Genomic DNA, 57,671 nt, shown 5'->3' with positions numbered 1-57,671 from the left:
GGTATCTCGGTAAGTTTGCAGGGTACGGGGAGAGATTTTAAGCAATTCGCAAACCAGCTTGTTATCTAACCAATTTCCATTACTTCGATTCTGTCCGCAAAATGCGTTTACTTGCTTCGTGAAACCCTCAAACCTCTGCATCATCTATTCAAAGGTTCTTTTTTCGATGGCTACAATTTCCATATTGGTGTTGTTTTAGATTGTTATAAACTACTGTCATTGCAATGATTTGCTGCAAAGAAAGAGATAAAAAGCACTGGTTTCGGAAACTGTGTATGCAGTGGACTGAACTAGCTGCTGTTGGCTTCACCACACGCCCCAACAAGATATTCTCCCTTTTTTCCGTGATAAACATTTCACATATGGAGAGACAAAATAATTATCATAATATGAATCACAAGTTTAATATTTATTCGTATTTTTGTATTAATTATCAAACAATTAATCTACATCATGAATAAAGGAGAAAAAATAAAGGTTTATTTTAAAATGGACGGTCGCTGCTATGGACTATTTAATGTTATTCAGATGGGTAAAGATGGGATAGTTGATTTGAAAATAACAGACTACTATAACGGTATGGTTATCGTATCTAAAAATTCCAATGATGAAAAAGGGTATTTAACAGAAGAAGAGATAGATAGATCAAGATTTATCTATCGGGCAGAAATGTCATATCATAATGATGGGAGTTTTCTACATAAAATAAAAGATGGTATTAAACCAGAGTATTCAAACCCGTATGGGCAAGGGGAACGATGGACTGCAACTAATTCTATAGAAGATTTTCAACCAATTTTGAATATTGCTATTCGAAGGATGGAAACTTATAACAAATCTAGTGTCCACCCTATATTGAAAAACAAAGAAATAGCTTACATATGCAAAAACGATGATTTGTTTGAAAAAAATGGCACATATCTCATTATTCTTTACATTCGAAATAAAAAAATACCTCTAAACCGTTATACAAGAAAAGAACTTTATTCAGACATAATAACTGAACTTAACAAAGAGCTTGATCTTTGTATTTTCATACAGAGGCATCAATACACAAAGCCAAAACCATATTATTCAAAGGGATGGAAGAGCATGGTAACTCCATATCTAAATAACTCTATAAACTTCTGCAATAGAGAATCATCCAAAGATGAGATGAAGGAAAAGTTTGGTGATGCTATTTTTGGATCAATTACTAATCGTTTTCTTATGGCTATGACTGATGGGGAATTTATAAATCTATCAGAAGACAAGCTACAACTCATTGATGAGGTCGATATTCTGTATAAAGGGCATGAAGGTAAAATGCCTGTTAGTAAACCTGTATTTATAAAACTTGCTTTAAATTTTTTAGGTAACAAATTGGTTGAGTTTAATACACTCTCCTCCACAATCAAGCAAGTTTTATTGAAGCAATGGAATAAAGAGGTAGAAGCAAGGGTGCAGAATGAGCAAAACAGTCACAAATAATATGACTACAAATCTTCAGCTCCCCCTACCAACATGTTTTTTCCTTTTTTCCCTGATAAGCATATTTACTCTTTTTGATTGACACGGCTTTTCTAGTTAATACAATATGGCCTATGTTTAGTACAGTGTGATGTTGAGACAATATCACTTCGCTTGATGCAAGCAAAAGAAACGCTTCATAAATAGAATATAGACCAAACTCAGCGCAATAATGGTACCCGACAAATACCCATATTCATTCCCCGGAAATAGAAAATACCCGACTATAACTACTGCCTGCACCAACATATACACCAATGAAACCACTACGTGAGGAATTCTCAGCTCATTTGCCATAATCTGGTACAAATGTTTCCGATGTGGCAAACCAATATTCTCATGCAACATCAACCGATGAATTATTGTCAGCACACTATCCACCCCATAGACTGCCAACAAGACAATCCAGCTGAAATTTTCCGTACGGATTATCAGCATACCGATCAGGAAGAGGATCACGAAAGCAATGCTAACCGAACCTACATCCCCCGCAAAACACTTTGCCTGTTTCCGGAAATTGAAGAAGTTAAAGACCAACACAGCACAAAGCATGGTATAAATCAAAGCCGGCTCTACAAATGGAACATATACCCCATTTATAAATGCTAATGCCGTCAACACTACCAACGAGTATCCACCTGTAATGCCATTAATACCATCCATGAAATTATAGGCATTGATAATCCCTGTGCAAACAATCAAAGCAACCACAATGGTCCACCAAGGCAGGCTGAACAACCCCCATTGATAGAACATCAAAGCCATCGCCGTAAAATGAAACACCAAACGTAACCCCTGAGAAGTAGAACGAATGTCGTCTACAAAACTGATAAAAGTAATCAATGTCAGAACCAGCATAAACCAAGGATATTCAAACTGATTCGTCAGAAAGTAAGCTAATGCGCCAAAGAAGAAAATAATCCCCCCCCCTCTCAAAGTGATCCGGGTGTGCGAACTCCGTTCGTTCGGTTTATCGATGATATTGCATTTATCAGCAATACGGAAATAAAAAAGTTCTGCCAGGAATAGCAGAACTAAGATTATTAAATAGTACATAACTTATTTAGTTTCTTCAAATGAACGAATGGTTTTAATCAATCCCTCTTTAGCTGTCACAGGCATTTTATCAATCCCGAGAGCAGCTTTGATCTTAGCATTACTTACCACATAATTCTCCGTCAGTTTACGAAGCCTTTCCGTATTCAGTGGCAAATGGAGTAAAGTTCCCAGTCCGGCACATCCTTCCATAAAGCCCTTATTCATCTTCCAGATATGGGGCTGTTTTCCCATTGCCTCACACATGATGGCAATCAGCTCATTTGTTGATAAAGCTTCATCATCCCCCATGTGATAAATCCCCGTAGGTACATCTTTAGTCAATAATCCCTCAATCACATAGCATAGGTTATCAATTGAAGTAAACGAACGACGATTTTCGAAGTCACCCAATGGCCAGGGAATTCCTTTTTTCACCACATTATACAATAGATTCAGATTTCCTTTATTCCCCGGACCATGAATCATACAAGGTCTTAATATATAAACCTGTTTTTCTGTAACCGAAGTCATCTCCCGAAAAGGAGAACACTCACAGGGAGAGACAGAAGGAAATGCAAAATGTTCCTTTATATACTCTTCAGCTCTTATTTTACTTTCCCCATAAGGACCAACAGGAGCCGGAATAACATCCTCAGTAAGCATATCTCCCACTACACTATCAGCCGCAGCTTTTACTGAACTAAAAAATATGAATTTCTTCGCAGAAGACTCCAAAAAGAAATCAAATATCTTTTGAGTCAGACCGGTATTAATATCAAAATAAGACTGAGCAGCTGATTGGTTTTTCGTATCATGAGCCTTTCCGGCAAGATGAATGATTGCATCAAATTGGGGGAGAGTTTGTAATGGGAATGACTCTGGATCAATATCTTTCCAACAAAATGTTTTCAGTACACCTTCTCTTGTCGGACACACGATATCAAGTCCGTAAAGGTTGTGTTTAATTTTTAAATTATTAATCAGATTAGTGCCTACAAATCCATAAGCCCCTGTAATAAGAATATTCATTTAATTCCATTATTTAAATAAATCACTCAGATTGAAAAACTTCTATTAAATTATCAATTATCTTTTTCTTTGCAAAAGATAATTGATAATATTCCTTCCCGGCTCTCCCTTTTTCATACAGCATATTTTTATCCATTCGAGATAATCTTTTCACATTGTTTGCCAACGATTCAAAATCTCCGGCATTAGCTGTAAAGCCGCAGTTTGCCTCCTTTATTATTTCATTACCAATACCATTTATCATAGAAATAATAGGTTTTCCAAAAGCCATATAAGATTGTATCTTTGATGGAATAGTTAAAGAGAAAATATTCTGGTCTTTTAAAGAGACAAGCATTACATCTGCATGAATAAATAAATCCGGCATGTCTTCCAAAGGATAGCGTCCTAATAAAAAAACAGTATCACATAAATTCAACTCTTTAACTTGCTGCTCTACAAACTCTTTTTTTCGTCCATCGCCAGCAATTACCCACTTAATATCTTTATACTCTTTGGTCCGAATGGCAGCTTTTAATACTGAATCAAAATCTTGGGCCTCTCCTATATTACCGGCAAACATTACGACAAATCCATCAGGGATCAACGACTTAAAATGTTCCTTATTAATCAAAGAATCATCAGTGAACAAATCTTCAGCCCAGTTAGGAATATAACTAATTTTATGCTTATAATCTCCTTTTTGCAGTATGGACTGACTAAAGGCTTCCGACTGTATACAAATCCCATCGACTTTTTGATAGATACTTTGTACCATCTTAGTTAACATCCGATATACTAAACCAGAATTCATCTTACCCGCAGCGGACACACTTTCAGGCCACAAATCCTGAACCCAAAGATAAGCACGACTACCAAACAGCTTTTTGTGAAGTAGAGCTGCATACACCTGAGTAATAGGAGAAATTGCAAATGTTAAAGAAACATCAAACTTTCGCTTATGAAAAAGTATGTATAAACAAGAAAACAATACAAAAGACAAATAATTCAATGCCAAACGCAACCCTGAACCTTTACCACGAGGTATTAACGGAACACGAATCAGTTCAATACCTTTATAATATTCTTTTTTATAGCCCCAAAAACTATATCCCTTATAAATAGCCCCTTGAGGATAATTAGGTTTTCCTGTTAAGACTGTCACTTCGTTACCCCGTAATACAAGCTCTTGCGCCAAATCATTAACACGAAATGTCTCTGGCCAGAAGTATTGGGAGACCAATAATATTTTCATAAATATAGAGTTCGGTATAGCTCCTGTTTATTCTGCATCCAATCATATTGTTCCCGAAGCATCTCTTCATATCCGGGTACAACATAACTAAATCTTGTGGATTTTGCGATCGACTTGTCTATTCCATTTCCATCAAATGGCAGAATCTCAACATCTTGTTTGTGCCATATACGGGAAAACAGATGTAACAAATCATATTTACTTATACCAAGGCCATTACTCAGTTGTATTAAACCGGTTACTCCCTGATCGATGGACACATCAATAGCTTTCGCCAATTCCAGAGTGGTCACACCTCCCCAAATAGCAGTCTGGAAACCATTCACACAACCATGCTGATGCATAAACCAATGAAACAAGCCTTCGCCATTCTCCTTCAATTCAGGACCTATGATAGAAGTACGGATTGTCAGATCTTTGTCATTGATTATCTCACCGAGTGCTTTGCTACGACCATAAACATCGTCAGCATCCCGGAAATCAGTTTCTGAATAGTTGCCTTTTTTACCGGAGAAAACACAATCCGTACTGATATGAATCAACTTTGCTCCCACTTCATCCGATAGTTTCTTGAGCAAATGAGGGAACCATGCATTTATCAGAATAGCATTGTCCGGATGTTCTCTGGAACCTCTTATCAATACGCCAATACAATTCAGGATAAAATCGGGACGGACTTCACGAACGAGCCGACTGACAGCATCCCCATCCGTCACATCCACAACAATACTATCATCAGTCAATTGGGTACGATAAACTACATTCACAAGATCGTATTTCCCCGTACATTGCAGATAATAATAAGCCATATGCCCGGCCATACCTGTGGCGCCGAACAACAAAATCTTCTTTTTAACCATAAAAAATAAAAAACAGGAACTAGATTTCTTTATGCCAAACCGTACGGTTGATATAATCTGTATAGGAAAGAATGATACGGACTACTTTTTTAGATACATTATCCGAAGCATAATCGGGAATAGAGTGAATTACGTCTGCACCTTCTGCATATTGGGAAGTTACAATTTCGATAGACTCCAGAATACGGTCACTATTCAATCCAGTCATGATCAGCGTCCCTGCATCCATACCTTCAGGTCGCTCGTGTGCCTGACGGATAGTTATAGCCGGAAAATGAAGAATAGAAGATTCCTCCGTGATCGTACCACTGTCAGAAATAACACAAAAAGCATTCTGTTGAAGTTTGATATACTCCATGAAGCCAAAAGGTTTCATAAACTCAATCATCGGATTGGAATTAATAAAGCCTATAGATTCCAACTTTTTGCGGGTACGGGGATGAGTGGAAACAATCACCTTTTTATGATACTTGTCCACAATGGCGTTCAGAGAAGAAAGCAGATCGGAAAAGTTCTTTTCGGAATCCACATTTTCCTCACGATGCGTACTTACAATAAAGTAATCACCTTTTTTCAACCCCTCTTTTTCTAAAACATCATTCTCTTCTATTTCCGCCTTATGATAGATCAAAACCTCTGTCATTGGCGATCCGGTTTTGATCACGGTCTCCGGACGTAATCCTTCAGCCAGCAAGTACTTACGTGCATGCTCTGAAAGAGGCATATTGATATCACTCAAATGATCCACAATCTTACGATTGATCTCTTCAGGAACGCGCTGGTCAAAACAGCGGTTACCAGCCTCCATATGAAAAATAGGAATCTTACGCCGTTTTGCGGAAATCACGGAAATACAGCTATTAGTATCACCATACAACAATAAAGCATCCGGTTTCACTTGTTCCATCAATTCATCCGATTTACGGATTACATTGGCTATCGTCTCTGCGGCATTCTTTCCGGCAGCATCCAGAAAATAGTCCGGCTTACGGATGCGAAGTTCCTGAAAAAAGATTTCATTCAGTTCATAATCGAAATTCTGACCGGTATGGACTATAATATGTTCAGTATATTTGTCCAACTCAGCCATCACACGACTCAACTTTATGATCTCAGGACGAGTTCCGACAATCGTCATTACTTTAAGCATACATCCTCTTTTATCATATCAAGTTTTAATAACAGCTGTTTCATACCGTCCACATCCAAACGATGGGTATTATGTGAATGGTAGTCCTCGAATTTAGAGACCTTCTCTTGTCCTTCCACAAAATATTTATCATAATTAAGATCACGGGCATCACAAGGTATCCGATAATAATTACCCATATCTTCCGCCTTGGCCATTTCCTCACGAGTCACTAATGATTCATAAAGTTTCTCACCATGGCGTGTACCGATAACACGTACGGGGGTATCCATTTTATAAAGTTCCTTTAAAGAACGGGCTAACGTATCAAGAGTAGCAGCAGGTGCTTTTTGGACAAACAAGTCGCCATTATGCCCGTGCTGAAAAGCATAAATCACCAGATCAACCGCATCATCCAGTGTCATCATAAAACGGGTCATGTTCGGATCGGTTATTGTGATATCCTTACCGGCCTTCATTTGCTCCACCCACAAAGGAATCACTGATCCGCGGCTTGCCATCACATTGCCATAACGGGTACAGCAGATGGTAGTTTGACCCCCCTCTCCCATTTGACGTCCTTTAGCAATAGCGACCTTTTCCATCATAGCTTTACTGATCCCCATAGCATTAATAGGATAACAAGCTTTATCTGTCGAGAGCACAACTACATTCTTGACCCCATGTTCGATGGCTGAATCAAGCACATTCTCAGTACCTAATACGTTTGTCCGAACAGCTTGAACAGGAAAAAACTCACAAGAGGGAACTTGTTTCAAAGCTGCAGCATGAAAAATATAATCCACATCTTTCATAACACCATCTACAGAACGCTTATCACGGACATCACCTATATAAAATTTAACTTTCTTATTTTGAAGGTGATGGCGCATATCGTCCTGTTTTTTTTCATCACGAGAGAATATTCGAATCTCTTTTATATCTGAGTCTAGAAATCTCTTCAAAACCGCATTACCAAAGGAGCCTGTCCCACCAGTAATTAAAAGTACTTTGTCTTTAAACATACAAGATATATTTTAAAAATTTATATTTTCAGTAATTGCATCCAAATATAATTGCGCCACTCGCCTATCTGTCAAATTACGAACAGTATTCAAAGCATTAAAAGAAATAACTTTTCTTTCTTCAATAGACAAATTATTAATATGCTTTATTATATTTGACAATTCAATAGCATCTCCAGCTTTACAAAGAAATCCATTTACACCATGCTCTATAATTCCATCCATACCTTCTCTTTCAGATGCAATAACTAAACATCCTTGTGCCATAGCTTCTAAATAAACTAGTCCAAATGTTTCATTTTCACTTATCATAACGAAGCAATCTGCAGCAGTCATTTTTTCAAAAACTTGTTCTCGGGATAAATGTCCCAATAAATGAATACAAGATTCCAAGTTAAATGATTGAATCATTCGTTTTATTTTCTTTACTTCTGCACCTTTACCTATTATATTTAAATCAAAATCATCTAAAGGAAAAGCAATTCTCAAAGCTGTTATTAATGCAACTGGATGTTTGCGTTTAATTAGCGAACCAACATATATAAAATGATTACATAAAAGATTAAAATTTTTACATGATTTATTATTTAAATATTTTTCAGGAATACCTGAATAACACATAAAAGACTTTTTGGGAGAGCCATATTGATTTTCAAATTGTTTTTTTATTGGTAATGACCTATATCCCCATATATCAATTCGATCTATCAGCCGACGATAGTTATTAGGATATATTTCTTTAAACTTATCCCCATTACCATGAAGAATCATACAGGCTTTAGCACCATAAATTTCTTTCAGCTTATTTATAATTTCAATATTTTGATATGGGAAATGTCCCGTTATAATATCTGGTACAAAACCAACTTCCAAATTAGATTGTATTATTTTATCAATTTGCACATTAATTCTTTTAGGCGAATATTGCATCCTGGGAAATAATTTATAAATAGGGAAACGATGTATAGTAACTCCCTCTAAAACATAAGTCGTATCTTGTGTGATTCTTTTTGTAGCAACAAAAGCCGCACCTTTACTTGCTATTCGTGCTTCAAAAACATGTGCTAACCAATGAAAAAATCTCATATAAATAGGATAACTATAAATAACTCTCACCTCACATCCCAACTTGACCCACTCCCTAGCAAAATAATGACAAACGCTAGTACTATTTAATAAGTCCAAATCAAGTGATGGATAAATATTTGTCAACAATAAAATTTTACACTTCCTTGTCATAAATTACATTTATATTATATTGGGAAGAATTAGTTTCTGACCCAAATGCAGGTCAGTTTCATATATTCGTTTTGTGTCAAATCCTCCACTAGGAGTGAAGGTTAATTCACCAAATATAACATTACCATTTTGGAGGTAAAAATCAGCTCTAACAAATGGAAATGGCTTAGATATTTTATTAGCATAGTAAAACATCTCATCCAATCCTTTGGGTTTAGGAAAACAGAAATCATCAGAAATATTTAATGCGTCTACACTTAATTTCATTAATGTCCAGTTCCTATCAAAATAGTAGAATTTAGGATCTCCCGATTCTCGTCCATAGCAAACCATTACATATTCAGCTACACCATTAAAACAATAGATCTTATAATCTTCTAATGAAGAGTGTCCTTCTGTAGGTTCAATAAACTGTTCGCATATTATTTTCCGCTCTTTTTTGATTCTATACTGAAATTCTGAATACAAAAGATGTTTATTACTTTTTCCCCAAACTCTCAATTGCTTTGAAACTTTAGTAATATTCAATAGCTTTTTATCTTGACAGATAATATTAAATCCATTACAGAAATTCCATTTTAAAACAAATTTATCAGGTAATTTATCCCATGGGATTTCATTTACATTATTATAAACACCATATATATCATTCAAAATACTTCCACACCCTTTAGATTTTATATATTCTCTCACAGTGTATTTATCAGCACATATTTTGACAAGTGGATCATTATTATATAAGTTAAGTTTTAACCACTGAATTTTTTCATTGAGTGTTTGAGGATTTTTTAAATTTAAATTCCGCTTAAAGCATAATCGATATAATATTTTAACACTCACTTTGGGAGATATTATTGATATCAGTGGTATAATAAACTTTACCAAACGAGACAGTAATTTAGAAAACATATTCTTCCTGCAAAACATATAAAATTAAAGTATTGAAACCAATTGTTGCATTGATTTAATATTAAACTTCTCTGGAGTTCTTCCTATTCTTCTAAAATCAATATTAACTAATGATGAGGCAATCTCAATCAGTGCATTTGTTACTGGAGTTTGCACGCCCGCTAAACTGCCAAATGAACTTAACAGAACTAGCCCATTAGCAACATCCTCTAAAAGATATCTAGAATATATAGTAGTCGGGCCTTTAGGTCCGCCATCCTCTCCATATGATTTAAAAACGTCTAAAGAGTCTTTTGTCAAATCTTCCTCATTACGCCATTTTGCTACATCAAGATAGCTAGCTGGTACACCAGAATATTTTTTAATAACAGTATTTTTTTCCTCATCCAGTTTAGTTATCAGATTCCAGATAGAAGGGCTAAAAGCCTCTTTATACATCCAAAATTCTCCTTTAGAATACTCGATTCTGCTCGCAGACATAATAGTTCCTACCGTATGTACTACTAAATTGGGATTATGTAGTGCTGATTCAATAACATTTGAACGCAGATATCTATACGTATCAAATAAATTACTAGCAATTGCTAACCCTTGAGATGACTGATTTTGAGGTAAAAAGCCTAATGCATTACGAACATTCTTAAATAAAATAGTAACTGTTCCTGGCTCAATAATTCTAGCATCATAAGGAGTAGACTCTCCTTCAGCAATAATCACTGACTCATCAAAAATATACTGCCTAAAATATAAACTTCCCAAATTACCAGGAATTACAACCAATAATTTAAGCGTTTTTGGTATAAAAGGTGCTATCAACTTGGCAATACTCTCATGATTAATACTTTGGGTCATTATCATTATTACTTCTGAATCATTCAGTGCCTCTTTTACATTTCTAGTAGCTAAAATTATATTTTGAAATGATTTTTTATTATTATTTGTATGATCTATACCCCAAATTCCACCATTTTTTTGGATTATATCAAAATTTTCATCATGCATTGCATGTGACGTTTTCAAAAGTGTTACAGAGTGTCCATTTTCAGATAACTTAAAAGCATGGGCACATCCCGAATTTCCACAACCGATAATAGTTATTTTCATATCTTTATTTATTTGTATATATAATAATCAATGAATTTCCAATCTAAAATCTGGTACCAACCGTACAAGGTAATTATTAGCTTCCTCAATATTAGAAATGTCATGAATAATTATATTTCCATTTATTTTCCCCAAAAATTTTCGCGTAAACATATTTTTTATCCCTCTAGATAATTTCCAAATTAAACGAATTACAAAATAATAGAGAAATCTCTTTTTTTCCCTTGAGAAGCCAATGGCTACCCTCCAATAAGATAAATGGTATATAGTAAAGTCTGCCAACATTAATTCATAATTAACTTTTGCAATTAATTCCTCATGCCCCATATACCTTAATGATTTTATACCTGCTTCTGGCCAAGCAAATCTTCCAGCCCATATAGGTGGTATTCGTCTTTCCCACTTATTTTTTACGTCTCTATCAATAAAAGGTACATCCTCAATATTAGCAATCCTTCCTTTCAATTTATGAATTCCCCCTCCTGTCATTTTAGATGTTCCTGTAATTACTATTGGAAAATCTATATACACAAAATTATGGACCAAAAAACATAAAGCTACTCCATTAGCCATGTCTGGAGAAGGACCTGGAAAAAACGTTTGCCCCTTTGAATAAATTTGATCCAACACACTTCTTTTTATAATACCAGTATATACTAAAGGTATATCACCTCTTGTTTGAAATCCTTGTTTCATTATATTATCAAGGGCTTGAAGTGGATCTCGTCTATAAACTCTTTGTGAGTACTTTTTATAAAGTAGAGTTTGGGAAAAGTCACCAGATATATTTTTATTATAGTCACCCCAATAATATACTGTTTGACTTGACATCAATGCATCAATATTGTTTTGCTTCATCCAAAAAACACAACTTAATATATGCGATGTTACTCCATCATCATCTCCAATAAAACAAACATATTCACCCGATGAATGTAAAATTGCCAAATCTGCATTTGCAGACATAGATAGATTTCGCGAATCATATAAGTACGTCACATTAAAATAATCTCCATCTTTTAAGAAGTTTAATATTTCACTATTGCATTCAGAATTATCTTGTATCACTAATTCAATATTCTCCGATTTAAAACTGCTTACTAAAAGAATTAAATGTTTCAAATAAAAATAACGATTTTTTGTTGGTACAACAATACTTAACAATGGCTTCATTACTATATATATTATTTATTTATAATTGTTTTATAAGGAACTATTTTATTATCTTTTCCATTAATTGTTATTGAAAAATAAAATAAAATTGAGAAGATTAAAGAAACACCAATAATACATATAGCCCTATTATTTCGTATATGTAGTCGAGATATGCTTAATGGAATAAGAACTATGTATATAGGAGTAAAATAGTAAGAAACTCGGCTTAGAGGCATAACAAGAGGAGTACCATTAAACTGATATATCAATAGCAGCAGTACCAATGAAATAAAATTTACATTATATAATATTACTTCTTTCTGAGTTTTATTTTTACAACCTAAATCTAATATAAAAAATAGAATAGATAAGAAAAGCAAGAAATAAGTAGTTGGTGATATATCTGAAAAAAAATCAGTAAATTCTAAATATATTGAGTAAAAAGATATACTTATTAAATGAGCTACAATACTAGAACCTAATAAAAGAACAGCTAAAACCAATAACTTTGTAATCCAAGGATAGGAATGTCGTAAAATAAAATACATCGGTATTAATACAATAAATGATGCATGAACAAAGTAAGTAGTAATTAAACAAATCAAAATATAAGGCTTAAATTTCCTCTTCAATATAAGTTCTAAAGAGTAAAGGAATATATAAGTTCCTAAAGCTTGTCTTATTATATTAAACGTGTTAAAATAGTACTGTCCAAAACTATAAAATATAAGTACAGACAAGAATATATATGGAGAGTTGATTTTAACATATCGAGAAAAAAAGGAAATAGTTAAAAAAGAAAACAAAACAATAAAATATTCATACGGAAATCCCCAATAATTAAAGATGTAAAAGAACAATGCAAACCCAGCCTCTTTTATTCTAATATTCGGCACGGAAGACTCTTCATATAATTCAGCATAGTTAACATAATCAACTCCTACATCATAACGAATTGCCGACACTAATAAAAGTAAGAATAGAATAAAATAAAAAAGCAACAATTTATTTCTAATACTTATTATAGAACATTCTATCATCACACAAAGAAATATGAAAAATAAAATCAAAATATAAATAAGCATTAAAAACAGAATATAAATAGTTATAACAGCAACAGATAATTATTTCAAGAAAAAAACCTTTCTTTTATTAATTTGTAATATATAGCATATCCTTCCAAGCGTAAAAAATGAGCTATTACTAAATAAATTACTAAATATGCCGAAACACAAATAATTATTGATAAGATAATAAGATCTGATTGAATAAATAAATAAATTATATAAACTATTATACCAGTAAAAATAGACAGTAACAAATTTGGAGAGATATCATTTATTTGCTCTTTAAGACCATAACCAATAACCTTTTTTGATGCAAAAGAATTAATAAAAAAAGCAATATAAGCAGTTGAAGCAATTCCCCACATCATCCCCCAAATACCTAATTGGAATCCTACATATATAATTATTAACCCAGTAATTTGTTTTATCAATTGAACAGTAAAAAAGATATTACTCTTACGCAAAGCTCTAAATAGATTTAAATTGCCTGTATTAATAACTACAAACATTCCCCATACACACAAAATCTGAAGATATGGAATTGCTCCTATCCACTTTTCTGTAAATAATAACAACATGAGAGGCTTTGCTATCAAAATCATTAAAATCATTAATGGAAAATTTAGAAATGATATAGAGCATATTGATTTCCTCATTCCCGTTTTAAGTTTCTCCCTTTCATTCTGAAGTTGTGAAAAAACAGGAAAAGAGACCTGATTCACCACTGTAGACAAGCTGGTAGTAGGTATCTCTTCAATTTTTTTGGCTTGTGTATAAAAACCAAGTTCCTTAGGTAAAAAGAAATGCCCAATGATAAGCGACTGAATATTAACATATATTGTATCTAAAACATAGGTCAATAGCAGTAATCCTCCAAAACTAAACAATTCTTTAAATGATTGCCAACTGAAAAGTAATGAAGGACGCCATTTACTCATAACCCAAAGAGCAGCACATTGCACAAAACTAAGTATTAGCATCTTAAATACCAGACTCCACACTCCAAAGCCTAACAATGCAAAAACAATACCAGCAATAGATCCTAAGATTGTTGATATTAAACTTATTTTTGCAAGCAATCTAAAATTCAATTGTTTATATAACAAATTCACCTGAACCATACATAGTGCATTTACTATAAGCACAACTCCCTGAACTCTAAGCACATCACATAATAAAGGTATCTTATAAAATACAGATATGGAAGGAGCAAAATAAAAAAGCAAAATAAACAAAAATATAGATAGAATTAAATTCCAGTAAAATATAGTCGAACAGTCTTCTTTAGTTGGATTATTTTTCTGAATCATGGCTGAACCAAATCCTCCATCAATAAAAGTATTAGAGACCTCAATAAAAACCATCAGCATACCTATGCACCCAAAATCTTCAGGAGTTAAAAGTCGCGCTAGTATAATATTTCCAATAAAAGAAATCACCATAGTACCAAAACGTTGTACAGCACTCCATAACATACCTGAAATAGTTTTCGATTTAAGATCCTCAGTCATATATCACCTGACTTATCCTATGCTATAATATTGAAAACCATATTCTTTCATTTCTTGCTTATCATAAATATTTCTACCATCAATAATTAAAGGAGTATTCATCACTTTATTCAAAATATCCCATGATGGAATCCTAAACTCCTTCCATTCAGTAACTACTAAAAGCGCATCTGCATCAACAACACACTCATATTTGTCAATACAATAAGTAACAACATCCCCCATTATCTTTTTGCATTCCGACATTGCAACTGGATCATACACGCGTATCAGACAACCTGCTTTCAATAATAGATGAATCAAAACAATAGCTGGAGACTCACGTATATCATCTGTTTCAGGCTTGAATGAAAGTCCCCAAATCGAAATAATTTTAGCAGTTAATTTTCCATCAAAATGTTTTAATAGTTTATCATACAAAATTGTTTTTTGATTTTCATTCACATCTTCTACAGCTTTCAATACCTTCATATTATAGCCATATTGCTTTGCTGTTTTGATAAGCGCTTTCACATCTTTAGGAAAACAAGAACCACCATAGCCACAACCTGCATACAAGAATTTACTACCAATACGAGCATCTGCACCAATACCTTTACGGACCATGTTAATATCAGCCCCCACAAGTTCACACAAATTTGCTATATCATTCATAAAACTTATTCGAGTGGCTAGCATAGAATTAGCAGCATATTTAGTCATCTCAGCAGAGGCAATATCCATAAAAATAACTCTAAAACTATTAATAAGCATAGGTCTATATAGGCGAGTCATTACCTCTTTAGCTCTATCTGACTCGACCCCAATGACAACACGATCTGGCTTCATAAAATCGTTTATTGCACTACCTTCTTTTAAAAACTCAGGATTAGATACTACATCGAACTCAATATTTATCTTACGTTTATCTAACTCTTCTTGTACTACAGTTTTTACTTTTTGGGCAGTACCAACTGGCACCGTACTTTTAGTTACCAAAACCAAATACTTATCAATATTTCTTCCAACGGTACGGGCCACCTCAAGCACATACCTCAAGTCAGCACTTCCATCTTCATCAGGAGGTGTCCCCACTGCACTAAATACGATTTCAACATCCTTTATACAGGATGCCAAATCTGTTGCAAAACGTAACCTCCCAGCATTGATATTACGGGATACTAAACCATCTAACTCAGGTTCATAAATAGGTATTATTCCATTTTTCAACTTATTGATTTTATTTTCATCAACATCAATACATGTAACATTATTGCCCATTTCAGAGAAACATGCACCACTTACTAAACCAACATATCCAGTACCAATTATCGCTATATTCATAACATTAATACATTTTCTTACACAGTATCCTTATAAAATGCAAAGAATTCATTCATTAAAAACAAAATAAGAAAAATCAAATTAATCATAATTCAAATCACTTAATCTCACTGTTAGGATATTGATTCTCTTCAAGATTAATTAATTCTTTCATAATTTCACATTCTTCTTTCAAAAGTTCTTTATCTTTCCAACTTTCTATGATAGTATGCGCCTCTTTCGCCAACTCCTCTTCAAACACCTCACCATAACAATAAGTCAACAACTGGCATTTCAATAAAGTAGCAGGAAGTTGGTCAAGTACGTCCCAACAACGATTGAGAACAACTTGCTTTTTCTCCTCCTTGTCACCCTGATTATAGATGGTCGCATTGTAACCCATCAATAATGCCAGACAAATGTTTGCCTCCTCTTCGGGAGTAGCACCGCGCTGAGGATACAACGCATCGGATTGTTCTAAAACTTCTTTGTTCAACTGACGGAAATGATCGGTATAAATAGGAGCACCATCCACACCTAAATAGAGTAACTCGTGCGCGAGACTCTGTAATTGTTCAATTTGAGAAGTGAGTGTATTCATAACTTAAATGACACGTAAATAACTTTTAGGAACTTTGACGCTGGCGCTTAATACACCGGCAATACGAATAACAACATAAGTTTTGTTGGCCCCGCTGGCAAGTTCGCCCTCGACACCACAGAAATCACCTTTAACTACCTGAACCCTGCTACCAACAGATAAATGGTCATTATCGAAACTGACACCATTCGGATCTAAATCCATGACAAATATGAAGTCCTGCATCTGTTTATCAGGAACTATCAGCATAGCCCTGGTAAGCAGGTCTTTCATATAAAAAAGCTGGATATTGTATTTATTAGAAATATCACAAGCATCTTGCTTGGTAGCTTGGATGAAGATAAGATTCTTAATAACAGGGACTTCCACTCGTTTTCGACGATATTTCAACTGCCGGATGACAAATTGAGTGGGAAGATAGTAATTGAGATCAAGTTCAGTCTTCAATTTTTCAAGAGAGTCACGAATAGCAAACTCTTGTTTATCTCGGGTACGGGCGGCAAACCAATACTTCTGTTGTTCAGACATTTACGATTTATACTTGAGGGAATTTTCCTTTATTTCGGGTGCGCTTCGCGGTTTGAACGAGACATCTTTTCTCTTTCAAACCGTCAAATTTTACGAAACATTTTTAGAAGTTGAGAACGAACGAATGTGTTTCAAAAAACGTTCGTTTGATTGAACAAAGGTAAGGAGTCTGTTTTAATGTACAAAATATTTAGTGGATAAAATTTTATCAAAGATTTTATATTATTGATTCTCAAATACATATAGAGCAAAAAAAGTTCTTTGTTCAGCTACTTTACGATATTCATTTTTTCATCGAAAAAAAACTCAAAAATGCTGTTTCAAAAGACGAACGTTTTTTGAAACAACACCTATATCTTAAGATAAATAACTAATAACAAGATCCTTACACTTCAAGATTCTCCCTTTAAGCTAAAAAAACTCCGGTATTCTTTTATATTTATATTTTTTTATACAAACTTTGTCCTTTCATAAATTCATTTAATAACTAACATTATGGAAGAAAAAAAGTAGTTATCTCATTGAATGATAACTTAGTAACCATCGAAGTAAATGGAAAAGTAATCTTTGCGGGTAAAGCCGACTTGCAATTCAGCCTCAATCAAAAGGTTAGAGAACCACTACGCATCACAAAAGGCAAAGGAAAGCTAATGGAGGCACTTACCGAAAGCTTTATCAAAGGCGGAATCAACGACATGGAAAACAGACCCATTGAAGAACTACAGGAAACAATAAAAGAATATCTCACCTTTGAATATCAGCGCAAAGGCATTGCTACAGAGCCTAATAAACGTTCTTTTCTATCAGAGCTGAAAAAATATGCCAGAGCATTCCGGAAAAAGCGAAATGAAAGCGAATAACCGATTGTTAAAATCCTGTAAAAGTCCCTTTCTAAAGTACTTTTACAGGATTAGTCTATTCAAAACTTATTACCGTACTTTGCCACGGGTAAAAATAAAAGCCCGACAATAACTCATTAATAAACTTTAAAAAATCAATTATGAAAAAGAACAGGAAAGCAGTATCGAAAAACGAAATGATGAAAGGAAAATGGAAAAAACAAATCATGCTCGAAAAGGACTACACAGAACAGTGCTCCGAATGGATGGCAGAACGACTGGAAGCCCTTATAGAATATATGCAATATGGACATGCAGCCATAGCTTATATGAAACAGGACGGAACATTCAAACTGGTGAAAGGAACATTGGTGGGATACGAAAAAGATTTCGGAAAGCAGTATGACCCGATGGAAATAAAAAACACAGTGGTCTACCGGGATGTGGAGCAACAAAGGTGGATGACCTTCAAAATAGAGAATTTCATGGAATGGAGAGCGATCGTATAGGAGAATCTTTCAGTGACCAATTAATCAACAACATAACAACTTAACAATTATGGCAACAACATACGATGGAATAAATTACTTTCCAATAGCTGTAAATTTTATGGAAGAGAACGCAATGGAGGTAATAGAAGCAAAATATGGCATGAAAGGACTCGCGATTGTACTGAAACTCCTATGCAAGATATATAAAGAAGGATATTATATTCCGTGGGGTGAGGAACAATGCCTTATTTTCGCCAACAAGACGGGAAAAGAGGCAGACGCAGAAGAGGTGCAGGGGATTATCGAGATAATGATCGAGAAAGGAATGATAGACAGGGGAAGCTATGCGGAACATAAAGTACTGACCTCTGAAGCAATACAAAAAGTATGGATAGAGGCAACCAAGCGAAGAAAGAGGAACTGGACAGCCATGCCTTATCTACTGATAAAACCGAAAGAGACATGCAATGAAGAAAAGACCGTCTGCCCGCAAAATGTAGAGCAGGATGCAGGCTCTGATGCAAAAAATGCATGCAATACCGAACAAAGTAAAGTAAAGCAAAGTAAAGAATTTCCCCCCTCAGCTCCCCCAAGGGGGAAGGAAGAGGAAGTCAATGCTGCGCCGGTCAGTATGCCCGGATACGCATTTAATACGATGACACACAACTACGTGGGATTAATGGGAAACCTGGAACGATTCGGAATAACAGACGAAAAAGAGATCGAAGCAATCCTGAGACTGTCGGATTACGGGAGAAAAGGAACCCCTGTATGGAAACTGATTTGCAGCACGAACTGGAGTAACATCGGAGCAAAAGGAAAATACATGATCGCAGCGTTGAACCGGGCAAAGAAAAGAAGCGGAACCTAAAAAAGAACTTTTCTGACAAACAGTACATTTTTATATTCTGGAAAATGCTGTTTGCTTGCAATCAATTAAAGAATGCAGCTGTTTTCCTCCGGAAACGAACACTGATTCTCAAGGGGTTGAAAAGCGATCACAAAAGCACTAATACGAAGTTAAAATCGTGACTTCAGGAAGTTAACTTCCCGAAGATACGATTTTAACTTCATAATGTTATGATATTAACTTCGTAAACGACAAGATGTTAACTTCGTAAACGGCATCATCCGGACATCAAAGCTATCAAAAAAGATTGTCAGACTATAGTATTTCAGGCAGTTGCCAGACTTGTATGTGACGAATCCCTTCTTTGGAGGGCAATGTGGTATCGTCCATAGAAACGACCCACTTTTCATAATTGTCTTGTATCATCTCCAGCGTATTGTACATTTGCTCCACTTGAAAATCATCATTGAGCAGAGGTGCACATTGCAAATACACAATGCGGTCTTTCTTCCTGCCAACAAAATCGACCAGTTTGCCTCCTCGAAGCACACCTACAAAAACGGTATATCCGGCACGCCGCAGTTCCAGATAAACCTGATTCTCAAAGCAGGATTTTCGAGAACCGGCAAAAAAAGGATAAAGATGGCGCATGAATGCCCAATCATTAATATAGTATTTGCAGCTACCCAGAAGAATCTCTTTGCTGCGGATCTGATAACGTTCCACGCGATGAATCAGAGAGGTGTCTTCCAGATAGCAGATATAATTGGCGACCGTATCATAACTCGTCTTCCGGTTCTGGGTAGCAAAGTGACTGACCAGCTGACCGATGGTAATCAACTCAGCGAGATGGGTGCACAAATAGACGAACACATCTTCGAGCAGGCGGGCATCCTTAATCCGATATCGACGGATGATATCACGAAACAGAATCGTATCGCGGAGAGCGGAAATGGCTTTCCATCCGGCCTCCGCATCCGAAAGATTGAAAAGAATGGGTAGTGCCCCCTTACCCATATAGTCCGCGTAATTTTTGCCGGTAGCCTCTACCCTCTCCAATATCCTATGCTCGGAAAAACTGAAGGGAAATATCTCAAAACTGACGTAATGTCTGGCCAAAAGCTTCTCGGCTTCACCCCAAAGCATATCCTGGTTGGAACCACTGATAAACAGCTCGCAAGTATCTACAAAATCCTGTGAATGGGAATGGACAAAATGTTCCCAGCCCTCCACTTTTTGTATTTCCTCAATAAAAATATAGACTTTACCTACCGGATGGATTTTCTCACGATAGATAAAAAGCAAGTCGTCCAGATCACGATAGCCGGAAAGTACGCCCGAATCTGTGAACTTCTTACTTATATATAGAATGTTCCGTGATGAAACACCATCGGCAATCAACTGGTAGATGATCTGCCGCAACAGGCATCCTTTACCTACCCCTCTCTGTCCGGTCAGGACCTTTACAAGGCGGTTACCTACATACCCGAATATACGGTTTGTGTAACTTTTACGGGCAAATTCCACTTTCGGAAGTTTTCCATTCCAGTAGTTGGACAACGCCAATTCATCAAATATATCATTCATATATGAATTTATTTAAAATAAAATCCATTATATAAAATAGAATAGATATTTTAATATTAAAAATCACAATATTCATTTCTATTTTAATAAATTACAGCAAAGATAAGTTTTTTCCGTTGAAAAAAGAAAATAATTCAGCAGATAGATTGCCCGTTCTTATGAAAATACCGAATATTGCATCGTCAAAAAGATTATAAACTCAAAACAATAGACATGAAAAAAGCTCTTATTTCAGGTATTACCGGACAGGATGGTTCATTCCTCGCCGAGTTTCTTCTTCAGAAAGGTTACGAAGTACACGGCATCCTGCGCCGTTCATCTTCTTTCAATACAGGCCGGATCGAACACTTGTACTTTGATGAATGGGTGCGCGATATGAAACAGAAACGTACAGTCAACCTGCACTACGGAGATATGACCGACTCAAGTTCACTGATCCGCATCATCCAGCAAGTACAACCCGACGAGATATACAACCTGGCGGCACAAAGCCACGTAAAAGTATCGTTCGATGTACCGGAATATACCGCCGAGGCGGATGCACTCGGTACATTGCGTATGCTTGAAGCTGTCCGCATCCTGGGACTGGAAAAGCAGACACGCATCTACCAGGCTTCCACTTCCGAACTCTACGGAAAAGTACAGGAAGTGCCGCAAAGCGAAACGACTCCGTTCTACCCGCGTTCTCCGTATGGAGTAGCCAAGCAATACGGTTTCTGGATCACTAAGAACTATCGTGAAAGTTACGGAATGTTTGCCGTAAACGGTATCTTATTCAATCACGAGAGTGAACGCCGCGGCGAGACTTTCGTAACCCGTAAGATCACGCTGGCAGCAGCACGCATCGCACAAGGCGAACAGGATAAATTATATTTGGGTAACCTGGATGCCAAGCGTGACTGGGGCTATGCCAAAGATTACGTAGAATGTATGTGGCTGATCCTGCAACATGACGTACCCGAAGATTTCGTAATCGCTACCGGTGAAATGCATACCGTCCGCGAATTCTGTACACTGGCATTTGCCGAAATAGGCATCAACCTGCGTTGGGAAGGCGAAGGCGTAAATGAAAAAGGAATTGACGCAGCCACCGGTAAAGTACTGGTAGAGGTCGACCCGAGATATTTCCGCCCTGCCGAAGTGGAACAATTGCTCGGTAACCCGACCAAAGCCAGAACCGTATTGGGATGGAATCCATGCAAAACACCATTCCCGGAACTGGTAAAAATCATGGTACGCCATGATATGGCCAAAGTGAAAAGAATGATTGCGACTAAACATGATTGACAGAATGGATAAAAACGCAAAAATTTATGTAGCCGGACACCACGGACTGGTGGGTTCGGCTATATGGAAAAACCTGCAGGAAAAGGGATATACGAATCTGGTGGGACGCACACATAAGGAACTGGACTTATTGGACGGTGCGGCCGTAAAGCAGTTTTTTGATGAGGAAATGCCGGAGTACGTATTTCTGGCTGCCGCTTTTGTAGGAGGGATCATGGCCAATAGTATTTACCGTGCAGATTTTATCTACAAGAACTTACAGATACAGCAGAACGTGATCGGAGAAAGTTTCCGCCATCAAGTGAAAAAGCTGCTTTTTCTGGGAAGTACCTGCATCTATCCACGAGATGCCGAACAGCCGATGAAAGAGGACGTGTTGCTCACTTCTCCGCTGGAATATACCAACGAACCTTATGCCATAGCCAAAATAGCCGGACTGAAAATGTGCGAAAGCTTCAACCTGCAATATGGAACGAATTACATCGCCGTGATGCCGACCAACCTGTATGGCCCGAACGATAACTTTGACTTGGAACGCAGTCATGTGCTGCCTGCCATGATCCGTAAAATTCACTTGGCACATTGCCTGAAAAAAGGAGATTGGGAAGCTGTGCGTAAAGACATGAACCTGCGTCCGGTGGAAGGCATCAGTGGTGTCAACTCTAACGAAGAGATTCTGCAAATCCTCCGGAAATATGGTATTACTGAAAAAGAAGTGACACTCTGGGGAACCGGGACACCGCTACGCGAGTTCCTTTGGAGTGAAGAAATGGCCGATGCCAGCGTATTCGTAATGGAACATGTGGACTTCAAGGATACCTACAAAGCCGGAACAAAAGATATCCGCAACTGCCACATCAACATAGGTACCGGAAAAGAAATAACGATCCGCGAACTGGCAGAACTGATTGTAAGCACAGTCGGCTATCAGGGAAAGCTGACTTTCGACAGCAGTAAGCCGGACGGAACCATGCGAAAACTTACCGACCCGTCGAAATTGCACAACCTCGGATGGCATCATAAGATCGATATTGAAGAGGGGGTACAAAGAATGTACGAGTGGTATCTGGGATAATTATTCACCACAGAGGGCACAGAGGACACAGAGTTTTAAAATAGAAAAAAATAAAACTTTATGTCCTTCGTGTTATCCCGTGATGAATACAATGAAAGCTGCAAAAGAAAAATTTAAATAGCTTCTAAGTTTTCAAATCTCAATTAAATGGCTATATTTGCACAATTTATCATCAAATGTGCAAAAAACAATGGAACAAAGTTTTATAGCTTACATTGAAAACAGTATCAAAAACAATTGGGATCTGGATGCCCTGACAGATTATAAGGGTGCCACCCTACAGTATAAAGACGTAGCCCGCAAAATAGAAAAGCTCCACATCATCTTTGAAGAAAGCGGAATCCGTAAAGGAGACAAGATAGCCGTTTGCGGAAGAAATAGTTCCCATTGGGGAGTTACTTTCCTCGCGACTCTCACTTATGGAGCGGTTATCGTCCCCATCTTACACGAATTCAAAGCAGATAATGTACACAATATCGTCAATCACTCGGAAGCCAAACTCCTGTTTGTAGGAGACGTGGTCTGGGAAAACCTCAATGAGTCTGCCATGCCGTTGCTCGAAGGTATCCTGATGATGAACGATTTTACATTGCTGGTATCACGTAGCGAACGACTGACTCACGCACGTGAACACCTCAACGAAATGTTCGGGAAGAAATTCCCCAAAAATTTCCGTAAGGAACATATCAAATATCATAAGGATCAGCCTGAAGAACTGGCTGTTATCAACTATACCTCGGGAACCACCAGCTATTCAAAAGGTGTAATGCTCCCCTATCGCAGCTTATGGTCGAATACGACTTTCGCTTTCGAGGTACTTCCACTGAAAGCAGGTGATAAGATCGTATCCATGCTGCCGATGGCACACATGTACGGACTGGCCTTTGAGTTCCTGTATGAATTTGCGGTAGGGTGTCAGATCTACTTCCTCACCCGCATGCCAAGCCCAAAGATTATCTTCCAGGCGTTTGCCGAGGTAAAACCCAACCTGATTGTGGCTGTTCCGCTGATTATCGAAAAAATCATCAAGAAGAGCGTACTTCCGAAGTTGGAGACTCCTACCATGAAGTTGCTGCTTAAAGTGCCGATTATCAATGATAAGATTAAAGCAACGGTACGCGAAGAGATGATAAAAGGCTTTGGCGGCAACTTTGAAGCTGTCATTGTAGGTGGAGCCGCCTTCAACCAGGAGGTAGAACAATTCCTAAGAATGATTGACTTCCCTTATACAGTGGGCTATGGTATGACCGAGTGCGGTCCTATTATTTGTTACGAAGACTGGAAACGCTTCAAACCGGGTTCATGTGGAAAAGCTGCACTCAACATGGAGGTGAAAGTCCTTTCGCCCGACCCGGAGAATGTGGTAGGCGAAATTGTTTGCAAAGGTCCGAACGTAATGTTGGGTTACTACAAAAATGAAGAGGCTACCGCCCAGGTGATCGACAAAGACGGCTGGCTGCATACCGGTGACCTCGCTTTGGAAGATGCCGAAGGAAACATCACAATCAAGGGACGTAGCAAAAACATGTTGCTCAGTGCCAGCGGACAAAATATCTATCCGGAGGAAATAGAAGATAAACTGAACAACCTGCCATACGTGGCCGAAAGTATTATCGTACAACAAAACGACAAACTGGTAGGATTGGTTTATCCGGATTTTGACGAAGCCTTCGCGCATGGCTTGAAGAATGAAGATATGGAACGGGTAATGGAGGAAAACCGGATTACCCTGAATGAAATGCTCCCGGCTTATAGCCAGATTTCGAAAATGAAAATCTATCCGGAAGAGTTTGAAAAGACTCCGAAAAAGAGTATCAAACGCTTCTTGTATCAGGAAGCCAAAGGTTAAAAATAATTTCTATTTTCATTAAAAAGACATCGATTACGCAGATTTGCATAGATTTTAATAGGATAATCCGTGCAAATCTGCGTAATTTGCGTTTTAAAAACTTAGCTTATGAAGAAAATCATTCTTGTCGCAGCTCTTCTTTCGGCTGCAGTCTGTCTGCCTGCACAGAATAAAGGCGGAAATAAAAGTGGTGGAATTAATCTTTCTTTATGGAAAAAAGCATGTACGCAACCACTTGACAGTACACAGACTACTTATGTCAACCTGGGACTTTTCTCGGCTATGCATAAGTTACATGGTGTAGGTATCAATGCTTTCGGCAGTATGGTGCAAAACGATATGAACGGTGTTCAAATCTCCGGGCTCGCCAATCTTGCCGGAGGAAGTATGCGTGGCGTACAAATTGGAGGTATCAGTAACGTAAATGGTAACGACCTGGCAGGATTGTCCGTCTCGGGACTCGTAAATATTACGGGAAATAAAGCGAAAGGCGTATTGATTACCGGCTTAAGCAATATCGCCGGAGACAATACACGCGGATTAATGATCAGTGGTATCATGAACATCACAGGTGATAAAGCCGCAGGTGTACAACTGGCAGGCCTTGCCAACGTAACCGGTGAGGAATATGACGGACTTATGATGTCGGGACTGCTGAATGTAGTGGGAGAAAAAATGAATGGATTGCAACTCTCCGCACTCGCCAACGTGACCGGCGGCCAAATGAACGGAGCACAATTGGGGTTGTTCAATTTTGCGTCGAAAGCGAAAGGATTGCAAATCGGACTTTTCAATTATTATAAAGATGACATGAAAGGGCTCCAATTGGGACTGGTCAATGCAAATCCGCAAACCAAAGTACAATTAATGGTATTTGGAGGCAACAGAACCAAAATCAATGTAGGTGCCCGCTTTAAGAACAAACTCTTCTACACTATACTCGGTGGAGGTACACATTATCTCGACTTCAATGACAAATTTTCTGCAGCTTTATTCTACCGGGCAGGTCTCGAACTTCCTCTCTACAAAAATCTGTTTGTAAGTGGCGATTTAGGCTTTCAGCACATCGAAACTTTCCGGAATAAAAAAGTAGAAGGTATTCCGGCGCGTCTCTATGCCTTACAGGCACGCCTCAATCTGGAATATCGGTTTACGGATAAATTCGGTTTATTCGTAACCGGCGGTTATGGTGGCAGCCGTTACTATAATAAAGCCAAGACTTATGACAAGGGACTGATCGCTGAAGCGGGAGTGGTTCTGTTCTAATTGATTTACCACAGAGTCTCACAGAGTTTATATTTAAATTATTCCTCTGTGGGACTCTGTGGTGAACCTGATCAGACCTTCTCCTTGATCAACCCGATCCGATAAGCTACCAATAACTTCTTTAAATCTTGAATTTGCGTTACCAGCTCTTTCCCCTTATCGGTATCTTTCACCATCATCCGCTGTGAATTGAATTCAATAACAAAAGTAGTCGACTTAATGTCCTGCCCCTCCTCTATTGCCTTCTGAGTAGACTGGAAAGGTTCATGCTGGACCAACTGCAGCCCATGCGAATGATACACCAGCGTATATCCGGCAATACCGGTCTCCGGTTGATAGGCTTTTGAAAAGCCGCCATCGATCACCAATAATTTTCCACCTGCTTTCATGGGTTGTTCCCCTTTTATGGTTTTTACCGGCACATGCCCGTTGATAATATGAGTATGTTGTCCCGTCACTCCGAATTCTTCAAGAATACGGTCACAGATTTCTTCTTTATTACGCAACGCATAATAATATCCTTTCGTCTCTTTATGCAAACTTTTGTCCGCAATGAAATAACGTTCAAAAGTAGCCATCTTATCTTTATCGAACGAGGGAGCATCCGGACCACACCACAGATACCAGATATAATCCATCGCAAAGCGTTTCTCCTCTTCGTCATCTTCATCAAAATAAGCCGTACGGATTAGCTGATCGATCTTATCCAGCAAATTCTTTCCCCAGTATTCTTTTCCGCAGATATTCACATGTTTGAAACTTCCATCTTCGTTGAGAGGCACAGAGGCATGATAAAGCAGATTGGAATTGCACACCAGATACATACCTCCATAGGTAAAGAGACAACGCATATGCTTCTTCAACTTCTCACTATTCATAAACGAATAGTGTATCTTTTCGATCAACTCCTGTTCTTCATCACTCAGGCGATAAGGGTCTGCCGGATCGACCGTGGGGAAGTTTGTGTCACGCAACGAATATTCTTTGCCCTCATAAACAAATACCCCTCGTTCAAAATCGATTTTCTCAAGTAGTTTGCGTCCTTCCATACCAAACTCCGGACGACGATTGATGATGCCTGCCTCCAGCTTAAACTGAATGATAGTGATGGCTTTATGCATCTGGGTAATCAACCTCAAGGTCTTTTCATTATAAGTAGAATCGGCAAAATTGGTCTTAGGCGCAAAAATAGTGCAGGGATCATCTGCGTAAGTATCCATCGCAAAAGTAGCAAGCGGCAAAAGATTAATGCCATAACCGTCTTCCAATGTCCCGAGATTACCATATCGCATGGAAAGGCGAATGACATTGGCCATGCACGCTTCATTTCCCGATGCCGCTCCCATCCAGAGAATATCGTGATTCCCCCATTGGATATCGAAATTGTGATAATCGCACAAAGTATCCATAATGATATGGGCACCCGGACCACGGTCGTAGATATCGCCAACGATATGGAGTGAATCGATCGTAAGACGCTGTATCAGATTGCACATGGCTATGATAAAATCGTCGGCACGACGGGTTGAAATGATAGTACTGATAATCACATTGATATAAGCATGCTTATTGGGCTCGATAGTTGACTCGTGAAGTAATTCCTGAATGATATAGGAGAACTCGGCCGGCAATGATTTGCGAACCTTCGAACGGGTATATTTGGAAGATACATTCTGGCACACCTTCACCAGCTGATTGAGCGTGATCAGATACCAATCGTCAATATCTGTTTCGGTAGCTTTTATCAACTGCAGTTTCTCTTCCGGATAATAAATAAGGGTACAAAGCTCTTTCTTCTCAATTTCACGGAGAGTGTGGCCGAAGATCTCGTTTACTTTCCGCTTTACGGCTCCCGAAGCGTTCTTCAGCACATGCTGGAAAGCTTCATATTCGCCATGTATATCAGTCAGAAAGTGTTCGGTTCCTTTAGGGAGATTCAAAATAGCTTCAAGATTGATAATTTCGGTACTGGCGGCGGCAATGGTCGGGAAGCTGCGTGAAAGCAGTTGCAGATAACGCAGATCGGCAACGATACTTTCGGGGGTTATATTACTTTGAGCAGTCATATGATTTACGATTTAACGATTTACAATTTTAAAATTCACCCTAAAATGATTACAGAAGAAACATGAGCAACACCTGGGCTATAATGACGCGGAGGAACATACTCAACGGATAAACCGTAGCATAAGCTACCGACGGATTATCCCCGGGAATGGTATCATTGGCATAGTTCAGCGCCATCGGATTGGCCATACTGCCACATAACATGCCGGAAACGCTACCAAAGTCGATCTTCATAATCTTAAAAGCAAAGAAACCCACAAGCACAGTAGGCACAACGGTCAGACCGAAGCCAAGGCCGATCCACAAAAGACCTTCGGGACGAAAAACCGTATCGAAGAAATGGGCACCTGCATCCAATCCCAGGCAGGCAAGGTAAAGTGACAATCCCAAAGCACGCAGCATCAGATTGGCACTACGGGTGGTATAAGTAATCATATGCAAACGGGGACCGAAAGTTCCGATCAGGATACCCACAATGATAGGTCCGCCCGCCAATCCGAGGCGAATGGGTGTACTAATACCGGGAATTGAAAACGGCACGGCACCCAGAGCCAATCCCAGGATAATGCCTACAAACACAGCCACAAGATTGGGTTCTTTCAAGCTTTTAACAGCATTTCCAAGTACCTTTTCCACATTCTGAATGGCAGCTGCTTCACCGACTACTGTCAGGCGGTCACCCAACTGCAATGTCAGTTCGGGAGTAGCCAACAACTGCACACCCGAACGGTATACACGGCTGATATTGATTCCGTAATGATTACGAAGACGAAGAGCTCCCAACTTCTTCCCGTTCAACTCTGGACGGGTAACGACAATGCGTTGTGAAATCAACTGGCTGTCGATGGCATTCCAGTCGATATCTTCTTTATTCCAATCCGTATTCTCTTGCTCGCCAAACAACACGGTAAGCGCTAACGCATCTTTTTCGGAAGTAACAACCAACAGGCGGTCACCCTCTTTTATGATCTTTTCGGATGTGGGAATACTGACATTACCGTCTCTCCACAAGCGGGAGATAACAAATTTGGGATAGCTCATGTGAGCGATATCTTTAATGCTTTTATCAAAAATAGCGGGGTTGTGTACCTGGAAAGCGGCAATATAGGTTTTGTTGGCATCATCTTTCTCCTTCACTTCAAGGTCTTCACGACGCACTAACAGTTTACGGATCAACAGAACAGCCAGAATGACTCCGATCACTCCAAGAGGATAGGCCACTGCACATCCCAGAGCAGGTGTACTGCTTTCAAGCCCCATCTGTTTCAGTGTCTGCTGGGCTGCACCCAAAGCCGGGGTATTGGTCGTGGCACCGCACAGGATACCAACCATATTGGGCAATGAAACTTCTGTGGTATAACTGCAAACAACCGTAAGAAGAGTGCCCAGAATCACCACGGCAATAGCAAGCATATTGAGGGTAACTCCTCCCTTACGGAATGAACTAAAGAATCCTGGACCAACCTGTAACCCTAAGGCATACACAAAAATAATAAGTCCGAAACTCTCGGCGTAGTTCAGCATCTGCGGATCTATGGACAATCCGAAATGTCCGGCCAGAATTCCGGCAAAAAAGACAAAAGTAACGCCAAGTGAAATGCCACAAACATGAATTTTGCCCAATCCAAGCCCAATGGCGGAAATCAGGGAAAGAACGACAACTGCCTGCAAAGCAGAATGTTCGATAAAGAGACTATATAACCACTCCATGTGAAAATTTACCAATGTATCCATAAGCCAATGTATCCGTGAAACGCATAAGGATACATTAGCGTCCGCAAAGATAGCAACTATTTATGACCTCACAAAGCTTTTATTCACCCACTTCATCCCATACCAGCGACGGACAAAAATAATTCCTCGAATGTTCTCGTCGAGAGCAAAAGCAACCCACATACCGCAAATGCCCCAGGCCCAGTAAATTCCAAATAAATAACCGACACCGACAGCAACACTCCACATCACAATCAACCCGACATAAAAAGGATAATTCACATCACCCGCTGCACGCAGGGCATTCGTCGCAAAAATATTAATGGGACGGCCTATTTCAAGTACCACATCAATCAGCAATACAATCACTCCCATACGGATAATTTCGGGATTGGAAGTCAGCCAACTCAATAGAGTGTGGCCTGAAGCCGCAATAATACATGAAAGAATCAAAGTAATCATTACCGACTTCTTCATCACATATTTCCCAAGCAGAAATGCTGCATGGGGTTTCTTCTCCCCTATCAGATGTCCGATACAGATAGCACCTCCCTGTGCCATGGATATACTGAATAAATAGACAAACATAATGATATTGACACAATAGGTGCGGGTAGCCAACGCTTCAACTCCAAGCATGTTAATGAAAAAAGTAATGACTACCTGCGATGAACTGTATGAAAGTTGCTCACCTGCAGAGGGCAGACCAACCCGCATCAAATTTTTCAGCTCTACAAAAGGGAAAGGCCGGAAATAAGCCAAAGGGAAACGATGGATATGTTTGCGGAACAGAATAATAAACAGAATAACCATAGACACTCCCCTGCTGAAAGCAGTAGAGATTGCAGCCCCTTCTACCCCGAGTTCGGGAAAACCGAACTTACCAAAAATCAGCGAATAGTTACCGATGATATTAAGAATATTGATTACCACTGTTACCAACATCGGATATATAGCCTTATTGGCACTGCGTAAAGAAGCTGAAAGTGTAAGAGAAATGGCCTGAAAAAAGGCGAAAGCACCCACGATACGCATATAATCCATACCGTCAGCCATCAGTTCGGGTCCCAACCCCATCCATTGCAGAATGGTGCGGGCCATCGTAAACAGAAGCACACTGATAATCCCTCCAACCAATAAATTAACAAGTAACGACACACCTACCACCTGTACCACTTTCTTTTCGAGCCTCGCACCAAGATACTGCGAACAGAGCACGGACGTACCCAAATTGATCACTTCAAACACCAGGAAAGTCAGCATGATAATCTGATTGACAACTCCGACCGCAGCTACACTGTTATCAGAATGGCGGCTTAGCATAATGGTGTCGACCGCTCCCAGCATCATTATCAGTAATGTTTCAATAAAAATCGGAGCGGCCAGTTTTGCCAAGCGCCTCTTTATGCTCTCCTGTTGAATTCTGTGTGTCATTTTACCTTAATCCTTTTCGGGCTGCAAAGATATTTAAAAACACTGAAAAAGCGGATTGACATATATCAAGAATATATCAATCCGCCTACAATTATTTCAATAAAGGTTCGGGTTATCTCACTCCTGTAAAGTCAACATAATTATCATGTCCGTCCAAGTATCCGCTCAGTACATTCCCCCTGATCCAGACATCATCCAGATAGGAAACATCACCGGGACCATAGACCATCCGGAGAGAATATTGAGAACGGTCTTCCCAATTCCAGGTAAAAGAGTACACCGATTCGGAATAACGTCCATTGGGATATTCCACACGAATATAATCTTCACCATGACGGTCCAGATAAAAATTCAACTCCTGATAACAATAGTTTCCGTCAGCATCATAAAACGTATCTGCCCAGGTACGACTGCAAAGATCGAGGGACTTGTTATAATAGGAACCGCCAATGTTATCATCGTCATAAAAGTCATCTATCTCTATCTCACATGAAGTAAGATTTACCATTGCCACTGCCAGCAGAAACAATTTTAAATATTTGAAAGCTAAAGTTTTCATATCGTATAGTTTTTTAGTTATATCAGTTTGATGTGAACAAAAGTAGAGAAACAAATGATCTCAGGAAAAAGAAAAAACCTACATCTTCGGAGGGAATCGCCTAATTAAAAGAGGGAAACAGGAGTAAGAAGACCGAAAGCTCTAAAAAGGACACATCAAACGTTAACAGAAAACGACAATTCGCTAAATAACGTTACAAAATGGAGATTTATATCCGAATAATTTGCAGATATAATCCAAATCCGTACATTTGCAATGTGTTTTTCATAGTATTAGATTTAAGGTTAACAAAGATTGGTTGCTCGTGAGAGTAGCCTTTTTTTATATCCGATAATCTGCACTCCCACCCTTTATATATAATTCCGGTTACATGCATTGAGAACTATGACTCATAAATCTGATTATTATACCTAATAAAAGGTATTGAACGCAAACCTGAAACTCGCTAATTTTGCAACCATTCATACTAAACATACGAAATGGACGTGCGTAAAACCTGTATCTTATTGCTTTTAATTTCCGGAATGGCTATTGAGCTATATGCCCAACAGTCCCAAAGAGTCAGCGGACAAATATGGAGCATGGCAGCAGACGCAAAAGAAAAAGAGTCCTTACCTTACGCCAGCGTTCTCGTCATCAACGAAAAAGATTCTACGCTTGTTAAAGGCACGACAAGCAACGCAAATGGGAAGTTTAGCCTCCGGTATCCTGCGTACAAAGATAAACGCTATTTATTGAAAGTTTCTTATACAGGAATGCAACCAGTATTCCATAAGTTAACAGAAAATGTTCCTGACATTCATCTGGAAAACATTGTACTGAAAGAGGGTATCGAACTGGATGAAGTAACAGTTACCGCACAAGTACGTGAAATAGAGCAGATAGGCGATACTACCATAATCAATGCGTCTGCTTATAAAACACCGGAAGGTAGTTATCTGGAAGATCTCGTAAAACGTATTCCCGGGTTGGAATACAACAGCAAAGATAAAACTCTGGTCTATAATGGTCTGCCCATTACTGAAATCAACGTTAACGGTGAAACCTTTTTTTCCGGAAATAACAGTCTGGCATTGGAAAATTTACCGGTAGAACTGATCAATAAAATAAAGGTATACGATAAAAAAAGTGATCTGGAAAAAATGACAGGAGTCAGTAGCGGAAAAGAAAATTATGTCTTAGACCTGCAAACCAAAAAAGAATTCAACAGCACTTTGCTGGCATCGGGTAAAGCCGGACTGGGCAACTATAATAAGAAGGACCTTGAATTATTAGGTAACTACTTTAAAAAAGGCGGTGAGAACCTTTCACTGATCGTCCGTTCGGGTAACCGTAACATGACAACCAGTTACAAGGACAATATACAGGATAACATAGCACTTAACTTTGTGAAAAGATTCGGCAAAAATTTGACCATTAATGGTAATACGACTTATAATCATAACAATAACGGTAATAAATCGGCCGGATACTATGAACAATACCTGAGTACGGGAAATAAATACCAATATTCTGCCGGTGAAAGTACAAACCGAAACCATACCATAAACTCTATGCTTGCCCTGCGTTGGCAAATAAACGAAAAGACCTTTGTGAGCTTCTCCGGCAATCTGAACTCAGGTAGAGGGAACAACACCAATAACAACCGGCAAGCCGCATTCGACGAAAATCCCAATCTCGAAACATCAGACCCTTTGGGCAATATCGGTAATATCCCCGATGATATGCGACTCAACGATATAACAATGAATTCATTATCTACAGACAAGCGCCTCCAATATACTTTCAATGCCAACATCACGCGCCAAATAAACCGAAAAGGAAGCAGCCTCAGCCTGATGGCACAATATAGTGACAGCAAAGGTAAAAATGAAAGTTTCACTATTTCGTCAACCACCTATTACCGATTGGAAAATAGCTTAGGGAATGACTCGGTTCTCTATCGGAATCAATATCAGCGAAGCCCTAACGGAAACCGGAATCAGAATATCGGACTGATATTCACTCACCCTTTTACAAAAAAGGTTCAAATGCAGCTCTCTTACAATTTGAACTATAGCAAACAGCAGAGCGACCGTAACACTTATAACCTATCCGGTCTGACGGATGAAACAACAGATCCTCCCGGCTATCTGCCTCCGCAGTATGAAACCGGATATACCGACAGCCTTAGTAACCGAAGCCACAGTCGCACACTCGGACACGAAGTCTCTTTCCATATAAACTACTCCACCCGGGTATGGAACATTGTTACCGGACTATCGATTCAGCCTGAGCAACGCAGTCTGGATCAGAAGACAGGGCTGAGACAAGCTGATACTACCATGTATTCAGTCGGATTCCGACCGACATTCACCATTCTGTGGAAAAAAGGGAAAAGTCTGATACGCTTGAACTATCGGGGAGATACCCGACAACCTTCCCTACCCGACTTGCTTTCACTGACCGACAATAGCGACCCGCTAAATATCACACGCGGCAATCCTGACCTGAAGCCCTCATATAGCCAATCTGTCCGTTTGGAAGCACAAAACATCCGAAAAGGTATATTCGCTACATTGAACTGGCAAAACGAGGTAAACAGCCAGACCCGTACCATTACCTATAACCGTCAAACGGGAGGGCGAGAGAGTTATCCGGTAAACATAAATGGTAACTGGAACATCCATGGAACACTACGTTACCAGAAACGCATCCGTAGTTTTAATATTTCGGCCGCCGGAGGAGGATCTTTTATCCAAAATGTCGGTCTCATCAATGAAGGGGAAAGTGAACAACCGGACCACAGTACTACCCATAACACCGGACTGAACGCAAATTTACGACTGGGATACTTCCCTAAATGGGGAAGTATCGACCTGAATGGGAACTGGCGCTTTCAACACTCTTCCAATTCATTACGGCAGACAAATACGTACACCCGTAACTATTCTCTGGGATTCAATGCCTATGCCGATTTACCCGGCAACATACAATTAAAAACCGACGCGACCTATACTTTTCGTAATGGTACAAATATCCGGCAGGGAGAAGACAACCAGATAGTATGGAATACAGGTATCACCTGGCGCTTCCTGAAAAAAAAGCAGGCCGAATTATCAGTCTATTGGGCAGACATGCTGAATCAAAAGAAAAACTACAGCCGAAGTACGACATCGAGTGGTTTTTCCGAACACCACACCCAACAAATAGGAAGTTATTTTATAATCTCGATGAAATACCGCTTTAACCGTCCTCTACACAAGCAGTAATAGCACGATTCTTTTTAACATAAATATCTTCTATAAAAAGTCATCTTATAAAATACAAACTACAACAACCAATAAAATATATTTATATTAAAAAGTTTACTATTAAACTTCAACAGCAGAATACCCATAAATGGGTATTGTACATATTTTAAACCGCATATAACTTTGTAACCGGATTAAAACAAATATTAATTATCAAAAAACCCATCATTAAACAATGAACAAAATTCAAACGTATATTAGCACGTTTATAGCAGTTTCCGGTATATGTTTCACTTCATGTACTAACGATAACAACATTGATTGGAATGGAGTGGAAGTGACAAATACTGAACTAAGAACTATCTTGCAACAAAAAGGATATACCTTTAATGCAGAAGGCAAACTGGTACAGGATGATAAAGTAAAAAGTACAACTTCGCTTGATCTATCGGGCACCCAAATTGCTAATCTATCGGGACTGGAAGTATTGCCTAACCTTGCTGAAATTAATCTATCGAACAATGAGTATGGCCCCGTTTTCGACTTCTCCGCATTGCCCAAAAACATTACTGCGATTGATTTATCAGGTAATAAAATATATGATTTTAAAGGTTTGGTAGATGTGAAAATGGTAAATGATGAAATGAGCACTACTGTCTTACATCCACTCACCAAATTTTATTTACCGGAAACGGCCAAATACAATATAGAGGATCTGGTTCCATTCCATGCCGCCAGTGCAGCCACCGACATGCAGATGCAAAATGCAAACGGAACCCTGCAAGCCTATACCACCTTGCGTGATATTCCCGATGAATACTTCCGCACTTATCTGAAATCGAAGTTTGCAAGCCTGTTTACAAAAGATGGAAACCAGATTGACATTAGTAAGCCAATGGCCCTGACCGAACAAGGCAGCGGCATTAACATAGATGCCTGGTATGCGGATAATGAAAATATACATTCAATTGAAGGATTAGAATATTTTATCAATAATCCTTTCTACAAACCATTCTATGTGCAAGTTGAGTGCATGAATCATTGTTCGGTTGCTCATCTTATGCCTCGTGACAACCTTAAAGCCCTTTTCATTCTGAATGCAGAGACCCCTGAGGGCATTGATCTTTCACAATCTGCCAAGTTGGCAAGTTTCGGTTCAAGCAACAACAAATATTTGACAGAACTGGATCTATCAAAAACACTTGTCACCAATCAGGAAGCAACCGACTTTGATAAAACAGTCTCTAATGTACTACATGTATTCGATTGTGAGAATTTAAAAGAAATCAAATTTCCGGAACAGAGCAAAGGGCTTGTCTCTCAATTAGAACTGGCCAGCCTGCCTTCATTGAAAAAAATGGATTTAAGCTTTCTCCGCGGTTTTCAGGCTGTCATATTATTGCAACTCGAGAATTGTACCATCACTTATCCCAATTTCCAGTATGTCTATAGTGCAGCGTACGAAACACTAAAGCCACTGGCTGACGCACAGAAAGCCACAATCCTTATTTCAGAAAATGAATTCAAGCAAGAGGCATGTAAAACATTCCTTAGTACTTATAAAAAAAATCTAAATGACTCCGGATACAGAGACTACAGTGATTATGGTGCTTTCCGTTGGACAAAGAAGATTTAACAGCTAACAAGCATATATATATGTGTTATTTTTTATTTTAATTTTAAAACCAATCTTATGTTGAAAAAAGTTTTTATCTGGGGAATAGCTTTATTCGGAATGACAGCTATTTCAAGTAATGTTTCTGCAAGTGCAGCAAGTGACGTATATTCAGTAGCAACTGTTGCCGAAAGTCTGGAAGGTAACTATCAGGGTAACCTGATCCGAGTTTACATGAATGGAGAAAAAAATCCGGTTTATGGAAAGGTTGCCAATGTAACCGATAATGGAGACGGAACAGTCAATATTCATATTGATTCATTCAAAATAGGTTCGATGCCGGGATCGATTACGGTCGACGCGATGGACATCACTGTCCCTGCATCCGGAGGAAACTTCAGCCAGACCTGTGAAAGTGCCGTAAAACTCAAGATCGGTATACTCCCCCTATCCTATGATGCTTTAGTGGAAGGAGAAATTACCGGAAACTACCTGAAGTTTACAGTTACCGTAAATACTCAATATTCAGGTTCACTATTCGAAGCAATTGTTACATTTGAAGGAACAAAGTGAATTTTAGTGGAGCATAAAGTTTTTTATAATATTCTCCACAAAATGAACTAATGTACCATAGGTTGTTTTCTTGTCACAACAACAAGAAAACAACCTTTCATTCATATAAAAAAACAATAACCGAATATTCATTATATAAACCATAAAAAACTATTTTTCAAGATGAAAACAATAAAATTATCCTATATCATTCTTTGCAGTATCTGTTTATTTTTGGCATCCTGTTCATCCGACGAAGAAATAACCAAAGGAGGAGCTTCGGAAGAGCTCGTAAAGAAAGCAAAAGATTTTCTGACCGGAGAAATCGTATTGAATACCCATGCCACCCTGAATGGCGTCAATAAAACATTGCTTGAAAAAGGATGCCCCACCAAATTTAAGTTTGACTGGAGTAATACAGATACAAATACTTTCAGTGTGTCTCTTCTTAATTTCACCGTAGGCAAAATGGGGATGATCATCAACTTTAAATGTGACGTACAAACCATGCAACTCAACACATGGGAAAAAGACGAATATCCGGGTGCAGGCTGGATCAAATTCTATGGTGAGGACGGCTCTACTTGGGGGGAAGAAAAAGACGGCACTCCGGCCAATGCTAAAGGAAGTAGTGTAAAAGGCTATTATAATACCGACACTCACCAGATTAATTTTATTGTGGACTACAACATGATGAACGTTCGCTCGGAGTGTTTCCTGCAAACAATAGACAAGACGCGCATCAACAACTATGAAAAGGAGTTCGCACAATTTGAAAAAGACTTGGAAGAGTATAAGAAGGAACATGGGTTATCATAAACTGTGAATCACACACCCTTTTAGAAAAATGAAAAAAAGAGAATTTGTAACGATCACATGTCTGCTTCTGTTTATATGTACCGCCTCTATGGGCCAAACAAAAGTGCAACTCACAATACTGGAAGCAAAGACCGAGCAACCGATAATAGCGGCAAATATAGCATTTGCAGAAAATGATAATCCGGAAAAGACGTTGTATGCCATCACTGACCTAAATGGCAATGCCATCTTGAAGCTCCCTCGTCCCGGTACATACCATTATCACATCACTTCCGTAGGCTACATACCCCTGAAAGGAAAAATAACACAAGCAACCCGAAACCTGACCCTTCACATGACGGAAGATGTAATGGGACTGAACGAAGTAGTGATAACGGGTTCACGCACGGCACGTCCCATCAAACTTTCTCCGGTGACCACGCAGGTGTTGGGAGGAAAAGCACTGGTAGACGCCGGATATGGAAACTTGCAGCAGGCTCTGCAACAGGAAACACCGGGATTGAACATACAGAAAGTAGGCTTTGGCAATGAAATAAGCATGCAGGGACTGGATGCACGCCATGTGTTATTCCTGATGGATGGAGAACGACTGACCGGAGACATGGCCGGAAACCTGGATTACGAACGTTTCAATCTGCATGCCATAGACCGCATCGAAATTGTGAAAGGTGCCAGTAGTACTCTGTATGGTTCGCGTGCGGCAGGAGCCGTTATCAATCTGATAACTAAAAAGACGAACAAACCTCTTAGTATCGATGCCGGAGTGCGTTACGGGCAAATGAACGAACGTAATTATAAAAATCCATCAAAGAGTGACTTCCTCTACATGTTCGAAAAGAATGCTGACCGCCCAAATCTGCAAAGTTGGGTCTCCGCAGGTTTTAAGCAGGGAGCATTTACCTCGCAAACAGATGTATGGTACAGCGAAAGTGATGCTTTCTATCTTTATCAGGCGGAAAATGACAAGAAGATATATACACAGGAAGCCAATCCCTTCCTACCTCACGATATCATTGTAACCAGTGCTACAGCGCGTCCGCCTATGGGAATCGAAGGAACCGAGCATATTTCAGCTTCACAAAAGGTTTATTACGATCCGAACAAAGATTTATCGGTTTTGCTCTATGGCAGCGCATTCTTCATGAATACATACGACCTGATACAAGATCTGACTTTTAGTCAGGCACGTGACTGGACGGGAGGAATCAAAGCCACTTACCATGTGAAGGACTGGTTTTCTGTAACCGGAAGTTTACATAGCGATTTTTATGACCGCTTTAAACGACACGAACGCCGGAATGAACGGCAGAAGGTATATGAAAGCCGAATCTTGCAACCACGACTGACCATCACCAGCAATTACTTTAAAGCCCACCATCTGATCTTTGGAGTGGAACATATTTCGGACGACCTGACAAGCGACCGTTTTGTGAATCGCAAAATGACTACACGGTCACTGAAAGAAACGGAATATTTTCTGCAGGACGAATGGGAAGTGTCTAAACAATGGATGATTTCCGCCGGGTTGCGTACTAACTTTTCCCATGCTTTCGGATTCATGGGAATGCCCAAAATCGCAGCCAAGTTTTCACCCAACGACCAATGGAGTTTCCGTGCCAACTATTCAATGGGTTACCGTTCACCCAGTATCAAAGAGCTTTTCTTCAACTGGGACCATCTGGGTATGTTTCAGATAAAAGGCAACGAATACCTGCAACCGGAGAAAAACAACTACATGTCAGTTGGAACCGAATACACCAACGACCGGCTATTCTTGTCCGGTACGGTTTACGGAAACTACTTTAAAGATAAAATAGAAGGAGTCTGGAGAATCTATGACATGCAATACAATTTTGAATACACTAATCTCAGCAAACAGCGCTTACTGGGCTTGGAGGCACTGGGACGTTGGCGCATGTTTGACTTCCTGACACTGAATGCCACCTACAGTTTTGTCAATGTGAGCAAACTTAAAGGTGTACAGGTTAACACCACCTCTCCTCACGCAGCTACAGCCAGTTTGGACTATAAGTACAATCGCAAAAACTATCGGTTGGGGGCCATTTTCAGCGCATCATTTATGGGTAACAAGAAATTCGATGTGCAGGATCGTGTATGGATTGAGGAGGAGAATACCAGCAAGGATGCCTACTTCCGTTGCGATCTTCCGGCATATGTGCTGTGTAATCTGTCCGTTTCACAAACCTTCTACAACAAAGTAAAAGTGACACTGGGCGTAGACAACCTTTTAAACTATAAGCCCAAAACATTGGGTTCGGGAGTGACCATGTTCAATGTACCCGCCACCCCCGGTGCCCGCGGACACGTACAGATTGAGTTTATGATAGACGACGTAATAAATGCATTAAAGAAAAAGAAATGAGAGAAATGAATGTTTTTAAAGCTTTATGCTTGTCATTCTGCTGCATTATAATAACTTCGTGTGTAAAATATGATGCCGAACCGTTTACCGGTAAGACACTGCCCCGCACATGCGGTTATTCCACCGGTGTTACGAACGATTGGATTTATTTCAACTTACGTACCGGAGAGCGGTTTAATACCCTTTCACCTAATCAGGATATTACTGAAGGAGAACAGAAAGAGCGCACAGATTGGGATCTCGCATTCTGTGGATATCGCCTGCGCACCAACAGTGGTACCAGTGGCATCGGTCAGGGTGCTGCCGCTGATCTGGGATATGGAAGCTATGACAAATGGAAAACTGTTTCGCAACTACCCGCTGATTTGAAATGGACGGTAGACAATGATACTGAAGTATACGTCACAATGTCGCAAAACGACTGGAACAAATATCTGATAGAGCATGGGCTGAATTTTAATGAGAATCCGTGGTTCGACCCCAATACCGGTCCGGCTAAAACATTGACCAGCGCCAATCCGATATTGGCTGAAGCCATGAGTTTCGCCGGCCCCCCTCCGGTTTACACGCCCTCTTATCACACCTATGTGGTACGTACCGCCGATGGTAAACGATATTTCAAGATACAAATCATCAGTTGGTATAATGCCGATTCGGAAATAGGCGACAGTGGCGGACAAATCAGTTACTATTGTGATGAATTAAATTAAGTATAACCCAAAATGAGACAAACAACAATGAAAAATCAAACCAGATATTGGTGGAAAACAATTGCTTCTTTTCTTTTAGTTCTATTTACCATGCCTTTGGGACATGCCCTAATGATTATGATGGAGCATCTGATCATTCCTACTGCACTCCATTATACGGCATTTGCCATGGGAGGAGTAGGATTGCTTATGGTTATCATCGGTGTCTTTGCACGAAACGACACGAAACAAACGCTTTGGGGACTGTTCGGTGGCCTGCTTTTTTGGACAGGCTGGGTAGAGTTTTTATTTATGTACTATGCCAACCGATACGGAGTACAGCCCGAAATGCTAAATGGAGAAGTAGTAACACGACCGGAATATCTGATTATGCCGACCTCATTCGGATTCTGGGCTATGTTCATGGTGCTCTATCTATTTAGTGTAAAGACAGGCTGTAACTTTATCAATTGGTGTCAGACGGCATTGTTCCGAAGTAAGAAAAGTGAAATCGTGGCACGCCCCATGACCCGTCATACATCTATCGTTACCTTCATGGAACTTAACATGATGTTATGGAGTTGCTACCTATTACTAATGTTCTGTTACGACAGTAACTTCCTTGGGGACCATCATCCGGTGACAATGTTGATAGGTATGGGTTGCCTGGTCGGTTCAGTGTTCATGTTTCGCCGGCAGTTACGACTTGCCTCTTGGGGAGCAAACATCCGCATGGCAATAGCCACGGTAATCGTATTCTGGACACCGGTGGAAATATTGGGACGAATGGATTTCTTCAGCGAAATATGGGTTGATCCGTTAGGGCATCCAACAGAGATGATCACGATTCTGGCTGTTTTTGTCATATTGACTATCTATTTATGGTATATAGCCTCTAAGAAAAAACAAAAAGCGGCACCTCAATCCTCTCGGTAATCAACGCATCGCCAATTTATTCATAATCTTCGGGAACTGAACAGCGAAGATGGCTGTGCAACAAATAGCTGCCGTAGCATCCGATATGCCTTCGGCAGCATAAACTCCTACCACGCCCATCAGATGCGGAAGTATCAGAGCCAACGGAACCAACAAAATCACCTTACGGAGCAATGCTATGAAAATGGAAACTTTTGCCTGTCCCAGTGCGACAAACATATTCTGGCATGCCCGCTGCAATCCGAAAATCGTCATTCCTGCCAGAAATACGGGCATCACCCGCACTACGGTTTCTATCAGTTTTTCATCGGACGTAAAGGCTGAAGCAATGACAGACGGAAACAGGATCATCAGCAGAATCAAAATAAAATTGAACAAGAACATAAAGGTCATCACTATCTTAAAGCATTCTTTAACCCTCTCCCGGTTCCCATGCCCGTAATTATAGCTCACAATAGGTACAAATCCCAATGCAAATCCGGAAAGCGGAACGCTGACAAAAAGCATGGCACTCTGCATGATCGTCAATGCGCTCACGTAGATATCACCAAATGTTTTCAGAGACCCGTTCAAGACAAAGCCAACCAGACTTTCGGTACTCGCCATAATAAACGGTGAAGCGCCCAATGCCAGTATAGCACCCACTACTTTCCTATCCAATTTCATATATCGGGATTCAAGTCGCAAAGAAGCACGGCCGGATGTCAGGAAAACCAATACCCAAGCAGCACTGCAAGCTTGCGAAATAATAGTAGCAAGCGCCGCCCCTTTCACTCCCCATCCAAAAACAAAAATAAACAGAGGATCGAGTAGGATATTGAGTAGCGCTCCGATAACGATCGACAACATAGCGATACCGGGACGGCCCTGAGTATTAATAAAGGTATTCAACCCTACAGAAACCTCTACAAACAGAGTACCGATCAAGTAGATCGAAAGATAATCCGTAGCATATCCGAGAGTCTGATTGGACGCACCTGTAAACAAAAGTATCGGCTCCATAAAAAGATAAGATAAGGCAGATGTCAGGAGCGTAAAAAGTAATAATAGCACAAAACCGTTCCCCAATATTTTTCCTGCATGTGAGCGATTGCCCTGCCCTAAAGCTATGGCTGCAAGGGGTGCACCTCCCCCCGCCACAATAGCAGAGAAGGCGGAAATCAAAATAATCAGAGAACCTGCCACACCGATACCAGCAAGCGCCTGTGTACCAATTCCGGGAATGTGTCCGATATAGACTCGGTCTACAATATTGTAGAGTAGATTTACAATTTGTGCAATTACTGCAGGAAGTGCCATCCTGAATACAAGCGGCAACATACGGTCAGTACCAAGCCTCTCTTCATATTTATCATTCATAACCCAAAAGCAATAAAAAAGCCCTTTACGTTATCGTAAAAGGCTGATTATTAATTTGTAGTGGGTACGAGAATCGAACTCGTATTACATGCGTGAGAGGCATGTGTCCTAACCGTTAGACGAACCCACCGACTGAAAATTAGATTCAAAAAAGAGCCAAGCAATAAACTCGGCTCTTCCCTTGTCATCTTAAAGTTGAGATTTGGTGCGGAAGCTGGGGGATTCGAACCCCCGGTACGGTTACCCGTACGTCAGTTTAGCAAACTGGTGGTTTCAGCCACTCACCCAAACTTCCTTTTTAACCGCATTTCCTCTCAAATGCGATGCAAAGATAGAGGGAACTTTTGAACTACGCAAATCTTTCTACAACATTTTTTTCACGGATTTTATGCGAAATAAGTTAACCAGCTAAGTTTCAAATGTTAAAGGAGAGAACTTTTTTTTCATACTCTCGCTCTCCAGGGCAGTCATTGGAGTAGAAGGAATCTTTTTACTTTGAAAAATTGATTTATATCAACTGATTTTCGTATTTTTGTCTCCGCAATCTATAATAACTTATCAATATATACATGATGGAAAACCTGAAAGAGACAGTGGATGCTGTTGTAAACTCCAGATATCCGGAGATGAACAAAGAGGGACGGGAACTACTGGCACAGGTCTTGATACGTAAAGAACTGGAAAAGGGTGAAATGTTGTTGAACGAAGGACAAATAAGCCGTCACATGGTTTTCGTCGGAAAAGGAATGTTACGGCAATTCTATTATAAGAATGGGAAAGATGTCACCGAACACTTCTCATACGAAGGATGTATTCTGATGTGCATCGAAAGTTTATTGAAACAAGAACCCACCCACTTGATGGCCGAAGCGTTGGAACCGGCAGTGATATACATGCTTCCCTACGACATCCTGCAAAAGTTACTGGAACAGTCCAAAGAGATCAATGCTTTCTATCGCAGAGTGCTGGAATATTCACTCATTGTATCACAAATAAAAGCTGATTCATGGCGTTTTGAAACGGCACGTGAACGTTATAACCTGCTTTTACATCACCATCCGGAGATTATCAAGCGGGCACCGTTATCACACATCGCTTCCTACTTGCTGATGACCCCGGAAACACTCAGTCGTGTACGTTCGGGAGTACTGTAAAAAATATTTTTTGATTTATATCAAAACGTAATCCAATTACATGCTGTATTTTTGCAGCAGTTAATAAATAGGTTGTTTTTTATAGGAATAAAGATTAGTTTTTAGGTAACAATTAAAAAAACAGGCAGTGTCGGAAATCCGCCACTGCCTGTTTTTTATAAGTATACCTTCCCCATCATTCATAAAGGTCGTGTTTCACCATCTCTTCGAAAAGTCCGGCGAGCTTCTCCACGATCGGTTTCACATAGCGTTCACCTTTTTCAGCAGTAGCTTTTCTGGGATCTCCCACTCCACTGTCTGCTGTCGCTTTATCCCAATGGCGGGGCACCCAGGCTACTTTTTCATTCAACGAAGCGATGGCAAACGGTTTCGACTTTCCGTCACCGGCTTCAGCCAGATTCACCAATTCCGGATGATAATGCATCATCACAGCAGTTTCCGACTCTCCGGCATGATCATCAACCTCCGCTTCAAAATACCCTTTGGGAGAAACCACTTCAAACCAGTTTGCGGCAGCAATCAGAAAATCGGGATATTCAAAGGCAAGATCACGAATCATCCCCTTAAAATTGTTTCCTCCGTGTCCACACAGGATGACCAGTTTCCGGAATCCCTGCACATAAAGAGAAGATACGATATCTTCCAGAATAGCCTGTTGAGTAGCATAACGGGTATGAATACAAAACGGCAATTCACGTTGTCCCGGATTATGCGCTCCAAAAGGTACGGGCGGCATCACCATACAACGTACTCCCGAACGTGCAAGTGCCATTTCGGCTGCCTCTACGGCAATATCGTGAGGAAGAATACAATCGGTAAGATACGGTAAATGCAGATTATGGGGTTCCGTAGCTCCCCACGGTAAGATGATAACGTCATATTTCAGCCCTTTCACCTTTCCAAGGCAGGATACTGAAAGATCTACTTCTTTATTCATGGTCTTCTTTTTTTAATTCAAATGTAACATCGCAAAGATATGAATAAAAACATTCCGACGAATACCTGATAAGTAAAAACGAGTTCACCATAAAATAGACAGAGCCCCACAGAGTTTTTCCTATTTCTTCTCGATAAAACTCTGTGAGGCTCTGTGGTGAACCCGGGATTTAATTCATTATCTTTATTCCCACAAAATAAGTCCGCGGCTGAGTCGGTCCGTAAAAGTAACCTGCATCCCGGAACTCTCCTTTATCCAAGTCCTTTTGGAAACTATTGAATATATTTTGTACTCCACCGTTCACCTGCATCTTGATATGATCTTTCAGCACAAAAGTATAGTTCAGTTTCAGATTAAGGTCCACAAACTGCGGAGTATGCTCCATACGCGACTTCTCGATGTATCCCGCCATATGCGGCACAATCATCTTACCGGTATAAGTACCGGAAAGTGAAAAGTCAAAGCTCTTCAACGGTGCCGACGTGAAAGTGAAATAACCGTAATAATCCGGTGTACGAGGCATCCGTTTCGTTGTCTGTTCCTCTTCCCCTTCACTGGTCCATATCTCTGCCCGGTTGTATCTGCTGCGTTGCACTGTAAATCCCAATTGCAACTGTGCCTCACGCCCGTGAGCTACCTTCGCATCCAGATTGACACCATATACTTTCGCCCCGCTGCCATTCCGGCGCTCCTTTATCTTATCTCCATTCTCGTCCAGACCGATATCCTCGAGCACAAATACATGATGCAGATCAGTATAAAAACCTTCCAGAAGAATATTAGACTGCCAGTGTCCCATTGGGAACGACCAATCCACCGAACCACTGAAGCTGTTGGAACGTTCTTCACGTAACCCCTCAGCCAGTCGGATCTGCACCCCTTCACCTCCCACAGCTGTCACATGCAGGTCTTCATCGTAAGCCTGCGGGGCCCGGAAGCCGGTAGAGTATGTCAGACGTGCCTGCAAATTATCGCTCGGCTTATATAGAAAATTCACACGCGGGCTAAAGATCGGATGATCGATCAGGTTATGCTTGTCCAGACGTGCTCCCACGAGCATGGTCCAGCGGTTCAAGCGCCATTCGTTCTGTACAAATCCTCCGGCAATACGGACATCCTGCTGCATGTCACGATGATACCCGGTCATCACATCGTGCAGAGAGTTATTCTGATACTCTACACCACCTGTAAATGTAGCAGGGGCAAAAAGACAACGGTCCATATTTCCCACATACATACCTCCCACTACCCAAGTCAGGTCGTTTGTTTTACCATACGCGTTCATATCCCGTTGAGCACCGTAATAGCTGTTGCGATCCGTATGCTGGATAGATCCATATACAGACATCTTATGCTTCTCTCCCCAATAACGGTCATAACTTAATCCTCCGCTATTGATAATATGTTTTGTTTGTTCGGTAATATCCGATTCGTGAGGTTGTAAATTGAATTTATTGCCACCCCGGCGAAATTCATTTGTTGTGTGATACTCCACATTGATGCGGCTGAAATAGTTGGGACGATAGTATGCACGCATCCCGAAAGTATTCATATTCAATTTGCCCAGTTCCGAAAAACCATCCCCGTCCGCATCATAAGGATTACGATTTCGGTATGTCTCATACAAAGCGATACCGTACGAATTATCTTTCGCAACCAGAGAAACGTTTCCTCCCATATATTGCTCCCACGACTTACCATTCATATTAGACATCGTGCTTGCCACCTGAAAAGAATTGTTTATCGGATCTTTTGTAATAATATTGATTGTACCTCCCACAGCATTGGCCCCAAACAGAGCCGATCCACCTCCGCGCACCACTTCCACACGTTCGATCATATTTACCGGAATCTGTTCCAGCCCATACACTCCCGACAATGCGCTGATGATAGGACGGCTATTAATCAAAATTTGCGAGTAAGGACCTTCCAATCCATTGATACGTACTTGCGGAAAACCGCAGTTTTGACAATTGTTCTCTACCCGCAGCCCTGATTGAAAATTAAGCGACTTCGCCAGGTCGGTAGAATTCACCGTTTCAAAAAGCTTGGCGCTCATCACGTTCACCACCACCGGCGCTGCCTTCCGGCTCACCTCATTCCGGTTGGCCGAGACAACCACTTCATCTGTCATAAAACTCTCTTCTTCCATCTGGAAATGAACCACCGATGTGGCCTCTGCACTGACCGTGATTGTTTTTTCCTGTGTTTTATACCCCATTACCTGTACACGGAGTGTATATTTCCCGGCAGCCAACTTACGAAATTCAAACTGCCCTTCTTCATTGGATACCGCACCACGGTTAGTCCCCAATATCATTACCGTTGCGAACGGAATGCTTTCTTCAGTGCCTTTCACAATAACGTGTCCGGCAATCATATTACCTTCTTTAATCGGATTGACTGCATACAAACTCATGCTTACACACGCAAGCACAAGCATAACTATATAATTTTTCATTGTTTGTTATTAGCTATGATATATAAAAGAGTAAAAGAAACGGAAAGGGGCTCTCCCCCTAAATTTAGTTTAAGCCTGTTCGGCCGGAGGGGCACGCAAAGAAATTACCCGTAAATGTGTTTCAGTTGTCACCGGTATACTCTCAGGTATCTCTACCGTAAACAGCACCGGCCGTTCGGGTGTAAAATCATATTGCACATGGGCTTCCAGCGAATGGAATGTAGCAAAATGGGCAATAACAACAATATTAGATGTAGAATGTGAGTGAGTACCTTTATAGGGGTGAGAGTGCGCAATCATTACACCGTTTACGTAATGCACATGGGTAAACATCGTAATGCTCACCTGGTACGTCACGAACAGCGTCAACAACAGAAACGATAATAGAACTCTTTTGATGTATCCCACCTATTGCACTCTTATTTTTAAGTCGGCAAAGATAGTTATTATTTTCATAAGTATCTGCACATTTCTTCCAGATATTTCCGGTCGGTTTCATCAAAGAAATTCAGGAGATCACTGTCTATGTCCAACACTCCCCATACCCTACCTTCCTTTATCAGTGGAACCACAATTTCCGATCTGGAAAGCGAGCTGCAAGCAATATGTCCCGGGAAAGCTTCCACATCCGGAACCAATTGGGTTTTAGCTTCCTCCCAGGCCGTGCCGCAAACTCCTTTACCTTTTCGAATGCGCGTACAGGCCACCGGTCCCTGAAACGGTCCCAATACCAGCCGGTCCTGCTTCACCAAATAAAAACCTACCCAGAAAAAATCGAAAGCTTCCTTTAAGACAGCAGCTACATTAGCCAAATTGGCAACCAAGTCCTCTTCCCCCTCTATCAGAGCCTTTACCTGAGGCAACAAAGAGAGATATTGTTCCTCTTTGCTGCCCGATATAAATGTAAGTTCTTCAGCCATATTCTATTATTTAGTTCCAAACAGATATTCATAATCCCTCTCTGCAGCGGGCTTCACCCACTCTTCGGGAATAAATTTCCACTGGTTCAGCGCACGGGGATTCAGTGTGCCTTTCTTTTCGATATACTGCATCAGATAAAAACGGAGATCTTTATCCGTTGAGAATATGATACGCTCTTTCAGCTTTTCTTGTGGAATTCCCGATCCCTTTGTCAGTAGTTCTCCACCGCCGTTGCCACGGTAAGAGTTCAGTGCTACCTTATATATATGATCCATTCGGAACGGAGCACCGTCTGCCATGCTGACGATGGTCACTTTCTCTCCTTTCGGTTTAGTCACATCCACTGTATAAATGATTCCGGCAGCCGAATCGAAGTTAAAGCTGAAATTCTGGAACGAGGCCCGGTCTTCGGCACCCGCCGTACGTTTCTCCTTCAACCACAGCAAATGATCTTCCGGCGACTTCATCTGATTCGTCCACATATAATAGGATTCCTCCAGAAAATCTTTAATCTCTTTTCCCGATAGCTTCATTACATAAAGCATATTTTCATATTTATACAGGTTGAACATATCGCTCACGCGGATATCTCCTTTCTTTATCTCAGCATCAAACGATAGCGGAGCGGCAAACGAAATGTCTGCCCCCGAAATGTCGAGTTGCAGCGAATGGATAAAATCGATAAACGCCGACGAGCCGAAATAGGCCGGACGAGTAGACAGATCTTCCGTAAACACACCGATTTTCTTCGAAACAAACTTCTCTACCGCACCATATTGCACTGCGAAATGTCTCATAAAGGCTTCACTTACACCATATTCTTTTGTATCCGTCAATACCCCGTCTATTTGTTTGCTCACCACTCTGCCGTCTTTCAGTTTCAGTGTCACATCAATGTCCGACACTACAATCCCGTTACTTGCCGGATCAATCACCAGCACGGAGTCACCCGCAACGTTCACTATCTTTTTGCACTCCTTGGCATGGTCATGCCCCATCAGTACCATATCGAATCCCGGCACATTCTTCGCCACATTCAACGATGCATTCTCGTTATACTTACCCGACATGACAAAAGCATCCTGCCCTGCATGAAACAGCCCGATCACCAAATCCGGTTTTTCTTTCTCACGGATCACTTTCATCCACTTCCGTGCTGTCTCCTCCATATCGTCAAACCGTAGCCCCTGCCACAGATTCTCCGACAACCAGGCAGGAATAGCCGGTGTAATCATGCCCAGTACCACAATCTTCACCCCGTCACGTTCCAACACTTGATAGGGAGGAAGATGGGTCTTGCCCGTAGCCGTTTCGATAATATTAGCCCCCAGCACCGGAAATTTACACTCACCGATCCAACGATCGAATACAGGGCGTCCCGTTTCTACATCATGATTTCCCATGTTTCCGGCATCGTATCCCATAAAGTTCATCATTTCGGCACACACATGTGGTGCTACTGTATCTATATAATTATAGTAGTAAGCCGAAGGCTGTCCTTGCAGAATATCTCCGTTATCCAGCAAAATAAGGTTTTCTTTATAAACTTCCCGATTCTTCTGCACCAACGCATACACGCGTGCAAGGCTTCCGCCCCACTCCTTCTGAGTGATAAAATTATAAGGAAAGTAATTACCATGCACATCGCTTGTCTGCACAATCTTCAGTTTCACTTCTCTCTCTTGTGCCGGCAATACACACACCAGACAAAGCAAGAAAGCACAAATACAAATCAATCTTTTCATCATAATAATGGTTTAAATTTGATTCACCACAGAGTCTCACTGAGAAGATTTAAATAGAGAATAAACTCTGTGTGACCCCGTGATAGTCTCTTTTTCTTATAACGGATGCGAAACTACAAACCTCGCCCCTCTTTCATAGTCAGGATCAATCCAGATACTACCACCCCACTTATCCACTGTCAGCTTACAGATCGAAAGTCCTAATCCAGTCCCCTGAGCATATTCGTTCAGTTTCTCAAACCGTTCGAACACCTGCTTCTGTTTCTCTTTCGGAATGCCGCAGCCCGTATCCGCCACAGCAAACAATACCCGCTTCTTCTCCCTGTCTACTTCAAACTGCAATGTGATTGTACCGTTTTTGGTAAACTTCGCCGCATTCGTCAGCAAATTGATAAGCACCTGCTGCAAACGCTGGACATCTACCTGTAAAACAAAAGAGTCGATCTTGGTTTCAAAAACAAACCGGTTACCCGATTCCCGGCGCGACATCTCTACCGACGACAACGCCTGCCTGCATAGCTGAACCACGTCACAGTCTTCCGGGGTCAGCGTCACTTTATCTGCCTCCAACCTCGAAAGATCGAGTATATCATTAATCAGCCGTAACAACAAATCGGAGTTCGACTGGATAATTCTGAAATAATTCCGCTGATCCTCTTCCGAGCTTCCACCCGAAGCCAGCACGTCCGAAAAGCCCACGATCGCGTTCAGTGGTGTCCGTATCTCATGGCTCATATTAGCAAGGAAGGCACTTTTCAACCGATTCGATTCTTCCGCCCGGTCTTTCGCTTCATACAAATCCGCCTGCGAACGTTCCAAATCATCCTTCAGCCGTTTCGTCCGCAGATAGAAATAGATAGAAATCAGCAGTCCCATAACCAGGACACACAGAACGCCTACTCCACCCCAGATTTGATACCGGTATTGCTGATAGAAAGAAGGTGATTCGTTTACCAGCTTCACCGCCATAGGCAATGCAGCCACGTTTATCTTCTGTTCCTTCACTTTTTTACTATCCAGTAGTGCTTCCGTGCCTACCACTTCCACCCGTAGTGTCGTATCTCCGGGATTTTCCAACAACCGGGCTGTTTCCGCCGCCAGCTCTTTACCAAATGTCCGGAAAGCAGGCACTACCCCTCCGACAGCCCAATAACCCAGTCCGATGGAAGTAGCTGTAAATGTCGGTATGTCCGGAATCGCTTCCATCATCGAATACGTAGCATTCCTCATAAAATAGCCTTCGTTCTTGTCCACCCTCCACGTGCCTATTAGTACAGCCGTATGTTTCGGCAGTTTCCGAAGTTCGTCCACAATGGTATAAATGGTGTGTTCGCGCCCGTCCAGCAGAATCAGGTTCAGTTCAGGAAACTGTTTCATCTCCCTCCGCACATGCGCCTGCAAAGTGACACCCCCATAAGTATTGTCCGATATAAAAGCGATATTCTTTGTATCCGGATAGATAGCCCGGATCATGCGGATGTTCGATGCAATGTCATATTCGTACATAAATCCGCCACGTACCTGCCGTTTCAGATTATCTTCATAAAAATCGGATGATTTCGGCATCCAGTGTGCCAAATCTTTTTCATCATCCGGAAGTAGTACCACATTCCGGCTGGTCAGTGCGCACAACACGGGTACTTCCCCTGTCACCGAATCGTTCAGTGACAAATAAGAGGCCCATGCCTCCTGTCCGAACAGAATAATCAACGCCGGCTCCTGATTCCCCCGGTATTTATCTAAAATGTCTCTCATCACCCCTTTCCAGCGAGGAAAATCAGAGAAGCTCTTACAGTTCATATTTTCAATGACCACTCCCCGTTTGCCCCCTAATCTCTCATATTCATCCATAAAATCGGAAACATTGGCTGAAGTAGGATACGCTCCCGGATTATACGAACAGATCATAAGGATAGGTTTCTCTCCGGTAGCGGCATATCCCGTCAGGGGACGGCAGCAACCCATGACCACCAGAAGCAAAAAAAGAATATATTTAAGCGACACCGGCATATTCATCTGTTTTAGAGTGTGTGTATCCGTTTTTTATGCCCGCAAAGATACTAAAAGTTGATGGTTATAGTAGATTTATTGCGTACATTTGTCGCTCAATGTCCTAAAAATAGTTTATGGAAATCTTTCACAAAATGATTTCGGCAGCGCTCAACCTGCCGGAAAAGCAAATCAGCAATACCCTCAGGCTATTGGCCGAGGGAGCCACTATCCCTTTCATCAGCCGCTATCGTAAAGAAATCACGGGCGGCCTGGACGAAGTGCAGATAGAAGCTATCAAAACGCAGTACGATAAACTCTCCGACCTCGCCAAGCGTAAAGAGACCATTTTCGGCACCATCAGTGAACAGGGCAAACTGACACCCGAATTGCAGCAACGCATCGATGCGACCTGGGATGCCACTGCCCTTGAAGATATCTACCTGCCCTACAAGCCTAAACGCAAGACCCGTGCGGAAGCCGCCCGTCAGAAAGGGCTCGAGCCCCTCGCCCTATTGATAATGATGCAGCGGGAGAACAACCTCAACGCCCGGGTTTCCGCCTTCGTGAAAGGCGATGTCAAAGATGCCGATGATGCCCTGAAAGGCGCCCGGGACATCATTGCCGAGCAAGTCAGCGAAGACGAACGTGCCCGCAATGCCGTGCGTAACCTCTTTGCCCGTCAAGCTGTTATCACTGCCAAAGTAGTAAAAGGAAAAGATGAAGAAGCTGCCAAATACCGCGACTATTTCGACTTCTCTTCTCCCCTGAAACGCTGCACTTCACACCGCCTGCTCGCCATCCGCCGTGCCGAGGCCGAAGGTTTGCTGAAGGTCAGCATCACCCCTGACGACGATGAATGCCTCGAACGACTCTATCGCCAGTTCGTACGCAGCACCAACGAATGCGGACGCCATGTATCCGAAGCCGTGCAGGATGCCTACCGCCGCCTGCTAAAGCCTTCCATTGAAACTGAGTTTGCCGCCCTCAGTAAAGAGAGAGCCGACGATGAAGCCATCCGTGTTTTCGCCGAAAACCTGCGCCAACTGCTCCTTGCTCCGCCTCTGGGGCAAAAACGTGTCATGGGCATCGACCCCGGATTCCGTACCGGTTGCAAGGTAGTCTGTCTCGACGCGCAAGGTAATCTGGTACACAACGAAAATATCTACCCGCATCCCCCGGTAGACAAAAAAGCCGAAGCCGCATCCAAACTCCGGAAAATGATAGAAGCCTACAAGATAGAAGCTATCGCCATCGGCAATGGGACTGCCAGCCGCGAGACAGAAACCTTTGTCACCCACCAGCAGTTCGACCGTCCCGTACAGGTATTTGTCGTCAGTGAACAGGGTGCTTCCATCTACTCCGCTTCCAAGATAGCCCGCGACGAGTTCCCCGATTATGATGTCACCGTCCGCGGCGCCGTATCCATTGCCCGCCGCCTGATGGACCCGTTGGCGGAACTGGTAAAAATCGACCCCAAATCCATCGGTGTAGGTCAGTACCAGCATGACGTAGACCAGACGAAGCTGAAGAAATCGCTCGACCAGACGGTTGAGAACTGTGTCAACCAGGTAGGCGTCAACCTCAATACCGCCAGTAGTCATCTGCTCACCTACATCTCCGGGCTGGGTCCGCAACTGGCACAGAACATCGTCTCCTACCGTGCTGCCAACGGTGCCTTCTCTTCTCGCAAAGAGTTGATGAAAGTACCCCGCATGGGAGCCAAAGCCTTTGAACAGTGCGCAGGGTTCCTTCGCATCGCCGGAGGTGAGAACCCACTGGACAACACCGCCGTACACCCCGAGAGTTATGGTATCGTCAATCAAATGGCGAAGGATCTTTCGTGTACCGTACCCCAATTAATTGCCGACAAAGCCCTGCGCAACCGTATCGAAGTAGAAAAGTATATCACCCCCACTGTAGGGCTCCCCACTCTGAAAGATATTCTCCAAGAGCTTGATAAACCGGGACGTGACCCGCGCGACACGATACAGGTTTTTGAATTCGACCGAAATGTTCGCACCATCAATGACCTCCGCGAAGGCATGGTGCTTCCCGGTATCGTCAGCAATATCACCAATTTCGGTGCTTTCGTGGACATAGGCATCAAGGAAAACGGGCTTGTCCATCTCTCTCAGCTTGCCAACCGATTCATCACCGATCCCACCGAAGTGGTCTCCATCCATCAGCACGTCACGGTGAAAGTACTGAGCATTGACTTCGAACGGAAACGGATACAGTTGACGATGAATATCGAATAATGGCTTCAAATAAAGATTTCACCACAGAGGACACGGAGTAAGTTTAATTACAACTTAAAAACTTTGTGAACTCTGTGGTGAGTATCGTTCCGGTATCCGGGGCAGGCTGGAATCATTCTGTCACTTTGATAATCGGCCCCCTTCAGAATCGCTTATTTCGGACGGAAGAGCTTGCCTGAATGAAAAAACGCACTCTACAGGATTCTACCGATGGCATAGTTCTTGTCGTTTGGGTTATTTGGGTGCAACGGGTAAGTGAAGACGCCTTATTTATACCCAAAGCATTGCGGATGAAACCATATCCCACTTTTTTGTCATTTCAGAAAGCCTTGCCTGCAATTGCCAACCGGAAGATGAAACGCTCCTTTCAGACCGGATTTTGAATAACAATAGGAGATATTACCAAAACATAAGGACATTTTCGGGAAATGCTTACGCCTTCTCGGGGAAATGCTTACGTCTTTTATAGAAAATGCCTGCTTCTTTTTGCAAAAAGCCGGGGTGTCCGACCTCCGAAGCCCGCCTATCCGGGTCCGAAAGCCTACGTTCGGCTTTCTTTTCCTCCCAGAATGTCAGAAACGACCAAGGGGTCTGTTATCAAAAAGCGGATACTCGCTATCTTTTTGCTCCATTATTCTACAAACGGATGACATTTGGCTGGTTCCCAAGAGGCAAACTCCTTAGGAAGCATACGCCATTGCTTCCGGTCTTTGCCAAGTAAACAATGCCATTAAAAGTGGAACGGAGAGAATATTTACGCTTGCCCCTTTGTCATCTAAAAGATTTTCTATAACTTGCCACTGTTTATCAGTCAGGTCGATATGCAAGATCCCATTTTATTACTCTTTAAGTATGATTTCATCGTTATATTCAAAGACAAAAGGAGATAAGAAACGACCAACTGATAGGCTTCTAAACCAAATTAAAGCAATTTCTTTCATTTATTTTGATTTTACCAGATACCATGATTCGACTGATACTATTGACTGACTTTACAGAATCCTTTTCATACAATTTATTGAAAGGGGTTTTGGCATACTCAAAAAAACATGAACCATGGGTTGTATGCCGGATGCCACCTTCCTATAAACTTACTTATGGGATAGAAGGGGTTCTGAAATGGGCAAAAGCGTGGCAAGCAGACGCCATTATCGGTAGATTTGATAATGATGATAATGTAGAGTTGTTCCGTAAAAACGGAATTATCGCAATTGCGCAAGACTACAAATCAAGATTCAGCAATATTCCCAACATCACCGGCGACTACCACAAAACCGGCAGGATGGCAGCAGAGTTTTTTTTAAGCAAAGGATTCCGGTACTTCGCTTTCTATGGTTACCGTGATACCGTTTGGTCGCAGGAACGTTGCGAAGGCTTCTACGAGTGTATAGCCGAACATGGTTTCGGCAATAATTTCTATTCCTATCAAGAGCAGTCACTTGATGATTTATGGTTTTATGAAGCTCCTCCTCTGCTTACATGGTTAAAATCATTGCCACAACCCACGGCGCTTATGGCTTGTGATGACAACCAAGGTAACCGCATCACTGAAATCTGTAAGGTTAACAATATCAGAGTACCCGACAAGATCGCCATATTAGGTGTTGATAATGACGAAATAATATGCAATCTGTCTGATCCTCCCCTATCCAGTATCAGTCAAAATATTGTGAGAGGTGGATTTGAAGCTGCCGAACTTATAGAACATTTACTGAACGACGAAGAATGCTCTTACCAAGACGTGGTGCTCCAACCGGTAAATATAGTAAATAGGCTTTCAACAGACTTTTACTCTACCACCAACACACATATTCACACAGCTTTGAAATATATCCACCGGAACTTAGCCAATGACATCACTGTATCGGACATTGTCAAGCAAGTGCCTTTATCGCGCCGTCTGTTGGAGATACGTTTCAAAGAGGTCACCAAGCAATCCATTCACAAATATATCTTAAATCTCAGGATCGAGCGTTTTGCACAATTACTTCTGGCAAGCGACGCCCCGATTGCAGATGTGGCGGAACAAGTAGGAATAAATAATCTCAAAAACCTGTCCCGCCAATTTAAAACTTTAAAGAACGTTTCTCCCTATGAATACAGGAAAGAACACCGGATGATGTCCAATGATAACTATTGAAAGAATCGCTCTCTTAATTCGGTAAGAACAGCATTTCATCCTGCAGAGGAACTTCCGGAAAATCCAGTCCGGAGAATCCTACTTCCAATTCCTGCCCCATGTAATCCTCAAAATACAATAAATGCAACTCATGAAAACCTTTTTCAAGAGCAATTTTTCCTTCGGCGCGGCGGGCACTATGTCCACCGTCGTTATCAACAACCAATTTACCGTCAATATA

Annotated in this window: 48 protein-coding genes and 2 tRNA genes (2 of these 50 cut by a window edge); 19 read left to right on the top strand and 31 right to left on the bottom strand. The window is 40.8% G+C overall.

Annotated elements, in window-relative coordinates; genetic code table 11:
* Positions 1-144, bottom strand: the 5' portion of a protein-coding gene (locus JZY04_RS09240; protein WP_122141929.1) for a helix-turn-helix domain-containing protein. Its footprint begins 93 nt before the window's first position; 144 of the gene's 237 nt are visible here — the first part of the coding sequence; it begins with the start codon at positions 142-144; the stop codon falls past the left edge of the window.
* 309 nt (positions 145-453) lie between these two features.
* On the opposite strand from JZY04_RS09240, the gene JZY04_RS09235 reads away from it, so the two are divergent.
* On the top strand, positions 454-1,470 hold the full coding sequence (locus JZY04_RS09235; protein WP_122141927.1) for a hypothetical protein: 1,017 nt from the start codon (positions 454-456) through the stop codon (positions 1,468-1,470).
* A 144-nt stretch (positions 1,471-1,614) separates the two neighbouring features.
* Here JZY04_RS09235 and JZY04_RS09230 read toward each other — a convergent pair whose 3' ends face one another.
* From JZY04_RS09230 to upbY, 15 genes are all read right to left on the bottom strand, one after another.
* Positions 1,615-2,565 (bottom strand): glycosyltransferase family 4 protein, encoded by a 951-nt coding sequence (locus tag JZY04_RS09230; protein ID WP_122141926.1) that lies wholly within the window; start codon positions 2,563-2,565, stop codon positions 1,615-1,617.
* Positions 2,566-2,568: 3 nt separating this feature from the next.
* Positions 2,569-3,576 (bottom strand): NAD-dependent epimerase/dehydratase family protein, encoded by a 1,008-nt coding sequence (locus JZY04_RS09225; RefSeq protein WP_122141925.1) that lies wholly within the window; start codon positions 3,574-3,576, stop codon positions 2,569-2,571.
* 22 nt (positions 3,577-3,598) lie between these two features.
* A complete protein-coding gene (locus tag JZY04_RS09220) occupies positions 3,599-4,810 on the bottom strand; it encodes a glycosyltransferase family 4 protein (protein ID WP_122141924.1) in 1,212 nt (403 codons plus the stop codon).
* Positions 4,807-5,670 (bottom strand): SDR family oxidoreductase, encoded by an 864-nt coding sequence (locus JZY04_RS09215; RefSeq protein WP_122141923.1) that lies wholly within the window; start codon positions 5,668-5,670, stop codon positions 4,807-4,809. The genes JZY04_RS09220 and JZY04_RS09215 overlap by 4 nt, the downstream gene beginning before the upstream one ends.
* Positions 5,671-5,689: 19 nt before the next feature.
* A complete protein-coding gene (gene wecB, locus JZY04_RS09210) occupies positions 5,690-6,820 on the bottom strand; it encodes a non-hydrolyzing UDP-N-acetylglucosamine 2-epimerase (protein ID WP_122141922.1) in 1,131 nt (376 codons plus the stop codon).
* Positions 6,808-7,824: a polysaccharide biosynthesis protein gene (locus tag JZY04_RS09205; protein ID WP_101603039.1), complete on the bottom strand. Its 1,017-nt coding sequence runs from the start codon at positions 7,822-7,824 to the stop codon at positions 6,808-6,810. Before JZY04_RS09205 ends, wecB begins: the two co-directional genes overlap by 13 nt.
* Positions 7,825-7,836: 12 nt before the next feature.
* Positions 7,837-9,063: a glycosyltransferase gene (locus JZY04_RS09200; protein ID WP_101603038.1), complete on the bottom strand. Its 1,227-nt coding sequence runs from the start codon at positions 9,061-9,063 to the stop codon at positions 7,837-7,839.
* Positions 9,064-9,072: 9 nt separating this feature from the next.
* Entirely contained in the window at positions 9,073-9,903 is an 831-nt protein-coding gene (locus JZY04_RS09195) for an ATP-grasp fold amidoligase family protein (RefSeq protein WP_220577427.1), read from the bottom strand.
* A 93-nt stretch (positions 9,904-9,996) separates the two neighbouring features.
* Positions 9,997-11,076, bottom strand: a complete 1,080-nt coding sequence (locus JZY04_RS09190) for an NAD/NADP octopine/nopaline dehydrogenase family protein (RefSeq protein WP_122141921.1) — start codon at positions 11,074-11,076, stop codon at positions 9,997-9,999.
* 27 nt (positions 11,077-11,103) lie between these two features.
* A complete protein-coding gene (locus JZY04_RS09185; protein WP_122141920.1) occupies positions 11,104-12,249 on the bottom strand; it encodes a glycosyltransferase family 2 protein in 1,146 nt (381 codons plus the stop codon).
* Between the two features lie 11 nt (positions 12,250-12,260).
* The gene (locus JZY04_RS09180) at positions 12,261-13,271 is read right to left on the bottom strand and encodes an EpsG family protein (RefSeq protein WP_250717299.1); all 1,011 of its coding nucleotides are present in this window, start codon (positions 13,269-13,271) and stop codon (positions 12,261-12,263) included.
* Positions 13,272-13,360: 89 nt separating this feature from the next.
* Positions 13,361-14,809: a lipopolysaccharide biosynthesis protein gene (locus tag JZY04_RS09175; protein ID WP_101603033.1), complete on the bottom strand. Its 1,449-nt coding sequence runs from the start codon at positions 14,807-14,809 to the stop codon at positions 13,361-13,363.
* Between the two features lie 12 nt (positions 14,810-14,821).
* Positions 14,822-16,132: a UDP-glucose/GDP-mannose dehydrogenase family protein gene (locus JZY04_RS09170; RefSeq protein ID WP_122141918.1), complete on the bottom strand. Its 1,311-nt coding sequence runs from the start codon at positions 16,130-16,132 to the stop codon at positions 14,822-14,824.
* A gap of 97 nt (positions 16,133-16,229) precedes the next feature.
* Positions 16,230-16,712: a UpxZ family transcription anti-terminator antagonist gene (locus JZY04_RS09165; RefSeq protein WP_122141917.1), complete on the bottom strand. Its 483-nt coding sequence runs from the start codon at positions 16,710-16,712 to the stop codon at positions 16,230-16,232.
* A 3-nt stretch (positions 16,713-16,715) separates the two neighbouring features.
* Positions 16,716-17,240: a capsular polysaccharide transcription antiterminator UpbY gene (gene upbY / locus JZY04_RS09160; protein ID WP_122141916.1), complete on the bottom strand. Its 525-nt coding sequence runs from the start codon at positions 17,238-17,240 to the stop codon at positions 16,716-16,718.
* Between the two features lie 521 nt (positions 17,241-17,761).
* Here upbY and JZY04_RS09155 point away from each other — a divergent pair.
* The 3 genes from JZY04_RS09155 (at position 17,762) to JZY04_RS09145 (ending at position 19,441) form a co-directional block, all read left to right on the top strand.
* Positions 17,762-18,100 (top strand): hypothetical protein, encoded by a 339-nt coding sequence (locus JZY04_RS09155; protein ID WP_005776605.1) that lies wholly within the window; start codon positions 17,762-17,764, stop codon positions 18,098-18,100.
* 140 nt (positions 18,101-18,240) lie between these two features.
* Positions 18,241-18,588: an SH3 beta-barrel fold-containing protein gene (locus JZY04_RS09150; protein WP_005776603.1), complete on the top strand. Its 348-nt coding sequence runs from the start codon at positions 18,241-18,243 to the stop codon at positions 18,586-18,588.
* A gap of 49 nt (positions 18,589-18,637) precedes the next feature.
* Positions 18,638-19,441: a DUF4373 domain-containing protein gene (locus JZY04_RS09145; RefSeq protein ID WP_122141915.1), complete on the top strand. Its 804-nt coding sequence runs from the start codon at positions 18,638-18,640 to the stop codon at positions 19,439-19,441.
* A 294-nt stretch (positions 19,442-19,735) separates the two neighbouring features.
* On the opposite strand, the gene JZY04_RS09140 is transcribed toward JZY04_RS09145, so the two are convergent.
* Positions 19,736-21,007 (bottom strand): ATP-binding protein, encoded by a 1,272-nt coding sequence (locus JZY04_RS09140; protein ID WP_122141914.1) that lies wholly within the window; start codon positions 21,005-21,007, stop codon positions 19,736-19,738.
* Between the two features lie 213 nt (positions 21,008-21,220).
* On the opposite strand from JZY04_RS09140, the gene gmd reads away from it, so the two are divergent.
* The 4 genes from gmd to JZY04_RS09120 all read left to right on the top strand — a co-directional run bounded on the left by gmd (position 21,221) and on the right by JZY04_RS09120 (position 26,484).
* Positions 21,221-22,294 carry a GDP-mannose 4,6-dehydratase gene (gene gmd / locus JZY04_RS09135; RefSeq protein ID WP_005776600.1) on the top strand — a complete coding sequence of 358 codons (1,074 nt, stop codon included), beginning with the start codon at positions 21,221-21,223 and terminating at the stop codon, positions 22,292-22,294.
* Between the two features lie 4 nt (positions 22,295-22,298).
* A complete protein-coding gene (locus JZY04_RS09130; protein WP_122142017.1) occupies positions 22,299-23,369 on the top strand; it encodes a GDP-L-fucose synthase in 1,071 nt (356 codons plus the stop codon).
* 190 nt (positions 23,370-23,559) lie between these two features.
* Complete coding sequence (locus JZY04_RS09125; protein ID WP_122141913.1) at positions 23,560-25,218, top strand: AMP-binding protein; 1,659 nt, start codon at positions 23,560-23,562, stop codon at positions 25,216-25,218.
* 108 nt (positions 25,219-25,326) lie between these two features.
* A complete protein-coding gene (locus tag JZY04_RS09120; RefSeq protein WP_005776596.1) occupies positions 25,327-26,484 on the top strand; it encodes an LA_2272 family surface repeat-containing protein in 1,158 nt (385 codons plus the stop codon).
* Between the two features lie 71 nt (positions 26,485-26,555).
* Here the strand turns inward: JZY04_RS09120 and JZY04_RS09115 are convergent, their stop codons facing one another.
* The 4 genes from JZY04_RS09115 to JZY04_RS09100 all read right to left on the bottom strand — a co-directional run bounded on the left by JZY04_RS09115 (position 26,556) and on the right by JZY04_RS09100 (position 32,257).
* The gene (locus JZY04_RS09115) at positions 26,556-28,550 is read right to left on the bottom strand and encodes a fructose-bisphosphatase class III (protein WP_005776595.1); all 1,995 of its coding nucleotides are present in this window, start codon (positions 28,548-28,550) and stop codon (positions 26,556-26,558) included.
* Positions 28,551-28,599: 49 nt separating this feature from the next.
* On the bottom strand, positions 28,600-30,261 hold the full coding sequence (locus tag JZY04_RS09110; RefSeq protein ID WP_005776594.1) for a putative transporter: 1,662 nt from the start codon (positions 30,259-30,261) through the stop codon (positions 28,600-28,602).
* An 84-nt stretch (positions 30,262-30,345) separates the two neighbouring features.
* Positions 30,346-31,698, bottom strand: coding sequence for an MATE family efflux transporter (locus JZY04_RS09105; protein ID WP_005776593.1), 1,353 nt, complete (start codon positions 31,696-31,698; stop codon positions 30,346-30,348).
* A gap of 112 nt (positions 31,699-31,810) precedes the next feature.
* A complete protein-coding gene (locus JZY04_RS09100) occupies positions 31,811-32,257 on the bottom strand; it encodes a hypothetical protein (protein ID WP_005776592.1) in 447 nt (148 codons plus the stop codon).
* A gap of 479 nt (positions 32,258-32,736) precedes the next feature.
* On the opposite strand from JZY04_RS09100, the gene JZY04_RS09095 reads away from it, so the two are divergent.
* The 7 genes from JZY04_RS09095 to JZY04_RS09065 all read left to right on the top strand — a co-directional run bounded on the left by JZY04_RS09095 (position 32,737) and on the right by JZY04_RS09065 (position 42,484).
* Positions 32,737-35,508, top strand: a complete 2,772-nt coding sequence (locus tag JZY04_RS09095) for an outer membrane beta-barrel protein (RefSeq protein WP_122141912.1) — start codon at positions 32,737-32,739, stop codon at positions 35,506-35,508.
* A 217-nt stretch (positions 35,509-35,725) separates the two neighbouring features.
* Positions 35,726-37,126 (top strand): leucine-rich repeat domain-containing protein, encoded by a 1,401-nt coding sequence (locus JZY04_RS09090; protein ID WP_122141911.1) that lies wholly within the window; start codon positions 35,726-35,728, stop codon positions 37,124-37,126.
* A 57-nt stretch (positions 37,127-37,183) separates the two neighbouring features.
* On the top strand, positions 37,184-37,678 hold the full coding sequence (locus JZY04_RS09085; RefSeq protein ID WP_005776588.1) for a calycin-like domain-containing protein: 495 nt from the start codon (positions 37,184-37,186) through the stop codon (positions 37,676-37,678).
* A gap of 162 nt (positions 37,679-37,840) precedes the next feature.
* Entirely contained in the window at positions 37,841-38,476 is a 636-nt protein-coding gene (locus tag JZY04_RS09080; RefSeq protein ID WP_044299639.1) for a DUF4903 domain-containing protein, read from the top strand.
* Positions 38,477-38,504: 28 nt separating this feature from the next.
* Positions 38,505-40,859: a TonB-dependent receptor gene (locus JZY04_RS09075; RefSeq protein WP_122141910.1), complete on the top strand. Its 2,355-nt coding sequence runs from the start codon at positions 38,505-38,507 to the stop codon at positions 40,857-40,859.
* Positions 40,856-41,569 carry an HmuY family protein gene (locus tag JZY04_RS09070; protein ID WP_122141909.1) on the top strand — a complete coding sequence of 238 codons (714 nt, stop codon included), beginning with the start codon at positions 40,856-40,858 and terminating at the stop codon, positions 41,567-41,569. The genes JZY04_RS09075 and JZY04_RS09070 overlap by 4 nt, the downstream gene beginning before the upstream one ends.
* 27 nt (positions 41,570-41,596) lie before the next feature.
* Positions 41,597-42,484, top strand: a complete 888-nt coding sequence (locus JZY04_RS09065) for a hypothetical protein (protein WP_250706890.1) — start codon at positions 41,597-41,599, stop codon at positions 42,482-42,484.
* Here JZY04_RS09065 and JZY04_RS09060 read toward each other — a convergent pair whose 3' ends face one another.
* The 3 genes from JZY04_RS09060 to JZY04_RS09050 form a co-directional block, all read right to left on the bottom strand.
* Positions 42,485-43,843 (bottom strand): MATE family efflux transporter, encoded by a 1,359-nt coding sequence (locus JZY04_RS09060; protein WP_032539401.1) that lies wholly within the window; start codon positions 43,841-43,843, stop codon positions 42,485-42,487.
* 58 nt (positions 43,844-43,901) lie between these two features.
* Positions 43,902-43,973: transfer RNA gene (locus JZY04_RS09055), tRNA-Glu, on the bottom strand.
* A 78-nt stretch (positions 43,974-44,051) separates the two neighbouring features.
* Positions 44,052-44,138 (bottom strand) — tRNA-Ser (locus tag JZY04_RS09050).
* Positions 44,139-44,415: 277 nt separating this feature from the next.
* Here JZY04_RS09050 and JZY04_RS09045 point away from each other — a divergent pair.
* The gene (locus JZY04_RS09045) at positions 44,416-44,997 is read left to right on the top strand and encodes a Crp/Fnr family transcriptional regulator (protein ID WP_032530433.1); all 582 of its coding nucleotides are present in this window, start codon (positions 44,416-44,418) and stop codon (positions 44,995-44,997) included.
* Positions 44,998-45,172: 175 nt separating this feature from the next.
* On the opposite strand, the gene JZY04_RS09040 is transcribed toward JZY04_RS09045, so the two are convergent.
* From JZY04_RS09040 to JZY04_RS09015, 6 genes are all read right to left on the bottom strand, one after another.
* The gene (locus JZY04_RS09040; protein ID WP_005819622.1) at positions 45,173-45,934 is read right to left on the bottom strand and encodes a creatininase family protein; all 762 of its coding nucleotides are present in this window, start codon (positions 45,932-45,934) and stop codon (positions 45,173-45,175) included.
* 169 nt (positions 45,935-46,103) lie between these two features.
* Positions 46,104-48,395: a TonB-dependent receptor gene (locus JZY04_RS09035; RefSeq protein WP_122141872.1), complete on the bottom strand. Its 2,292-nt coding sequence runs from the start codon at positions 48,393-48,395 to the stop codon at positions 46,104-46,106.
* 69 nt (positions 48,396-48,464) lie between these two features.
* Positions 48,465-48,803 (bottom strand): hypothetical protein, encoded by a 339-nt coding sequence (locus JZY04_RS09030; protein WP_005776578.1) that lies wholly within the window; start codon positions 48,801-48,803, stop codon positions 48,465-48,467.
* A 44-nt stretch (positions 48,804-48,847) separates the two neighbouring features.
* Positions 48,848-49,315 carry a GAF domain-containing protein gene (locus JZY04_RS09025; RefSeq protein WP_005776577.1) on the bottom strand — a complete coding sequence of 156 codons (468 nt, stop codon included), beginning with the start codon at positions 49,313-49,315 and terminating at the stop codon, positions 48,848-48,850.
* Positions 49,316-49,321: 6 nt separating this feature from the next.
* Entirely contained in the window at positions 49,322-51,061 is a 1,740-nt protein-coding gene (locus JZY04_RS09020) for a bifunctional UDP-sugar hydrolase/5'-nucleotidase (protein ID WP_005808913.1), read from the bottom strand.
* Positions 51,062-51,157: 96 nt separating this feature from the next.
* On the bottom strand, positions 51,158-53,071 hold the full coding sequence (locus JZY04_RS09015) for a HAMP domain-containing sensor histidine kinase (RefSeq protein WP_220575419.1): 1,914 nt from the start codon (positions 53,069-53,071) through the stop codon (positions 51,158-51,160).
* A gap of 116 nt (positions 53,072-53,187) precedes the next feature.
* Here JZY04_RS09015 and JZY04_RS09010 point away from each other — a divergent pair, with 116 nt between their 5' ends.
* The 3 genes from JZY04_RS09010 (at position 53,188) to JZY04_RS09000 (ending at position 57,451) form a co-directional block, all read left to right on the top strand.
* Complete coding sequence (locus tag JZY04_RS09010) at positions 53,188-55,311, top strand: Tex family protein (RefSeq protein WP_005776573.1); 2,124 nt, start codon at positions 53,188-53,190, stop codon at positions 55,309-55,311.
* 179 nt (positions 55,312-55,490) lie between these two features.
* The gene (locus JZY04_RS09005; protein ID WP_181996286.1) at positions 55,491-55,694 is read left to right on the top strand and encodes a hypothetical protein; all 204 of its coding nucleotides are present in this window, start codon (positions 55,491-55,493) and stop codon (positions 55,692-55,694) included.
* A gap of 581 nt (positions 55,695-56,275) precedes the next feature.
* Positions 56,276-57,451 (top strand): DNA-binding transcriptional regulator, encoded by a 1,176-nt coding sequence (locus tag JZY04_RS09000; RefSeq protein ID WP_032566833.1) that lies wholly within the window; start codon positions 56,276-56,278, stop codon positions 57,449-57,451.
* A gap of 13 nt (positions 57,452-57,464) precedes the next feature.
* Here the strand turns inward: JZY04_RS09000 and JZY04_RS08995 are convergent, their stop codons facing one another.
* A protein-coding gene (locus JZY04_RS08995) for a PA14 domain-containing protein (protein ID WP_122141870.1) crosses the window boundary here: on the bottom strand, positions 57,465-57,671 show its end. Its footprint extends 1,245 nt past the window's final position; 207 of the gene's 1,452 nt are visible here — the last part of the coding sequence; its start codon lies off the right edge, out of view — the gene reads right to left on this strand; its stop codon occupies positions 57,465-57,467.

Source organism: Bacteroides sp. 11BF, assembly GCF_019633765.1.
Taxonomy (GTDB): domain Bacteria; phylum Bacteroidota; class Bacteroidia; order Bacteroidales; family Bacteroidaceae; genus Bacteroides; species Bacteroides hominis.
This window is presented reverse-complemented; position numbering and strand designations above follow the sequence as displayed.

Coding starts and splice junctions, on each gene's coding strand:
- gmd (WP_005776600.1), top strand. CDS start 21,221: ATGAAAAAAGCTCTTATTTCAGGTATTACCGGACAGGATGGTTCATTC.
- JZY04_RS09170 (WP_122141918.1), bottom strand. CDS start 16,132: ATGAATATAGCGATAATTGGTACTGGATATGTTGGTTTAGTAAGTGGT.
- JZY04_RS09075 (WP_122141910.1), top strand. CDS start 38,505: ATGAAAAAAAGAGAATTTGTAACGATCACATGTCTGCTTCTGTTTATA.
- JZY04_RS09090 (WP_122141911.1), top strand. CDS start 35,726: ATGAACAAAATTCAAACGTATATTAGCACGTTTATAGCAGTTTCCGGT.
- JZY04_RS09125 (WP_122141913.1), top strand. CDS start 23,560: ATGGAACAAAGTTTTATAGCTTACATTGAAAACAGTATCAAAAACAAT.
- JZY04_RS09235 (WP_122141927.1), top strand. CDS start 454: ATGAATAAAGGAGAAAAAATAAAGGTTTATTTTAAAATGGACGGTCGC.
- JZY04_RS09040 (WP_005819622.1), bottom strand. CDS start 45,934: ATGAATAAAGAAGTAGATCTTTCAGTATCCTGCCTTGGAAAGGTGAAA.
- JZY04_RS09060 (WP_032539401.1), bottom strand. CDS start 43,843: ATGAATGATAAATATGAAGAGAGGCTTGGTACTGACCGTATGTTGCCG.
- JZY04_RS09130 (WP_122142017.1), top strand. CDS start 22,299: ATGGATAAAAACGCAAAAATTTATGTAGCCGGACACCACGGACTGGTG.
- JZY04_RS09165 (WP_122141917.1), bottom strand. CDS start 16,712: ATGAATACACTCACTTCTCAAATTGAACAATTACAGAGTCTCGCGCAC.
- upbY (WP_122141916.1), bottom strand. CDS start 17,240: ATGTCTGAACAACAGAAGTATTGGTTTGCCGCCCGTACCCGAGATAAA.
- JZY04_RS09180 (WP_250717299.1), bottom strand. CDS start 13,271: ATGATAGAATGTTCTATAATAAGTATTAGAAATAAATTGTTGCTTTTT.
- JZY04_RS09025 (WP_005776577.1), bottom strand. CDS start 49,315: ATGGCTGAAGAACTTACATTTATATCGGGCAGCAAAGAGGAACAATAT.
- JZY04_RS09200 (WP_101603038.1), bottom strand. CDS start 9,063: ATGACAAGGAAGTGTAAAATTTTATTGTTGACAAATATTTATCCATCA.
- JZY04_RS09215 (WP_122141923.1), bottom strand. CDS start 5,670: ATGGTTAAAAAGAAGATTTTGTTGTTCGGCGCCACAGGTATGGCCGGG.
- JZY04_RS09105 (WP_005776593.1), bottom strand. CDS start 31,698: ATGACACACAGAATTCAACAGGAGAGCATAAAGAGGCGCTTGGCAAAA.
- JZY04_RS09230 (WP_122141926.1), bottom strand. CDS start 2,565: ATGTACTATTTAATAATCTTAGTTCTGCTATTCCTGGCAGAACTTTTT.
- JZY04_RS09220 (WP_122141924.1), bottom strand. CDS start 4,810: ATGAAAATATTATTGGTCTCCCAATACTTCTGGCCAGAGACATTTCGT.
- JZY04_RS09035 (WP_122141872.1), bottom strand. CDS start 48,395: ATGAAAAATTATATAGTTATGCTTGTGCTTGCGTGTGTAAGCATGAGT.
- JZY04_RS09150 (WP_005776603.1), top strand. CDS start 18,241: ATGAAAAAGAACAGGAAAGCAGTATCGAAAAACGAAATGATGAAAGGA.
- JZY04_RS09110 (WP_005776594.1), bottom strand. CDS start 30,261: ATGGAGTGGTTATATAGTCTCTTTATCGAACATTCTGCTTTGCAGGCA.
- JZY04_RS09145 (WP_122141915.1), top strand. CDS start 18,638: ATGGCAACAACATACGATGGAATAAATTACTTTCCAATAGCTGTAAAT.
- JZY04_RS09205 (WP_101603039.1), bottom strand. CDS start 7,824: ATGTTTAAAGACAAAGTACTTTTAATTACTGGTGGGACAGGCTCCTTT.
- JZY04_RS09115 (WP_005776595.1), bottom strand. CDS start 28,550: ATGACTGCTCAAAGTAATATAACCCCCGAAAGTATCGTTGCCGATCTG.
- wecB (WP_122141922.1), bottom strand. CDS start 6,820: ATGCTTAAAGTAATGACGATTGTCGGAACTCGTCCTGAGATCATAAAG.
- JZY04_RS09005 (WP_181996286.1), top strand. CDS start 55,491: ATGAAAAAACGCACTCTACAGGATTCTACCGATGGCATAGTTCTTGTC.
- JZY04_RS09100 (WP_005776592.1), bottom strand. CDS start 32,257: ATGAAAACTTTAGCTTTCAAATATTTAAAATTGTTTCTGCTGGCAGTG.
- JZY04_RS09065 (WP_250706890.1), top strand. CDS start 41,597: ATGAAAAATCAAACCAGATATTGGTGGAAAACAATTGCTTCTTTTCTT.
- JZY04_RS09095 (WP_122141912.1), top strand. CDS start 32,737: ATGGACGTGCGTAAAACCTGTATCTTATTGCTTTTAATTTCCGGAATG.
- JZY04_RS09175 (WP_101603033.1), bottom strand. CDS start 14,809: ATGACTGAGGATCTTAAATCGAAAACTATTTCAGGTATGTTATGGAGT.
- JZY04_RS09015 (WP_220575419.1), bottom strand. CDS start 53,071: ATGCCGGTGTCGCTTAAATATATTCTTTTTTTGCTTCTGGTGGTCATG.
- JZY04_RS09000 (WP_032566833.1), top strand. CDS start 56,276: ATGATTCGACTGATACTATTGACTGACTTTACAGAATCCTTTTCATAC.
- JZY04_RS09020 (WP_005808913.1), bottom strand. CDS start 51,061: ATGAAAAGATTGATTTGTATTTGTGCTTTCTTGCTTTGTCTGGTGTGT.
- JZY04_RS09085 (WP_005776588.1), top strand. CDS start 37,184: ATGTTGAAAAAAGTTTTTATCTGGGGAATAGCTTTATTCGGAATGACA.
- JZY04_RS09140 (WP_122141914.1), bottom strand. CDS start 21,007: ATGAATGATATATTTGATGAATTGGCGTTGTCCAACTACTGGAATGGA.
- JZY04_RS09080 (WP_044299639.1), top strand. CDS start 37,841: ATGAAAACAATAAAATTATCCTATATCATTCTTTGCAGTATCTGTTTA.
- JZY04_RS09120 (WP_005776596.1), top strand. CDS start 25,327: ATGAAGAAAATCATTCTTGTCGCAGCTCTTCTTTCGGCTGCAGTCTGT.
- JZY04_RS09045 (WP_032530433.1), top strand. CDS start 44,416: ATGGAAAACCTGAAAGAGACAGTGGATGCTGTTGTAAACTCCAGATAT.
- JZY04_RS09185 (WP_122141920.1), bottom strand. CDS start 12,249: ATGAAGCCATTGTTAAGTATTGTTGTACCAACAAAAAATCGTTATTTT.
- JZY04_RS09010 (WP_005776573.1), top strand. CDS start 53,188: ATGGAAATCTTTCACAAAATGATTTCGGCAGCGCTCAACCTGCCGGAA.
- JZY04_RS09070 (WP_122141909.1), top strand. CDS start 40,856: ATGAGAGAAATGAATGTTTTTAAAGCTTTATGCTTGTCATTCTGCTGC.
- JZY04_RS09225 (WP_122141925.1), bottom strand. CDS start 3,576: ATGAATATTCTTATTACAGGGGCTTATGGATTTGTAGGCACTAATCTG.
- JZY04_RS09190 (WP_122141921.1), bottom strand. CDS start 11,076: ATGAAAATAACTATTATCGGTTGTGGAAATTCGGGATGTGCCCATGCT.